Annotated in this window: 54 protein-coding genes and 1 riboswitch (1 of these 55 only partly in view); of the genes, 41 read left to right on the top strand and 13 right to left on the bottom strand. The window is 63.6% G+C overall.

Going from position 1 to position 56,847, the window contains the following annotated elements; translation table 11 throughout:
- Positions 1-110: the final stretch of a hypothetical protein gene (locus tag QCE49_RS00475; RefSeq protein ID WP_175979735.1), read on the top strand. The gene continues 316 nt to the left of window position 1, outside the view; only the last 110 of its 426 coding nucleotides appear in the window; its start codon lies beyond the left edge, outside the window; the stop codon is at positions 108-110.
- 16 nt (positions 111-126) lie between these two features.
- The gene (locus QCE49_RS00470) at positions 127-504 is read left to right on the top strand and encodes a hypothetical protein (protein ID WP_239294315.1); all 378 of its coding nucleotides are present in this window, start codon (positions 127-129) and stop codon (positions 502-504) included.
- 114 nt (positions 505-618) lie between these two features.
- Here QCE49_RS00470 and rpsU read toward each other — a convergent pair whose 3' ends face one another.
- Both rpsU and QCE49_RS00460 read right to left on the bottom strand, forming a co-directional pair.
- Positions 619-831 (bottom strand): 30S ribosomal protein S21, encoded by a 213-nt coding sequence (rpsU, locus tag QCE49_RS00465; protein WP_008351904.1) that lies wholly within the window; start codon positions 829-831, stop codon positions 619-621.
- Positions 832-1,180: 349 nt separating this feature from the next.
- Positions 1,181-2,131: an aldo/keto reductase gene (locus tag QCE49_RS00460; protein ID WP_250433518.1), complete on the bottom strand. Its 951-nt coding sequence runs from the start codon at positions 2,129-2,131 to the stop codon at positions 1,181-1,183.
- A gap of 243 nt (positions 2,132-2,374) precedes the next feature.
- Between QCE49_RS00460 and QCE49_RS00455 the strand changes: the two genes are divergently transcribed.
- The 7 genes from QCE49_RS00455 (at position 2,375) to QCE49_RS00425 (ending at position 11,296) form a co-directional block, all read left to right on the top strand.
- Positions 2,375-3,535, top strand: a complete 1,161-nt coding sequence (locus QCE49_RS00455; RefSeq protein ID WP_250433509.1) for a flagellin — start codon at positions 2,375-2,377, stop codon at positions 3,533-3,535.
- 202 nt (positions 3,536-3,737) lie between these two features.
- The gene (fliD, locus tag QCE49_RS00450) at positions 3,738-5,300 is read left to right on the top strand and encodes a flagellar filament capping protein FliD (protein ID WP_250456638.1); all 1,563 of its coding nucleotides are present in this window, start codon (positions 3,738-3,740) and stop codon (positions 5,298-5,300) included.
- An 18-nt stretch (positions 5,301-5,318) separates the two neighbouring features.
- Complete coding sequence (locus tag QCE49_RS00445) at positions 5,319-5,618, top strand: flagellar protein FliT (protein ID WP_250433483.1); 300 nt, start codon at positions 5,319-5,321, stop codon at positions 5,616-5,618.
- Positions 5,619-5,787: 169 nt separating this feature from the next.
- Positions 5,788-8,142, top strand: a complete 2,355-nt coding sequence (locus QCE49_RS00440; protein WP_250456639.1) for a tetratricopeptide repeat protein — start codon at positions 5,788-5,790, stop codon at positions 8,140-8,142.
- 2 nt (positions 8,143-8,144) lie between these two features.
- A complete protein-coding gene (vioA, locus tag QCE49_RS00435) occupies positions 8,145-9,293 on the top strand; it encodes a dTDP-4-amino-4,6-dideoxy-D-glucose aminotransferase VioA (protein ID WP_250433479.1) in 1,149 nt (382 codons plus the stop codon).
- A gap of 33 nt (positions 9,294-9,326) precedes the next feature.
- Entirely contained in the window at positions 9,327-10,448 is a 1,122-nt protein-coding gene (locus QCE49_RS00430; protein ID WP_250433467.1) for a hypothetical protein, read from the top strand.
- A complete protein-coding gene (locus tag QCE49_RS00425; RefSeq protein ID WP_250456640.1) occupies positions 10,445-11,296 on the top strand; it encodes a hypothetical protein in 852 nt (283 codons plus the stop codon). The genes QCE49_RS00430 and QCE49_RS00425 overlap by 4 nt, the downstream gene beginning before the upstream one ends.
- A 143-nt stretch (positions 11,297-11,439) precedes the next feature.
- Here the strand turns inward: QCE49_RS00425 and QCE49_RS00420 are convergent, their stop codons facing one another.
- Positions 11,440-12,450, bottom strand: coding sequence for a sodium:calcium antiporter (locus QCE49_RS00420; RefSeq protein ID WP_034470401.1), 1,011 nt, complete (start codon positions 12,448-12,450; stop codon positions 11,440-11,442).
- Positions 12,451-12,538: 88 nt separating this feature from the next.
- A riboswitch (yybP-ykoY riboswitch) is annotated at positions 12,539-12,714 on the bottom strand.
- A gap of 163 nt (positions 12,715-12,877) precedes the next feature.
- On the opposite strand from QCE49_RS00420, the gene QCE49_RS00415 reads away from it, so the two are divergent.
- Entirely contained in the window at positions 12,878-14,473 is a 1,596-nt protein-coding gene (locus tag QCE49_RS00415) for an ABC transporter substrate-binding protein (RefSeq protein WP_250433892.1), read from the top strand.
- Positions 14,474-14,479: 6 nt separating this feature from the next.
- On the opposite strand, the gene QCE49_RS00410 is transcribed toward QCE49_RS00415, so the two are convergent.
- Positions 14,480-15,553, bottom strand: a complete 1,074-nt coding sequence (locus QCE49_RS00410; RefSeq protein WP_250456641.1) for an MBL fold metallo-hydrolase — start codon at positions 15,551-15,553, stop codon at positions 14,480-14,482.
- Positions 15,554-15,659: 106 nt separating this feature from the next.
- On the opposite strand from QCE49_RS00410, the gene QCE49_RS00405 reads away from it, so the two are divergent.
- The 4 genes from QCE49_RS00405 to QCE49_RS00390 are packed head-to-tail and all read left to right on the top strand — an operon-like array spanning position 15,660 to position 19,915.
- On the top strand, positions 15,660-16,082 hold the full coding sequence (locus tag QCE49_RS00405; RefSeq protein WP_008351922.1) for a MerR family DNA-binding transcriptional regulator: 423 nt from the start codon (positions 15,660-15,662) through the stop codon (positions 16,080-16,082).
- Between the two features lie 34 nt (positions 16,083-16,116).
- Positions 16,117-17,919 carry a bifunctional isocitrate dehydrogenase kinase/phosphatase gene (aceK, locus tag QCE49_RS00400; RefSeq protein WP_008351924.1) on the top strand — a complete coding sequence of 601 codons (1,803 nt, stop codon included), beginning with the start codon at positions 16,117-16,119 and terminating at the stop codon, positions 17,917-17,919.
- Between the two features lie 30 nt (positions 17,920-17,949).
- Complete coding sequence (can, locus tag QCE49_RS00395) at positions 17,950-18,729, top strand: carbonate dehydratase (protein ID WP_250456642.1); 780 nt, start codon at positions 17,950-17,952, stop codon at positions 18,727-18,729.
- Positions 18,722-19,915 (top strand): acetyl-CoA C-acetyltransferase, encoded by a 1,194-nt coding sequence (locus QCE49_RS00390; RefSeq protein WP_250433439.1) that lies wholly within the window; start codon positions 18,722-18,724, stop codon positions 19,913-19,915. Before can ends, QCE49_RS00390 begins: the two co-directional genes overlap by 8 nt.
- A 137-nt stretch (positions 19,916-20,052) precedes the next feature.
- On the opposite strand, the gene QCE49_RS00385 is transcribed toward QCE49_RS00390, so the two are convergent.
- The 3 genes from QCE49_RS00385 to ubiM all read right to left on the bottom strand — a co-directional run bounded on the left by QCE49_RS00385 (position 20,053) and on the right by ubiM (position 21,872).
- Positions 20,053-20,361: a hypothetical protein gene (locus QCE49_RS00385; protein ID WP_409017121.1), complete on the bottom strand. Its 309-nt coding sequence runs from the start codon at positions 20,359-20,361 to the stop codon at positions 20,053-20,055.
- On the bottom strand, positions 20,348-20,599 hold the full coding sequence (locus QCE49_RS00380) for a hypothetical protein (protein WP_250438849.1): 252 nt from the start codon (positions 20,597-20,599) through the stop codon (positions 20,348-20,350). The genes QCE49_RS00385 and QCE49_RS00380 overlap by 14 nt, the downstream gene beginning before the upstream one ends.
- Positions 20,600-20,690: 91 nt before the next feature.
- Complete coding sequence (gene ubiM, locus QCE49_RS00375) at positions 20,691-21,872, bottom strand: 5-demethoxyubiquinol-8 5-hydroxylase UbiM (protein ID WP_008351932.1); 1,182 nt, start codon at positions 21,870-21,872, stop codon at positions 20,691-20,693.
- Between the two features lie 118 nt (positions 21,873-21,990).
- On the opposite strand from ubiM, the gene QCE49_RS00370 reads away from it, so the two are divergent.
- The 13 genes from QCE49_RS00370 (at position 21,991) to QCE49_RS00310 (ending at position 33,761) form a co-directional block, all read left to right on the top strand.
- Positions 21,991-22,668 carry an SDR family oxidoreductase gene (locus QCE49_RS00370; protein ID WP_008351935.1) on the top strand — a complete coding sequence of 226 codons (678 nt, stop codon included), beginning with the start codon at positions 21,991-21,993 and terminating at the stop codon, positions 22,666-22,668.
- 13 nt (positions 22,669-22,681) lie between these two features.
- Positions 22,682-23,290: a glutathione S-transferase family protein gene (locus QCE49_RS00365; protein ID WP_008351936.1), complete on the top strand. Its 609-nt coding sequence runs from the start codon at positions 22,682-22,684 to the stop codon at positions 23,288-23,290.
- Positions 23,287-23,706 carry a YchJ family protein gene (locus QCE49_RS00360; RefSeq protein WP_250438846.1) on the top strand — a complete coding sequence of 140 codons (420 nt, stop codon included), beginning with the start codon at positions 23,287-23,289 and terminating at the stop codon, positions 23,704-23,706. The genes QCE49_RS00365 and QCE49_RS00360 overlap by 4 nt, the downstream gene beginning before the upstream one ends.
- 328 nt (positions 23,707-24,034) lie before the next feature.
- Positions 24,035-25,291, top strand: a complete 1,257-nt coding sequence (locus QCE49_RS00355) for a dienelactone hydrolase family protein (RefSeq protein WP_034470383.1) — start codon at positions 24,035-24,037, stop codon at positions 25,289-25,291.
- 283 nt (positions 25,292-25,574) lie between these two features.
- Positions 25,575-26,885: an adenosylmethionine--8-amino-7-oxononanoate transaminase gene (locus QCE49_RS00350; protein WP_309805622.1), complete on the top strand. Its 1,311-nt coding sequence runs from the start codon at positions 25,575-25,577 to the stop codon at positions 26,883-26,885.
- On the top strand, positions 26,882-28,081 hold the full coding sequence (bioF, locus tag QCE49_RS00345; protein WP_250456644.1) for an 8-amino-7-oxononanoate synthase: 1,200 nt from the start codon (positions 26,882-26,884) through the stop codon (positions 28,079-28,081). The genes QCE49_RS00350 and bioF overlap by 4 nt, the downstream gene beginning before the upstream one ends.
- Positions 28,078-28,779, top strand: a complete 702-nt coding sequence (bioD, locus tag QCE49_RS00340) for a dethiobiotin synthase (RefSeq protein ID WP_034470374.1) — start codon at positions 28,078-28,080, stop codon at positions 28,777-28,779. The genes bioF and bioD overlap by 4 nt, the downstream gene beginning before the upstream one ends.
- A 4-nt stretch (positions 28,780-28,783) precedes the next feature.
- Positions 28,784-29,827 carry a biotin synthase BioB gene (bioB, locus tag QCE49_RS00335; RefSeq protein WP_008351947.1) on the top strand — a complete coding sequence of 348 codons (1,044 nt, stop codon included), beginning with the start codon at positions 28,784-28,786 and terminating at the stop codon, positions 29,825-29,827.
- A gap of 19 nt (positions 29,828-29,846) precedes the next feature.
- Entirely contained in the window at positions 29,847-30,788 is a 942-nt protein-coding gene (locus QCE49_RS00330; RefSeq protein WP_008351949.1) for a glyoxylate/hydroxypyruvate reductase A, read from the top strand.
- A gap of 25 nt (positions 30,789-30,813) precedes the next feature.
- Complete coding sequence (locus QCE49_RS00325) at positions 30,814-31,737, top strand: hydroxymethylglutaryl-CoA lyase (protein ID WP_175979729.1); 924 nt, start codon at positions 30,814-30,816, stop codon at positions 31,735-31,737.
- Positions 31,738-31,753: 16 nt separating this feature from the next.
- Positions 31,754-32,251 carry a YbaK/EbsC family protein gene (locus QCE49_RS00320; protein WP_008351951.1) on the top strand — a complete coding sequence of 166 codons (498 nt, stop codon included), beginning with the start codon at positions 31,754-31,756 and terminating at the stop codon, positions 32,249-32,251.
- Between the two features lie 44 nt (positions 32,252-32,295).
- Complete coding sequence (locus tag QCE49_RS00315; protein ID WP_250456670.1) at positions 32,296-32,853, top strand: DUF1289 domain-containing protein; 558 nt, start codon at positions 32,296-32,298, stop codon at positions 32,851-32,853.
- The gene (locus QCE49_RS00310) at positions 32,850-33,761 is read left to right on the top strand and encodes an MBL fold metallo-hydrolase (RefSeq protein WP_250456645.1); all 912 of its coding nucleotides are present in this window, start codon (positions 32,850-32,852) and stop codon (positions 33,759-33,761) included. Before QCE49_RS00315 ends, QCE49_RS00310 begins: the two co-directional genes overlap by 4 nt.
- Before the next feature lie 177 nt (positions 33,762-33,938).
- Here the strand turns inward: QCE49_RS00310 and QCE49_RS00305 are convergent, their stop codons facing one another.
- Positions 33,939-34,829: an alpha/beta fold hydrolase gene (locus tag QCE49_RS00305; RefSeq protein ID WP_250456646.1), complete on the bottom strand. Its 891-nt coding sequence runs from the start codon at positions 34,827-34,829 to the stop codon at positions 33,939-33,941.
- Between the two features lie 259 nt (positions 34,830-35,088).
- On the opposite strand from QCE49_RS00305, the gene QCE49_RS00300 reads away from it, so the two are divergent.
- Positions 35,089-36,051, top strand: coding sequence for a nitronate monooxygenase family protein (locus tag QCE49_RS00300; protein ID WP_008351955.1), 963 nt, complete (start codon positions 35,089-35,091; stop codon positions 36,049-36,051).
- Between the two features lie 68 nt (positions 36,052-36,119).
- On the opposite strand, the gene QCE49_RS00295 is transcribed toward QCE49_RS00300, so the two are convergent.
- Positions 36,120-37,229: a porin gene (locus tag QCE49_RS00295; RefSeq protein WP_008351956.1), complete on the bottom strand. Its 1,110-nt coding sequence runs from the start codon at positions 37,227-37,229 to the stop codon at positions 36,120-36,122.
- Positions 37,230-37,737: 508 nt separating this feature from the next.
- Positions 37,738-38,106, bottom strand: a complete 369-nt coding sequence (locus tag QCE49_RS00290; protein ID WP_250456647.1) for a hypothetical protein — start codon at positions 38,104-38,106, stop codon at positions 37,738-37,740.
- Positions 38,107-38,619: 513 nt separating this feature from the next.
- Between QCE49_RS00290 and QCE49_RS00285 the strand changes: the two genes are divergently transcribed.
- The 9 genes from QCE49_RS00285 (at position 38,620) to QCE49_RS00245 (ending at position 46,337) form a co-directional block, all read left to right on the top strand.
- A complete protein-coding gene (locus tag QCE49_RS00285) occupies positions 38,620-39,639 on the top strand; it encodes a bile acid:sodium symporter family protein (protein ID WP_309805620.1) in 1,020 nt (339 codons plus the stop codon).
- A gap of 320 nt (positions 39,640-39,959) precedes the next feature.
- Complete coding sequence (locus tag QCE49_RS00280) at positions 39,960-40,997, top strand: acyl-CoA dehydrogenase (RefSeq protein ID WP_250456649.1); 1,038 nt, start codon at positions 39,960-39,962, stop codon at positions 40,995-40,997.
- Positions 40,985-41,776, top strand: coding sequence for a PIG-L deacetylase family protein (locus QCE49_RS00275; RefSeq protein ID WP_008351964.1), 792 nt, complete (start codon positions 40,985-40,987; stop codon positions 41,774-41,776). The genes QCE49_RS00280 and QCE49_RS00275 overlap by 13 nt, the downstream gene beginning before the upstream one ends.
- The gene (locus QCE49_RS00270; RefSeq protein ID WP_034470354.1) at positions 41,773-42,384 is read left to right on the top strand and encodes a bifunctional 2-polyprenyl-6-hydroxyphenol methylase/3-demethylubiquinol 3-O-methyltransferase UbiG; all 612 of its coding nucleotides are present in this window, start codon (positions 41,773-41,775) and stop codon (positions 42,382-42,384) included. Before QCE49_RS00275 ends, QCE49_RS00270 begins: the two co-directional genes overlap by 4 nt.
- Before the next feature lie 203 nt (positions 42,385-42,587).
- Positions 42,588-43,607 (top strand): LacI family DNA-binding transcriptional regulator, encoded by a 1,020-nt coding sequence (locus QCE49_RS00265; protein ID WP_008351968.1) that lies wholly within the window; start codon positions 42,588-42,590, stop codon positions 43,605-43,607.
- On the top strand, positions 43,604-44,857 hold the full coding sequence (locus tag QCE49_RS00260) for an AGE family epimerase/isomerase (RefSeq protein WP_250456650.1): 1,254 nt from the start codon (positions 43,604-43,606) through the stop codon (positions 44,855-44,857). The genes QCE49_RS00265 and QCE49_RS00260 overlap by 4 nt, the downstream gene beginning before the upstream one ends.
- 5 nt (positions 44,858-44,862) lie before the next feature.
- Positions 44,863-45,774, top strand: coding sequence for a carbohydrate kinase (locus tag QCE49_RS00255; protein WP_008351973.1), 912 nt, complete (start codon positions 44,863-44,865; stop codon positions 45,772-45,774).
- A gap of 65 nt (positions 45,775-45,839) precedes the next feature.
- Positions 45,840-46,061 carry a hypothetical protein gene (locus QCE49_RS00250; RefSeq protein WP_008351974.1) on the top strand — a complete coding sequence of 74 codons (222 nt, stop codon included), beginning with the start codon at positions 45,840-45,842 and terminating at the stop codon, positions 46,059-46,061.
- A 30-nt stretch (positions 46,062-46,091) separates the two neighbouring features.
- On the top strand, positions 46,092-46,337 hold the full coding sequence (locus QCE49_RS00245; protein ID WP_008351976.1) for a hypothetical protein: 246 nt from the start codon (positions 46,092-46,094) through the stop codon (positions 46,335-46,337).
- On the opposite strand, the gene QCE49_RS00240 is transcribed toward QCE49_RS00245, so the two are convergent.
- Positions 46,334-46,984 carry a glutathione S-transferase family protein gene (locus QCE49_RS00240; RefSeq protein WP_008351977.1) on the bottom strand — a complete coding sequence of 217 codons (651 nt, stop codon included), beginning with the start codon at positions 46,982-46,984 and terminating at the stop codon, positions 46,334-46,336. The genes QCE49_RS00245 and QCE49_RS00240 overlap by 4 nt on opposite strands.
- Positions 46,985-47,218: 234 nt before the next feature.
- Here QCE49_RS00240 and QCE49_RS00235 point away from each other — a divergent pair, with 234 nt between their 5' ends.
- Positions 47,219-50,785, top strand: a complete 3,567-nt coding sequence (locus QCE49_RS00235; RefSeq protein WP_250456651.1) for an indolepyruvate ferredoxin oxidoreductase family protein — start codon at positions 47,219-47,221, stop codon at positions 50,783-50,785.
- On the opposite strand, the gene QCE49_RS00230 is transcribed toward QCE49_RS00235, so the two are convergent.
- Complete coding sequence (locus QCE49_RS00230; RefSeq protein ID WP_008351986.1) at positions 50,786-52,102, bottom strand: EAL domain-containing protein; 1,317 nt, start codon at positions 52,100-52,102, stop codon at positions 50,786-50,788.
- 344 nt (positions 52,103-52,446) lie between these two features.
- Between QCE49_RS00230 and QCE49_RS00225 the strand changes: the two genes are divergently transcribed.
- The 3 genes from QCE49_RS00225 to QCE49_RS00215 all read left to right on the top strand — a co-directional run bounded on the left by QCE49_RS00225 (position 52,447) and on the right by QCE49_RS00215 (position 55,916).
- Positions 52,447-54,096, top strand: coding sequence for a Na+/H+ antiporter (locus tag QCE49_RS00225; RefSeq protein ID WP_250433399.1), 1,650 nt, complete (start codon positions 52,447-52,449; stop codon positions 54,094-54,096).
- Positions 54,097-54,577: 481 nt separating this feature from the next.
- Positions 54,578-55,177: a contractile injection system protein, VgrG/Pvc8 family gene (locus QCE49_RS00220; protein WP_250456652.1), complete on the top strand. Its 600-nt coding sequence runs from the start codon at positions 54,578-54,580 to the stop codon at positions 55,175-55,177.
- A gap of 172 nt (positions 55,178-55,349) precedes the next feature.
- Positions 55,350-55,916: a hypothetical protein gene (locus QCE49_RS00215; protein WP_250456653.1), complete on the top strand. Its 567-nt coding sequence runs from the start codon at positions 55,350-55,352 to the stop codon at positions 55,914-55,916.
- 185 nt (positions 55,917-56,101) lie between these two features.
- Here QCE49_RS00215 and QCE49_RS00210 read toward each other — a convergent pair.
- Positions 56,102-56,847: solute carrier family 23 protein (locus QCE49_RS00210; protein WP_309805613.1), on the bottom strand; the 746-nt coding region annotated here is incomplete at its 5' end.

The raw sequence follows: 56,847 nt of genomic DNA, 5'->3' as shown, positions 1-56,847 counted from the left end.
GCCTGCAGAACGTGCATGACGTCTTCGGCAAATGGGAATGGCGCGAGCGTTTGACGTCGATCGCGCGTCAGTTCGGGTTGTCAGCCGAACTTCTTAAAACGGCCGCGTGATATTGCAGGTGCTGTGATGTTGAGCCCTATTACGATGTTGAGCCCGAAGGACATTTACGAGCGCGTCAGCGAGCACTTGCTGACGCAGCGCGCGGTCTCGGAAGACGACAACGGTTCGTGCAGGCTTCGCAGTCCGGAAGGCCGCAAGTGCGCGATCGGGTCGCTCGTGCGCGACGATGTGTACGAGCCGGAGCTGGAAGGCGTCGGCATTTCCTACTATCGGCATGCGCGGGACGGCGGTCTGCTGCGGGCGCTCTACGCATCGAACGTGAATGCCTACGATCCGAACATCATCGATCTGCTGATCGAGCTGGAGGAAGTTCACGACTACGCCGAAATCGAAGAGTGGCCGGCGTTGCTCGCGGCGCTTGGCAGGCGTCACGCGTTCGTCTGAACGCCCTCGCTAAAAAAGGCAATAGAAACGAAAACGGCGGTGCGCCCTTACGGGTCGCACCGCCGTTTTGCCGTTCGGCGCGAGGATCCGAAAACCCTCGCCCGAACAAGACGCTTAGTGCATCTTCTTCGGCAGCATCTGGCTGCGCAGGCGCTTGCGCAGGCGCGCGACAGCGGCGGCCTTCTTGCGCTTGCGCTCGGTGGTCGGCTTTTCGTACGACTGGCGCTCGCGCAGTTCGGCGATCAGGCCATTGCGCTCGATGGTGCGGCGGAAACGCCGAATCGCGACATCGAACGGCTCGTTTTCTTTGAGGACGATAGTGGTCATGTAAATCCTGGTTTGCTAAACGTATTTTCAAGCGCGCGACGACTGCGAGTTGCCGCGCCCCGGCACTCCGATCGTCCGCCGGACGTGAGAACGGCGCGACGGACACGAGCAAAGCGGCCACGGAGGCCGGAAAAGAGAGCGTTGAGATTCAGCCGCGGAAGCGGCAGGCGCTTTCGAAAGAACCACACGAAGGCGCGTTTCAGAGCCGTTCGCCGCTGTTGGTTGACGTTGTCATTTTCAGCGGCGAAGGCAGGAAATCGGGCACATTTCTCGATTCGGGCGCGATGTTACCAGAACACCGCGCCATTGCCAACTCCCGCGCGCCGGCCAACTCGTTGATGCAACAGAACTATTTCTGCCACGCGCTGGCTTCGTCGAGCAGATGGATATCGTCGGCTGCGAGTTGCAGGCGCGTCGCGGCGGCCAAGCTCTCCAGTTGCGCGACCGACGTGGCGCTGGCGATCGGCGCCGTCACGCTCGGGCGCGCGATCATCCACGCGAGCGCGACCGTCGCGGGCGTCGTGTCGTTGCGTTTCGCGACTTCGTCGAGCGCGTCGAGAATCTCGAGGCCGCGCGGCGTCAGATACTTTTCGACGCGCGAGCCGCGCGCCTTGTGCTGCGTGTCCGCCTTCGACCGATATTTGCCCGACAGAAAGCCGCTCGCGAGCGCGTAATACGGCACGACGGCGATCTTGTGCTGTTCTGCCACCGGTTCGAGACCGGTCTCGTAGCCCTCGCGGTCGTAGAGGTTGTATTCGGGTTGCAGAATCTGATACGCCGGCAAGCCCGAATCCTTCGCGACTTTCAACGCCTCTTCGAGCCGCTCGCCCGTGTAGTTCGACGCGCCGATCACCCGCACCTTCCCCGCCTTGATGAGCGTCTGATACGCGTCGAGGGTTTCGTCGAGCGGCGTGGTTTCGTCGTCGTAATGGGAGAAATAGACGTCGATGTAATCGGTCTTGAGACGCCGCAGCGAATCGTCGACGGCCGCCGCGATGTTCGCCGCCGAGAGCCCGGCGCGCGTGGACAGCTTGCCGACTTTCGTCGCGAGCACGACCTGGTGGCGCTTGCCGCTTTCCCTGAACCACTTGCCGATGATCGTCTCCGATTCGCCGCCCTGATGCCCGTCGACCCAGGCGGAATAGACGTCGGCTGTATCGATGAAATTCAGCCCGTGATCGACGAACGCGTCGAGGATCGAGAACGACGTGCGCTCGTTGGCAGTCCAGCCGAACACGTTGCCGCCGAAGACGAGCGGCGCAACTTTCAGTTCCGATGTGCCGATATTGCGTGTCTGCATGTGCGCTCCGAATGCGTCGTGAGGGACCAAAAAGCATACGCGCGAAATCGGCGCCTTGCCGGGCAAGGCTTCGCGGCCTCGCAACAGAATTCGTTACACAAATCGTTTGCGCGGGCCTTAAGTTTTTTTCGAGGGGCCCGATAACCACAAGTAGGCGGCCGGCTATCACCGAGCGCAGGACCGCCAGGCAACTTACTCGGTGCTTTAGCCAAAGCCAGATACAGTCTCCCAGGAGAGAACAAAATGATCGGTATCAACAGCAACATCAACTCGCTGGTTGCACAGCAGAACCTCAACGGCACGCAAAGCGCGCTGTCTTCGGCGATCACCCGCCTCTCGTCGGGCAAGCGCATCAACAGCGCTGCTGACGACGCAGCAGGTCTCGCGATCTCGAACCGGATGCAAACGCAGATCAACGGCCTGAACCAGGGCGTTTCGAATGCGAACGACGGTGTGTCGATTGCCCAGACGGCTTCGAGCGCGCTTTCGTCGATGACCTCCAGCCTGCAGCGTATCCGTACGCTGGCCGTGCAAGCCGCGAGCGGCTCGCTCTCGTCGAGCGACCAGGCTTCGCTGCAGAAGGAAGTTTCGCAGCAGATCGCCGAAGTGAACCGTATCGCTTCGCAAACGACGTACAACGGCCGCAACATTCTTGACGGTTCGGCTGGCAGCCTGAGCTTCCAGGTCGGCGCGAACGTCGGTCAGACGATCAATCTGGACCTGAGCCAAGACATGGGCGCGAACTCGCTCGGCGGCGGCATGGTGCAGAAGGGCAACACGCTCGGCACGTTCTCGAACCTGTCGCTGTCGTCGAGCGGCGCCTACGCCTCTTCCGGCGCGACGATCACCTCGATCAACGTGCTGTCGGACGGCAAGGGCGGCTTCTCGTTCACCGACCAGAACAACGTCGCGCTGAGCTCGACGGCCGTCACGGCCATCTTCGGCTCGGGCACCGCAGGCACGGGCACGGCTGCAGCACCGCACGAAAACACGCTGACGTTCAGCACGAGCATTGCCGGTTCGATGGGCGCATCCGTGAGCTCCGCGATCACCACCCTCAACGCGTCGATCAACAAGATCAACAAGCCGGACACGGTCGCGAACCTCGACATCAGCACCACGACGGGCGCCAACGTCGCGCTGGTCTCGATCGACAACGCACTGCAGACGCTGAACAACGTGCAGGCAACGCTGGGTGCAGCCCAGAACCGTCTGAGCGCAATCGCTTCGTCGCAGCAAGCTGAATCGACCGACCTGTCGTCGGCTCAGTCGCAGATCACCGACGCGAACTTCGCGCAGGAAACGGCGAACCTCAGCAAGGCTCAAGTGCTGCAACAGGCTGGTATCTCGGTGCTCGCGCAAGCGAACTCCCTGCCGCAGCAAGTTCTGAAGCTCCTCGGCTAAGCGGTACGCCAAGGTAGCACCCGACGCCGGATCTTCATCCCGAAGATCCGGCGTCGGGCCGTCCCGGCGACGAAACCACGTTTCGATCTCTTGCGTGTGCGCCCGCGCCCACGAGTGCACACGCAAGAGTTTGTTTCCCGCAACGAGCAGTTGACTGCGATCACGCGCAATCAGGCGACAGCGCGATACACGGAGTTACCCGATGTCCACGATCAGTACGGCCACCACGGCGGCGACCGCCGCGCAGACCCAGGCGTCCGCGAACGCGGCGCTTGCCGAAGCAGCGCAATCCATCATCAGCGGCGCGACGGGCAACTCGTCGATGGACGTCAACGCGCTCGTCACCGCGATGGTCAACGCGAAAACGGCCGGCCAGAGCGCATCGCTCGCCGCCGCGCAATCGAACGACAACACGAAGCTCTCGGCGATCGGCACGCTGTCGTCGGCGCTCTCGACGCTGCAAACTACGATGACGAGCCTGACCGACGGCACGCTGATGTCGACCTTCACGACCAACGTGACGGGCACCGGCATCACCGCATCGGGCGCCGCCGGCGCCGTGGCGGGCAGCTACGACGTGACGGTCTCGCAGATAGCGAAGGCGCAATCGCTGACGTCGACCGGCTTCGCAACGGACGAAAAGCTCGGCACCGGCACGATGCAGATCAGCGTCGGCTCCAAGTCGATGTCGATCAACATCACGAGCAGCAACAACACGCTTTCGGGCATCGCCGCCGCGATCAACAACGCGTCCGGCAATCCGGGCGTGAGCGCGACGATCGTGACCGGCACGGACGGCCAGCATCTGGTGCTCAACTCCACGACGACGGGCGCGTCGAACGTCATCTCGACCACGATCACCGGCGCGGCCAGCGGCAGCGACCTGAACAAGCTCGGGGTCTCGTCGACGGCCGGCGCAAACGGCGCGGCGTCCACGATTTCCGACGATTCCGTCACCAACGGCTGGTCGCAAAGCGCGACCGCGCAGGACGCGATGTACAAGGTCGGCGGCGTCGCGGGCACGAGTTCGAGCAACACGGTCACGAGCGCGATCAAGGGCGTGACGCTGAACCTGACGGCGGCGGCGGTGACGACCCCGGCGAGCACGCAGACGGTCACGATCTCGCAGGACACGTCGTCGATTTCGAGCGCGATTTCGAACTTCGTCAGCCTCTACAACACGGTCGTCTCGACGATCAACTCTTATACGTCGTTCAACAGCAGCGCGTCCGCGGGCTCGCAGGGCGGCGTGCTGCTCGGCAACTCGGCGGTCAACACGATCAAGAATCAGCTTTCGGCGATCATCGGCAGCGCGGTCGGCAAGGGCAGCGGCTCGATCTCGCTGGCGTCGCTCGGCATCAGCCAGGTTTCGTCGCTCGATGCGACCGCGGAGCAGCCGGCCGGCACGCTGACCATCGACAGCGACAAGCTCACCGACGCGCTGACGAACAACGCAACCGGCGTGTCGCAGCTTTTCAACGCGATCAACGGCGTCGGCGCGCAGCTGACCGACAAGATTTCGAGCTATCTGAGCACGGGCGGCCTGCTCACGTCCGAGACGGATTCGATCAACAAGGATCTCGCCAACATCTCGACGCAGCAGACGACGCTGACCAACTACGCCGCGCAGCTCACGTCGGACTACAACGCGCAGTTCACGGCGCTCAATACGCTGATGGCGAGCATGAACCAGAACACGCAATATCTGACGGCGCTCTTCGGCGGCACGAACAGCGCGGGCGCGATGGCGACCAACAAGTCCTAAAAGCGGAGAACCGGCACGATGAACCAGGACGCTCTCGTCGAACAACTGTTCGCACTGACGAAAGACATGGAAACGGCGGCCACGCTCGCGGACTGGCCGCGCGCAGCGGAGCTCGATGCCGCGCGCACGCCGCTTTTGCAGGCGCTGACGCGCGAGCAGAGCCCGCAGGCGCTCGCGAAAATCCGCGAAATCCAGGGTATCGACGCTGCCGTGCTCGCGGACGCGAGCGCGACCCGCACCGGTCTCGCCGCCGAATATCACGCGGCGATGAAGCGCGTGAACGCCGTCAACCGCTACCAGCAAGGCGCGCGGTTCTAGAAACACCGCGCTTTCGCTTCAGTTTTCCCCCGATGCCCGCTTCACGCGGGCATTTTTTCGCCCGCTGGCGATCCCCCGAATTACGGCGGCTTTCCCGCTCATCTCCGCGCTTCGGTTTGGCGGCCTCGCTTGGATAATCAGTTCAATCGCAAGGAGCACGCCGAAGATCATGAGCATTTCCCTACAGGTTCCGGACGCCACGACGCTGACGCCGGAGCAACAGTTCGAGCAGGACATCGCGACCGTCATGCAGTCGGCGCTGGAGAATCATCACGCCGGCAATCATGCCGACGCCGAAGCGCTCTATCGCGCGATTCTCGATCACAAGCCGGATCACGCGGACGTGCTGTACAACCTCGCGGTTCTCTTTATCCAGACGCAACGTCCGGACGACGCGGTGCCGCTGTTCGAATCCGTGCTCGGCCTGCGTCCGGACAACGGCCAGTACTGGGTCTCGTACATCGACGCGCTCGCGCGCACCAATCAGACGCAGGCTGCCTGGTTCGCGGTTGAAATGGCGCAGCAGCGCGGCGCGCGCGGTCCGGCGATGGACGGCCTGATCGAGCGCCTGTCGCACCCGAATGGCTACGCGGCGGCCGTGCTCGCCGAGGCCTCGCAGCTCGCGCGCCTCGCGCCGAAGACCGTCGATGGCAGCGCGGACGACGCGTCGCAATCGACCGCCGGCAAGCGCGGCAATCCCACGCCGCAGGACCTGAACCAGTTCGCGTCGCTCTACAACAAGGGCCGCCACGAGGAAGCGATCAAGCTGGCGCGCGTGCTCGTCGAACGTTATCCGCATCACGTCGGCGCGCAGCGTTCGCTCGGCCTGGCGCTGTACTCGCACGGCCGCTTCGTCGAAGCCATCGAGCCGCTCGGCCGCACGGTCGAGCTGGAGCCCGCGGACCAGCATTCGCGCATGCTGTTCGCGAGCGCGCTGCAGGTTCATGGCGACAACGTCGGCGCCGAGCGGCAGTGCCGTCTGGTGATCGCGCGCGACCCGAATCACGCGGAAGCGCATCGCGTGCTCGGCGTGTCGCTGTCGGCGATGCGCCGTCACGCCGAAGCCATCGAAGCCTGCGAACGGGCGATCGAGCTCGCGCCGAAAAACGGCGACATGCACGGCGCGCTCGGCGTCGTGCTGATGGACGACGGTCAGATCGCGCGCGCCGAAGGCACCTTCCGCAAGGCGCTCGAGTGCAACCCGATCGACTTCATTTCGCACAGCAATCTGCTGTTCTGCCTCACGCACCGTACCGATCTGACGCCCGTCGCGCTCTTCGACGAACATCGCGAATTCGACCGCCGTCACGGCGATCCGGCGCGCCGCCTGTGGCGCGCGCACGAGAACGCGAAGGATCCGCACAAGACGCTGCGCGTCGGTCTCGTGTCCGGCGACTTGTTCCGCCACGCCGTCGCATCGTTTCTGGAACCCGTGCTCGCATTGCTCGCGAAGGATCCGGGCATCGAGATTCACGTCTACAGCACCCATGCGCGCGAGGATTCGACGACGCAGCGCCTGCGCGGCCACGCGCCACGCTGGAACGTCGTCTCGGGCTTGTCGGACGATGCGTTCGTCGAGAAAGTGCGCGCCGACGGCATCGATATCCTGATCGACCTGTCGGGCCATACCGGCCGCAACCGCCTGCGCGCCTTCGCACGCAAGCCCGCGCCGGTCCAGGCGTCGTGGATCGGCTATCCGCAGACGACCGGCGTCAGCGCCATCGACTATTACTTCGCGAACCGCACGCCGGATTTCTCGCCGATCGACGACCAGTTCGTCGAAAAGATCGCGTACCTGCCGGCGGCGGCGCCGTTCCTGCCCGATGCGAATTCGCCGCCGGTCAATCTGCTGCCCGCGCTCCACAAGGGCTACGTCACGTTCGGCAGCTTCAACCGCGTGTCGAAGCTGCGCCGCGAGGTGATCGCGCTGTGGGCGCGCGTGCTGCACGCCGTGCCGGATTCGAAGATGCTGATGGGCGCGATGCCCGACGACAGCGCCGTCGCCGAACTGGGCAAGTGGTTCGCCGAAGAAGGCATCGCCGCGGACCGGCTTGCGCTGCTCAAGCGCTCGAACGTGTCGGTGTATCTGCAGCAGCATCATCAGGTCGATCTGTGTCTCGACACCTTCCCGTATGCGGGCGGCACGACGACGCTGCACGCGCTCTGGATGGGCGTGCCGACGCTGACGCTGCTCGGCGACACGATGCCCGGCCGCGCGGGCGGCACGTTGATGAGCCAGGTCGGACTCGAATCGTTCATCGCACGCGACGCGGATGAATTCGTCGCGAAGGGCGTCGCGTACGCAAGCGATCTGAATGCGCTCGCGGCCCTGCGCACCGGCATGCGCGAGCGCTGCTCGGAATCGGCGCGCTTCCGTCCGGACGTGATCGCCGCGAGCATGAGCCACGCGCTTCGTCACATGTGGCAGCGCTGGTGCGCCGGCCTACCCGCCGAATCTTTCGATACCGAACTCCTCGCCGCCGCGCCCGCCGCAGCGAATTCAGCAGCCACCACGCAAGGTTGATCATGAGCGCCATTCCTCTCTTTCGCGAGCAGCCCGCCATCGACGAGCGTATCTTCGTCACGCAGCCGCATCTGCCGCCGCTCGACGAATTCGTTCCGTATCTCGAGAAGATCTGGGAAAACAAGACGCTGACCAACGGCGGCCCGTTTCATCAGCAGCTCGAACAGGCGCTGTGCGAATACCTCGGCGTGCAGCACCTCGCGCTGTTCTCGAACGGCACGATGGGTCTCGTCACCGCGCTGCAGGCGCTGCGCATCACGGGCGAAGTGATCACCACGCCGTATTCGTTCGTCGCGACCGCGCATTCGCTGCTGTGGAACGGCATCAAGCCGGTGTTCGTCGACGTGGACCCGGTCACGCTGAATCTGGATCCGCGTCAGATCGAAGCCGCCATCACGCCGCAGACCACCGCGATCATGCCGGTGCACTGCTACGGCCAGCCGTGCGACGTCGAAGCGATCCAGGCGATCGCCGACAACTACAACTTGAAGGTGATCTACGACGCCGCGCACGCGTTCGGCGTGCGCAACGAGGCGGGCAGCATCCTCACGCACGGCGACCTGTCGGTGCTGAGCTTCCACGCGACGAAAGTCTTCAACACGTTCGAGGGCGGCGCGATCGTCTGCCCGGACGCGAAGGTGAAGCAGCGCATCGACCATCTGAAGAACTTCGGCTTCGTCAACGAGACGACCGTGGTCGCGGCCGGCATCAACGGCAAGATGAGCGAAATCAATGCGGCATTCGGCCTGTTGCAGCTTCAGCACATCGATCGCGCGCTCGCGCGCCGTCAGGAGATCGACGCGCTGTATCGCACCCTGCTCGCCGACGTCGACGGCATCGTGCCACTGCCCGGTCTCGCGGGCGGCGCGACGAACCACTCGTATTTCCCGGTGCTCGTGCAAAGCGACTACAAGCTGACGCGCGACGAGCTGTATCAGCGTCTGCGCGATCACGAGATTTTCGGCCGCCGCTATTTTTATCCGCTGATTTCGGATTTCCCGATGTATCGCGGCCTGCCCTCCGCGCAGCCGAGCCGACTGCCGAACGCGCAGGAAGCATCGCGCAAGGTGCTGTGCCTGCCGATCTATCCGGCGCTCGCGGACCGCGACGTCGAGCGCGTCGTGGACGTGATCCGCGCGGCCAACGTCTAAGGCGCGGCAGCCCGGCGCACGCAGGATCGACCCATGCACGTGTTTCTTCTCTTCAGCGGCACCAACGATCGCGCCGTCGTCGCGCTGCTGCGCGCGATCGGCAAGCTCGGGCAACAGGCGGCGGTGATCGCGCGTTCGGCCGCCGATCCGGTTCTGTCGAGCGCGTATCGCGATCTCGTGGTCGCCGTGCGCGAAAACGACACGCTCTCGGTCCCGCTGCTCGCCGGTTATATCGCGCAGGCGAAGGCGAAGTTCGGCGCGCGCCGCGTGACGCTCGTGCCGATCTCCGAATTCTTCAACACCTTCCTGCTGAATCACAAGGAAGCGCTGGAATCCATCGACGGCGTGCATGTGCCGCTCGTCGATCCGTCGCTGTACGCGAAGCTCACGAACAAGGCGAGCGCCACCGAGTTCTTCGCGCGCGAAGGCATCGCGCCGCCGCCCGAATACGCGGGCATCGACGATGCCGTGGTGCCTTTCGTCGCCAAGCCGAAATGCAACGTCGACGGCAAGCGCGTGCTTTATCCGGTGCTCGTGAAAAGCGACGCGGACCTCGCCGCTTTCAAGGCGAGCGAAGATCCGTCGCACTATTTCTTTCAGCACTTCGTGACGGGACGCAGCTTTTATCTGCTCGCCTATTTCGCGCGCACGGGCGAAGTCTTCTGCTCGTCGCAGGAAAACCTCGCGCAGCAGCCCGGCGGCAAGTCGATCGTGCTCGCGCGCACCGCCGATTTTCATGCGAGCGATATCGGCGTGAAGCTGCGGCAGGCGCTTTCGCAATGCGGCTATTTCGGCTTCGCGATGATCGAATGCATCGTCGGGGACGACGGCGCGTACTTCATCGAAATGAATCCCCGTCCGTGGGGACCGCTCGACCTGTGCCTGAACCACGACTGCGGCATCGTCGAAGCTTTCGTGGGCGACTGGGCGACGGAAGATGCAACCGCTTATCAAGGCCGGCGCCTTTCGCGCGCACGCCACGCCACGTATCTGTGGACGGGCGGCATCGTGAACACATGGCGCCGGCGCCGGACGACCGTGCATCGCTATGGCAGCGAAGCGCGTCTCGCGGGCGCTGCGTTGCGCGCCCTGGCCGGCGACGTCTATCTCGCAAGCGACAGCTGGCGAATCTTTTACAAGGAACTATGGAAATGACCTCTGGCGCCACCGCAGTCAAGGAGCGGCTCGCTCAACTCTACGGAGAAGTCTCCAAGCACTCGGGGTATCAGACGATCCCCGACTTCGTCGCGAGTACGCTCGGTTATCAGGAGACCATTCAGAGCCAATGGCGCGGCGACCGCAACCGCCTCGACTGGATTCTCGCGCATCGCGCGCCGCAAGCCGGCGAGCGCTGGGCCGACTTCGGCGCGAATACGGGCTTCTTCACGTACACGATCGCGCATGCGCATCCCGATGCGCGCGTGACGGCGATCGAAGCGAACGCCGAACACGCGAGGTTCCTGCGCGAACTCGGCGACGCCTTCTCGATCGGCAATGTCGACGTGCATCACGAAGCGCTGCCCTTCGATGGCCTCGACAAGCTGTCGAACATCGACGTGCTTTTGCATCTGAATGTGCTGCATCACGCGGGCGCGGATTTCGACCGCGAATATGTGACCGGCGCGCACGACTTTCCGGCGTATGCGGTCGCTTATCTGAAGAAGCTGCGTCAGGCGTCGCGCTCGCTCGTGTTCCAGCTCGGCTGCAATCTGTGGGGCGACAAGACGCATCCGCTGCAGCCGGGCGCGACCGATGCGGAGCGTCTCGCGTATGTGTCGAAGCTGCTGACGGACGCCGGCTGGCGCATTCGCGATCTCGCGTACGCGAAGAAGACGACCGACGCGCCGATCGCCTATGCCGATCTCGGCAAGGACGTCATCGAAGCGCTGAACGGCCAGCACGGACAAGCCGAACTGCGCCTCTTCGCCGACGCGCTCGCGCCGTATGCGCTGGAACAGCACATCGGCGAGTTTTATCGGCGCGCGATTTACATCGTCGATTAATTGACGGACGGCACTAAAGTTATCGGCGCACGTGCCGATAACCCCTATAAGAACAACAAGAACGACGTGCCGGTTTTCTCGGCGCGCTGCTTCGCTCTTCGATGCCCGCCTCGCGCGGGCATTCTTCTTTGTGCCGCAGCTTGTCAGCGCCCGAGCGTCAACGCGAGATAGGCCGCGTACAGCACGCCGTTGCCGAGCAGCGCCCACAGCACGACGCCGTTCTCCTTCGCATTGAAGCGCAGCCACGCCGCCGCCGCGAGCGTGATGAGCACGCCCGTCAGCACTTCGATACGCGGCTCCCACGGCGTCAGCATGATGCCGATGGCCGGCAGCAACGTCCCTTGAAACACCATCGCGCCGGTGATGTTGCCGAACGCGAGCGTGTCCTTTCCTCGGCGCGCCCACAGAATGCTGTTCACTTTCTCGGGCAGTTCCGTCGCGATCGGAATGATGATGAGCGACAGCAGCAGCGCCGAAATTCCCAGCGCATGCGACACGCCCTCGACGCCGTGAATGAAGCCCTTCGCGCCGCCGACGAGCAGCACGATGCCGAAGAAAAACTGCAGCATGATCGTGCCGAGCGACGTTTTCAAACCGAGACGCGAAGCGAACAAGGCCTCGGGCGCTTCCGTTCCGTGTCCGCCCTCGACGAGCTTCGCCGAAGCCTTGAACGTCGAAATCACATAAACGATATAGAGCGCGACGAGCCCGACCGCGAACAACGCGCGCACTTGCCACGCGTGATGCGGCACGAACATCGCGGCGCACGCGATGAGAAACGCGACCAGAAAGAAGTTCAGATCGCGCACGAAGCCGCTGCGCTCCGGCACGATGCGTCCGCTCATGCCGCGCGACTTGAGGATCGCGAACGTCATCAGACACGTCGAAAGCGTCGCGAGCATAAGCGGCGCGCCGAGAATCGCGCCGACGCCGATCTCTTCGTTGACCGCACGGCTCGTCGTGCCGCCGAGCAGCGCGATGATCGGCACCGTCGTCTCGGGCAATGCCGTGCCGACCGCCGCGAACAGCGATCCGGTCACGCCTTCGGAAATGCCGAGCCGTTCGCCGAGATGTTCGAGCGCATTCGTGAATAGCTCCGCCGCGACCAGGATGATCGCGAGCATCAGCGCGAGTTCGAGAAAGAGCATCGTCATGCGGCACCTCGCATCAAAACATGCGACGGGTGCGCGAGCGTGCGCGGGAAACGGGGATGTTGTAGTTGTGGGGACACGATGATTCCACGGCCGGACGTCGAGCGAACCACGATGCGCCACGCGCCGTCCGGCCAGGAACGACATAGCGCATCGATGGTCTCGCCAAACCGTTCCGGTCGAACGCGCCACGGCAGCAGGGCCGAGGATGTTGACGCGTTCTCCTTCGCTCGCGAAGGAAGGCTACTCCCCAAAGAAGGCGCAAGTTTAGCCCGATGCGCCCCGTTTCGGCAACCCGCGGAATAAGCGTATGCCGATCGGATCGTTGTCGTCGACGGATGCATCCGCTAATCTGGCCGCGCCGGGCGCGTCGCTTGCTGCGCGTGCTCAAGCTCATCCACGAACAAAAATGAAGATCACGGGAGATCTCATGCGTCTGAAACTCTTCGCCGCGGCCGCCGCGATGGCCATGCTCGCCGCGCCGATGCTCGCGATGTCCAAGCCGCTCACCGTCTGCACCGAATCGAGCCCGGACGGCTTCGATGTCGTGCAATTCAATTCGCTCGTAACGACCAACGCATCGGCGGATGTCATCTTCAATACGCTCGTCTCCTACGACGAAGCCGCGAAGAAGGTCGTGCCCTCGCTCGCGGAAAAGTGGGACGTGACGAGCGACGGGCTCACGTACACATTCCATCTGCGTCCGAACGTTCAGTTTCAGACGACCGATTACTTCAAGCCGACGCGCCCGCTCAGTGCCGACGACGTCGTGTTCACGTTCTCGCGCATGCTCTCGGACGACAATCCGTGGCACAAGATCGCGGGCGCGAGCGGCTTTCCGCACGCGCAGTCGATGGGCCTCGTGAAGCTCATCAAGGCCGTATCGAAAGTCGATGACCATACCGTGAAGTTCGAGCTCAACGAGCCGAACGCGACCTTCGTGCCGATCCTCACGATGGGCTTCGCATCGATCTATTCGGCCGAATATGCGGACAAGCTGCTGAAGGCGAACCAGCAGGTCGATCTGAACAGCAAGCCGATCGGCACCGGCCCGTTCGTGCTGAAGAGCTACACGAAAGATTCGGTCATCCGCTACGACGTGAATCCGTCGTACTGGGGCGCGAAACCGAAGATCGACCGGCTGATCTACGCGATCACGCCCGACGCCGCCGTGCGCGCGCAGAAGATCAAGGCGGGCGAATGCCAGATCGCGCTGTCGCCGAAGCCGCAGGACGTCATCGACGCGAAGAAGGACAAGTCGCTGAAGGTGAGCGAAGCGCCCGCATTCATGACGGCGTTCGTCGCGCTCAACACGCAGAAGAAGCCGCTCGACAATCCGAAGGTGCGTCAGGCGATCAACATGGCCTTCGATCGCACGACCTACATGAAGACCGTGTTCGACAACACGGCGACGCAAGCGGTGAATCCGTATCCGCCGAATACGTGGAGTTACGACAAGAGCATCGAGGCGTACAAATATTCATCCGCCGATGCGAAGAAGCTGCTCGCCGATGCGGGCTTTCCGAACGGTTTCGACACGACGATCTGGGTACGCCCGAACGGCAGCGTGCTCAATCCGAATCCGAAGGCGGGCGCGGAATTGCTGCAAGCCGATCTCGCGAAAATCGGCGTGAAGGCGCAGGTGAAAGTGATCGAATGGGGCGAACTCATCAAGCAGGCGAAGCAGGGTCAGCACGACATGCTGTTCATGGGCTGGGCCGGCGACAACGGCGACCCGGACAACTACATGTCGCCGCTTTTCAGTTGCAACGCGGTGAAGTCGGGCATCAACTTCGCGCGCTATTGCGATCCGCAACTGGACAAGCTCATCGCCGATGGCAAGTCGACCGCCGATGTCGCCAAACGCACGAAGTCGTATGTCGATGCGCAGAAGATCATCCACGATCAGGCGCTGTGGATTCCGCTCGTCTATCCGACGGCGGCGGCGCTCACGCGCGCGAACGTCAGCGGCTATAACGTGAGTCCGTTCGGGCGCGTGAATTTCGGCGCTGTTTCCGTGCAGTAAGCGAAGTCAGGCCGGCGTGAACCGGATCACGCCGTCAGCGCCGGTCTGACGTTTCAGCGTGCCATCGAGCCAAAGCAGGTTCAGATGCGCGAGCGCTTCGCCGAGCGCGAACGTCATCTGATGAATATCGAGCTTGCGCTTGAACATGAGCGGGACGATGTCTGCGGCGCTGCATGGCTTTTGAGCGCACGCGTCGCGCACTTCCGCCAGCCGCGCGCGATGATGCTCGCGCAATTGCCCGATGCGCGTTTGCACGCCGCGAAACGGCTTGCCGTGTGAGGGCAGCGCGAGCGTATCGGCGGGCATGGTTTCGTAGCGGCCGAGCGATTCCAGATACAGCGCAAGCGGATTGCCTTCCGGCTCGACCGCGAACACCGACACGTTTGTCGAAATGCGCGGCAACACCATGTCGCCGGAAATGAGCAACTTGTCGGCGGCGCAGAAAAGCGCGCTGTGCTCCGGCGAATGGCCGTAGCCCGACACCACTTCCCAATTGCGCGCGCCGATACGCATGACATCGCCATCGCGGATACGCCGATATTCCGCCGGAATCGACGGCACGAGCGTCGGGTAATAGCTATCGCGCTTGCGCAGCGCATCGAGCGACGCTTCGTCGGACAGGCCGTGCGCCGCGAAATGCGCCGCCGCTCGCTCGCCGCCCGCGTTCGAGCCGTCGCCGGCGGCCATCACGCGGCCCATCGCGTATTCGCCGAGCGACATCCACAGGCGCACGTTCCATCGATGCTTGTCGCCGCCCGTGCAGATCCAGTCGGCAAGTCCCAGATGATCCGGATGACAATGCGTGACGATCACACGCAGCACCGGCTTTCCATCGAGCACGGAATCGAACACGCGCTCCCAGTTCGCGCGGATCGTATCGCTCGAAATGCCGCAATCGACGACGGTCCAGCCTTTCACACCGTCGATTTCATCGGCGAGCAGCCACAGATTGATGTGATCGAGCGCGAACGGCAGCGGCATGCGCAGCCAGAACACGCCCGGCGCCACTTCCATGACGCCGCCCGATTCGGGCAGCCGGTCCGCGAAAACATAGTCGAGCTGGTGTTCGAGTGCGTTCATTCGGTGCCTGTCTCCGGGTTTGCGCCGCGTTGCAATTTGGCCAAGTTGACGATAACGTAAACGTCCATTCTAACGTTGCGCAGCGCATTTGCGCTGCCGGCCGGCAATGACCCAACCGACGCATTACACGATCACCGAACTGGCGCGCGAGTTCGACATTACGCCGCGCGCCATTCGCTTTTACGAAGATCAGGGGCTGCTCGCGCCGAAGCGCGAAGGCTCGAACGGCCTGCGGCGTGTGTATTCGGCGCGCGATCGCACGCGCCTCAAGCTCACGCTGCGCGGCAAGCGGCTCGGTTTCACGCTGTCGGAAATCCGCACGCTGCTCGATCTGTATGACTCGCCTACCGGCACCGCGACGCAGCTACAGGCTTTCGTCGATACGATCGCGGCGCATCGCGAAGTGCTGCAGCGTCAGCTCGAAGACTTGAACACGACGCTCGCCGAACTTTCCGCGTATGAGGAACAGGGCCGCGCGCTGCTCGCGGCGGGCGCGGAAAAGCGTGCACGCAAACCCAAAGCGGCATAACGCGTGACGCCCGCACAGGAAGCGCAGGGTCGATATGAATCATTTCCCCAAGCTGCTCTCGTCGCAAATCGGCTTCGATGTCGCCAAGACGATACTCGAAGGCTTCGAGCATCATTACCGCGTGTTCCGCGAAGCCGCGATCAAGGCGAAGGAGCTATTCGAGCGCGGCGACTGGCTCGCGTTGCAACAACTGGCGCGCGATCGCATCGCGTCGTATGACGATCGCGTCACGGAATGCGTGACGGCGCTCGAAGACGAATACGACGCGGAGAATATCGAGGACGACGTGTGGCAGCAGATCAAGCTGCATTACATCGGCTTGCTGACGACGCATCGTCAGCCGGAATGCGCGGAAACGTTCTTCAATTCCGTGTGCTGCAAGATCCTGCATCGCTCGTACTTCAACAATGACTTCATCTTTGTGCGGCCGGCCATTTCGACGGAATACATCGAGAACGACGAGCCCGCCGCAAAGCCGACGTATCGCGCGTATTACCCGGAAAAGGACGGCCTCGCCGCGACGCTCGAACGCATCGTCACGAACTTTCAGTTGGAACCGCCGTTCGAGGATTTGCCGCGCGACGTGCAATGCGTGATGCAGGCGCTGCGCGAAGCCTTCGGCGATATCACGCCGGCGCCGAACTTTCAGATTCATGTGCTTTCGTCGCTGTTCTTTCGCAACAAGGCGGCGTATGTCGTCGGGCGGATCATCAACGGCGATGCGCTGCTGCCCTTCGCCATCGCGATCCGGCATACGAAGCCCGGCTTGCTCGCGCTCGATACCGTGCTGCTCTCGCGCGAGCAGGTGCTCATCATCTTCAGCTTCTCGCATTCGTACTTTCTCGTCGATATGGAAGTGCCGTCGGCGTTCGTGCAATTTCTGAGCACGATCATGCCGCGCAAGCCGAAGGCCGAAATCTATACGTCGGTCGGTTTGCAGAAGCAGGGCAAGAACGATTTCTATCGCGACTTGCTGCATCATCTGTCGCACTCGAGCGATAAGTTCATCGTCGCGCCGGGCATCAAGGGACTCGTGATGATCGTCTTCACGCTGCCGTCGTTTCCTTACGTGTTCAAGCTCATCAAGGACGCGTTTCCGCCGCCGAAGGAAACCACGCGGCAGAAGATTCAGGACAAATATCAACTCGTGAAGCGGCACGATCGCGTTGGCCGAATGGCCGATACGCTCGAATATTCGAGCGTCGCGCTGCCGGTCGCGCGCCTCGACGACGCGCTCATCCGCGAACTCGAAAAGGAAGCGCCTTCGATGATCGAATACGAAGGCGACAAGCTCGTCATCCGGCATGTGTATATCGAGCGCCGCATGGTGCCGCTCAATCTCTTCCTGCAGAACGGCAACGCCGACGACGTCGATCACGGCATCAAGGAATATGGCGACGCGATCAAACAGCTGATTCAGGCGAACATCTTCCCCGGCGACATGCTGTACAAGAACTTCGGCGTGACGCGGCACGGTCGCGTGGTGTTCTACGACTACGATGAAATCGAGTATCTGACCGATTGCAACGTGCGCCGCGTCCCTGCGCCGCGCACGGAAGAGGACGAGCTGTCCGGCGAACCGTGGTATACCGTCGGGCCGCACGATATCTTTCCCGAAACGTACGGCACATTTTTGCTCGGCGATCCGCGCGTGCGCGAAGCGTTCATGCGTCATCACGCGGATTTTTTCGATCCCGCGTTCTGGCAGCATCACAAGGAACAACTGCTGCGCGGCGAACTCGCCGATTTCTTTCCCTATGACCGGGACGTCCGATTCTGCATCCGTTACCCGGAGCGTTTCGACGAGCCCGGCCGATCGGACGCGCGCGCCGCGTGAAGCGCGCGGTCCGGCTTTTGACTTTCGAACATGAAACACATTGACGATAAAACGCCGCTTGCTCACCTGTTCGCAAACAATCAGGAATGGGTCGAACGCAAGCTCGCCGAAGACGCCGCTTTCTTCGAGCGCCTCGCGCATCAGCAGACGCCCGAATATCTGTGGATCGGCTGCGCGGACTCGCGCGTGCCGGCCAACGAGATCATCGGCTTGCCGCCGGGCGAAGTCTTCGTGCACAGAAACATCGCGAACGTCGTCGTGCACTCCGATCTCAATTGTCTGTCGGTGATCCAGTTCGCCGTCGATCTGCTGAAGGTGAAGCACATCATGGTCGTCGGCCATTACGGCTGCTCGGGCGTGGGCGCGGCGCTCGTCGGGCGGCGCGTCAGTCTCGCCGATAACTGGCTGCGCCATGTCGAAGACGTGCGCGAAAAGCACGGCGCGCTGCTCGACGAATGGCCGATGGGCGACGCGCGCCATCGCCGTCTCGTGGAGCTGAACACGATCGAGCAGACCATCAACGTGTGCCGCACGACCGTCGTTCAGGACGCATGGGCGCGCGGACAGGAGCTCACCGTGCACGGCTGGACCTACGGCGTGCACGACGGCCGCCTGCGCAACATGGGCATGATGATCGGCGCACCGGCCGAGATCGATCCGGTTTATCAGTCGTGCGTTGCCGCGATGACTCGCAGCGGCGCGCATTCCGCGGAAAACGATGTCCTCGCGTCAGATGCGGCACTTGCCGAACGCTTGGGCGACGTTCCCGAAGTGATCAAGGGCGTCATCAAGGAGCTGAAACATGAGTGAGACAAGGAACGATCCGATCGTCATCGTGTCGGCGGCGCGCACGCCGATGGCCGCGTTTCAGGGCGATTTCGCGTCGCTGACCGCGCCGCAGCTTGGCGCTGCTGCGGTGAAGGCGGCGGTCGAACGCGCGGGATTGAAACCCGAGCAGATCGACGAAGCCATCATGGGCTGCGTGCTGCCCGCCGGTCAGGGTCAGGCGCCCGCGCGTCAGGCGGCGCTCGGCGCGGGCTTGCCGCTATCCACCGGCTGCACGACGATCAACAAGATGTGCGGCTCGGGCATGCGCGCGGCGATGTTCGCGCACGACATGCTGCTGGCCGGATCGGTCGACGTGATCGTCGCGGGCGGCATGGAAAGCATGACGAACGCGCCGTATCTGCTGCCGAAAGCGCGCGGCGGCATGCGCATGGGTCACGGTCAGGTTCTCGATCACATGTTCCTCGACGGCCTCGAAGACGCTTACGAAAAAGGCCGTCTGATGGGCGCGTTCGCGGAGCAATGCGCTTCGTCGTATGCGTTCTCGCGCGAGTCGCAGGATGCGTTCGCGGTCGAATCGCTGCGGCGCGCGCAGCGAGCGAACGACGATGGCTCGTTCGACTGGGAAATCGCGCCCGTGACGGTACAGGGCAGGAAGGGCGAGACGGTGATCGGGCGCGACGAGCAGCCGTTCAAGGCGAACATCGAGAAGATTCCGTCGCTCAAGCCCGCGTTCGCGAAGGACGGCACGGTGACGGCCGCGAATTCGTCGTCGATTTCCGATGGCGCGGCGGCGCTCGTGATGATGCGCGAATCGACCGCGATGCGGCTCGGCGTCACGCCGATCGCGCGTATCGCCGGACACAGCACGTTCGCGCAACAACCGGCCTTGTTCACGACGGCGCCCGTCGGCGCGATCAGCAAGCTCTTCGAGAAAAACGGCTGGCGCGCGGGCGATGTCGATCTGTATGAAATCAACGAAGCGTTCGCCGTCGTGACGATGGCCGCGATGCGTGAGCACGATCTGCCGCATGACAAGGTCAATGTGAACGGCGGCGCGTGCGCGCTCGGGCATCCGATCGGTGCGTCGGGCGCGCGGATTCTTGTGACGCTGCTCGGTGCGTTGAAGGCGCGTGGGCTGAAGCGCGGGGTGGCGAGCTTGTGTATCGGCGGTGGGGAGGCGACGGCGATGGGGGTGGAGTTGGTTTGAGTGTTCCGGGCCGGTCCGGCGCGAGCCGGGCCGCATTCATTCCTATTCGAAGGGATTCAGCATCTCGACGCCCATTCGCTCGAAGTCTCTGACGTTGCGCGTGACCACCGTCAATCCGTGGAAAATGGCCGTTGCACCTATGAGCTTGTCCAAAGCGGGTTCAGGGTGCGGCGCGCGCAGGTTTCCCCATAGCCTGCCGATCTCCTTGCCCGCCGGCAGGATTCTCGCAGGACGTTGTTCACCCACGATTCGAGCTTTTCGGCCTGCCGTTTATCGCCTCTTCGGCGCACCCGCTCGACGCCCTGTCGAAGTTCCGCGACAGTCATGACGGAGAGATGAACGCATCTCTTATCGAGCTTGGCTTGCCGGAAGAACACGCGAACGCCTTCATTGGCGCGTTCTTCGAGTCTCGTTTCACTGATCACGTTCGTATCAGCCAGATACATCGGAGGCTCCTCGTTTCGGATGACGATCGAAGAAGTCGTCCTCCACGTCGAGTTTCGGAAAGTTCAGCAGATGATCGATGAAACGGCTGTTGTACTCGGGACTGTCGATGTATTCCTCGGCCGTCCCTTTGCGGCTTTCGATCTCGAGCTTGCGACGGATGGCAGCCTGTTCCGCGTATTCGCGAATCTCCTCGGCGGTTATATTCCAAGGTAACTCGGCCTTGATGATCTTGAACATGCTCGGCTCCTTATCGATGTTGCGACAGTCGTCACTCTATCGAATTCAATAAGCACGACTAGTCATCCAAACGAAATAAGCGAAATCTCACTCACCCCGCCAGCGACATCGCCACGGCCCGCTTGAACGGCGTCAGCTTCTCTCCGATCCGCAGCATCGCATCGCGCGCGATCCGCGCCGGCAGCGAGTCGCGCGTATAAACCTCCGTGATGAATCGCGTGATCAGATAAAGCGGCCGCGTTTCCTGCCGATGCTTCGCTTCATATCGCGCGAGCAGCCCATCGCCGGCGATGTCGAGCCCCGCCGCCTGCGCGTCGCGAATCGCGCGCGTGAGCGTCTCGATGCCGGCCAGCCCGAAGTTGAACCCGTGCGCCGTGACCGGATGCATGCCGACCGCCGCATCGCCGACCGTCGCAAAACGCTTCGCCACGAAGCGCTTCGGATAAACCGACACCAGCGGATAAACATGCCGCGTCGTGCGCAGCGCCATCGTCCCGAGTCTGCGCTCGAAGCGGCGTTCGATCTCGCGATTGAACGCATCCTCGTCGAGCTTGCTCAGGCGCTCGATGTCGCGCGCCTCGAGCGTCACCACAACCGACGACCGATGCGCGCCCGTCTCCGGATCCGGATTCATCGGCAAGAGCGCGAGCGTCTGCCGGTGGCCGAACCATTCCCACGCCGCGTGATCGTGGGGCACGTCGTGCGTCATGCAGCAGACCAACATCGACTTGCCGAAATCGTGCATGTCGGCGGCGATGCCCATCATGCGGCGCGTCGCGGAGAACCGGCTGTCTGCCGCGACGACGAGCCGCGCCGCGATCGTCTCGCCGCTTTCGAGCCGCACGCGCGCGCCACATGCGTCGGTATCGAGGTCGGTCACGCGTTCGGACGTCATGATGCGGACGTCCGCGCTCACTGCTTCGAACGCGGCGCGCCGGATCAGATGATTCGACACGAGCCAACCGAGCTCGTCGTGACCGGAAAGCGCATGACCGATTTTCATCGCGAACGGCGACGATCCGTTGAAAACGCGCGCATCGGCCAACTGCGATTTCGCGTGCGCGTCGATGCGCTCCCACACGCCGAGCGTCTTGAGAAACGCGACGGATTTCTGCGTCAACGCGATCTCGCGGCCGTCGAAGGCGGGCTCGCGCAGCGCGTCGTGGCTTTGCTGCTCGACGAACACGATCGACAAACCCGCGCCGCTCAGCGCGTTCGCGAGACACAAGCCCGCCGGCCCCGCGCCGACGATCACGACATCGGTTTGCATCATCTTTCCGGTCCTGCTGTTTGAAAGCGCACAACGATAGCCGAAAGGCCGAACGGCGATCCGCGACAGCGGGTCGCGCGTTATATTCACGAAGTCTGTTCACACAAGGAACATGTCGCTCATGAAAACGGTTCTGATCGTCGGCGCGTCGCGCGGCCTCGGCCACGAATTCGCACGCGAATATTGTCGCGACGGCTGGCGCGTGCTCGCCACGGCCCGCGATAAAACCTCGCTCTCCGCGCTCGACGCGATGGGTGCGCAAACCTTCCCGCTCGACGTCACGCAGCCCGAGCAGATCGCCGCGCTCGCCTGGCAACTGGACGAGGAAAAGCTGAATGTCGCGATCGTCGTGTCGGGCGTGTATGGACCGCGCACCGAAGGCGTCGAGACGATCGGCGCGGAGGACTTCGATCAGGTCATGCACACCAACGTGCGTGGTCCGATGCAACTGATTCCCGTGCTCCTGCCGCTGACCGACGCCGCGAACGGCGTGCTCGCGGTCGTGTCGAGCAAGATGGGCAGCATCGCCGAGACGAGCGGCACGACCGGCTGGCTGTATCGCGCGAGCAAGGCGGCGCTCAATTCCGCGCTGAAGGTGGCGTCGCTGGAATCGCGGCATTCGGCGTGCATCGCGCTGCATCCGGGCTGGGTTCGCACGGAAATGGGCGGGCCATCGGCGGCGATCGACGTCGCGCGCAGCGTCGCCGGCATGCGCGCGGTGATCGCCGAAGCGGGCGCGCTGCGCGAGGAATTCAATGGGACTTTCGTGCAGTACGACGGCACGAAGATCGAATGGTGAACAAGGAGTGAATGTGACCTATCAGGTACACGGCGTTTCGGCATCGGGCAACTGTCACAAGGTTCGCCTCGTCCTCGAACAGCTCGGCCAGCCTTATGTCTGGCACGAAGTCGACATGATGAACGGCGCAACTCGCACCGACGAATTCAAAAAGCTGAATCCGAACGGCAAGGTGCCGGTGCTCGTCATCGACGAGAACACGACGCTCTCCGAATCGGACGCGATTCTCTGCTATCTCGCCGACGGCACGCCGCTCATGCCCGACGACCGGCTCGAACGCGCGCAAGTGCTGCAGTGGATGTTCTTCGAGCAGTACAGCCACGAGCCGTATGTCGCGGTGGCGCGCTTCATCCTGCAGTTTCAGAAGAATCCCGGCGACGCGCGACTGCCGGAGAAGATCGCCGGTTCGTATCGCGCGCTCGACGTGATGGAGCGGCATTTGTCGACGCGCACGTTTTTAGTCGGCGAGCGCTACACCGTCGCCGATATCGCGCTGTACGCGTACACGCATGTCGCGGATCAGGCGAATCTCGATCTGTCGCGCTATCCGGCGATCCGCGCGTGGCTCGAACGCGTGCGCAGCCAGCCGCGCCATGTCGTCATGCCGGGTGTCGATCAATGAAACTCGTGGAATGTCCGTGCGGCGGCGCCGCGCCCGGCCAGCGGCCTGACGCGCGCGCGCCGCGTTACGACGCGTGTTGCGGACGATTCATCGAAGGCGGCGAAAAGCCCGCGAACGCAATGGAACTGATGCGCTCGCGCTACACCGCCTACGTGCTCGGCGACACCGCGTATCTGCGCGCGACCTGGGCGGAAGCGACCTGCCCGCCCGATCTCGACGCCTCCGACGCCGGCACGCGCTGGCTCGGCTTGCAGATCAAACGCCACACGCCGACCGACGCGAATCACGAGGAAGTCGAGTTCGTCGCGCGCTACAAGGTCGGCGGGCGCGCGCATCGTTTGCACGAAGCCAGCCGCTTCACGCGAGACAGCGCCGGAAACTGGATCTATGTTGATGGTCAGATTAAAGAAAACTAAATATTCCTTTAAGAAATATGCTGTGGCACGCGGTATTAATTTCCTAAGAATTTCCTTACAGATTAAACAGTTACGGGGTTTCTCTTATTGTGCAGTGCAATTTTGAACGGTTAATCTGTGTTCACGTCAGGGCGCTGTCATTCCCGTGCCCGGACACTCGCAGCGAAGCCCCGTTTTGAAGCCAATTGTCATGCCTTTTCAGGGCATGACTCCCGGAACCCGCAGCCGATACTGCTCTCATCGAGCAGCGCGATAGGTTTGTGACTTCAAAAAGACGTTCGGGGCTCGCCGTATCAACGTCCTTTGGAAGCGCAGTCGGAGTTCACGGATGGCGATCAGAACCTGGTTGGTCGGATGCAGCATGGTGTGCGCGCTCGCGGCATCGCTCGTCACGTCCGCCGTGCGTGCCGAACCGGTCGGCGGCGTGCGTCAATCCGAAGGTCTGCAGGCGCCCGCGTTCGGCCAGACGCTCTCGCAGATTCCCGATTCGCTCGATGCCGGCCTGCCCGTCGTCGCGATCGGACTGAACGAAAGCGTCATCGAGATTCCCGAAGCCGACATCTCGCTCGAAACCACCGTGTTCAAGCCGGACGGCGCCGGCCCGTTCCCGATGATCGTCTTCAATCACGGCAAGCTCCCCGGCGATTCGCACGCGCAACCGCGCAATCGCCCGGTCGCGCTCGCGCGTGAATTCGTGCGCCACGGCTATGTCGTCGTCGTGCCGAACCGGCGCGGCTTCGCGGGCTCGGGCGGCGATTACACCGGCCACGGCTGCGACGTCGAGGCGAACGGGTTCGCGCAAGCGCAGGACGTCGCCGCGACCATCGCCTATATGAGCCAGCAAGCGTATGTCGACAAGACGCATATCGTCGTCGCGGGCACGTCGCACGGCGGTTTGACGACCATCGCCTACGGCGCGCGCGATGCCGTCGCGGCGCCCGGCGTGCGCGGTCTCATCAATTTCTCGGGCGGGCTGCGTCAGGACGAATGCGGCGACTGGCGGAAGAATCTCGTCAACGCGTTCGGCGATTACGGGCAGAACGTGCGCCTGCCGTCGCTGTGGCTCTACGGCGACAACGATTCGGTCTGGGACGGCGACTTGTCCGCGCAGATGTACACCGCGTTCACCGCGCACGGCGCGCGCGCCAACATGGTCGATTTCGGCAGCTACAAGAACGACGCGCATCGGCTCGTCGGCGACCGCGACGGCGTGCAGATCTGGTGGCCGCGCGTGAAGGCCTTCCTCGCGCAGATCGGCATGCCGACCGCCGTGCAATATCAGGTGGCCGAGCCGCGCATGCCGAACGCGACGCACTTCGCGGACCTCGATTCCGTGCAGGCCGTGCCGTTCGTCGATGAAAACGGCCGCGCCGGTTATCGCAACTTCCTTTCGCAGTATTCGAGCCGCGCGTTCGCCGTGTCCGATTCGGGCGCGTGGTCGTGGGCCGAAGGCGGCGACGATCCGATGGCCGTCGCCATCGCGAGCTGCCAGAAGCAGAGCGCCGATCCGTGCCGGCTGTACGCGGTGAATAATCGCGTCGTCTGGAACGATCAGGCCGCCGAGACGCAGACGGCGTCACGCTAGAACACCTTTTCCGCCTGTCGGGAACGCCGGCCTTCGCGCCGGCGTTTTTGCGTCGATCGCACGTTAAGCGACCCATTTGGCCGACGTTGCACGCGATAGCGCGTTTTCGCATTTCCATTGCGCGCGCACGCATGTCCAAAAAACCTTCCGAATACGGAAGGTCGGCCATGTTTTAGGGATAATTGACTCGCGCAGTTTTCACGCAGTTTCCCCGTAACGCAGGCGCCTGGCGCTTGCCCGATGTATCCGGCCCGCATCGCGCGCGCGGGCCTGGGAGCCGTTTTTGAACACAGAAGCCAATCAGGACTGGGTTGCCCGCTCGCTTGCGGCCGTGTGGCATCCGTGCACCCAGATGAAACATCACGAGCGCGTGCCGCTCGTGCCGATCGCGCGCGGCAAGGGCGCGTGGCTCTACGACCACGAAGGCCACCGCTATCTCGATGCGATCAGTTCGTGGTGGGTCAATCTCTTCGGCCACGCGAACGACGACATCAACCGCGCGCTCAAGGATCAACTCGACACGCTCGAACACGCGATGCTCGCGGGCTGCACGCACGCGCCGGCCGTCGAACTGGCCGAGCGTCTTTGCGCGCTCACCGATCGCACGCTCGGCCATGCGTTTTTCGCGTCCGATGGCGCGTCGGCGGTCGAGATCGCGCTGAAGATGAGCTTTCACTTCTGGCGCAATCGCGGCGCAAGCGAGAAGCGCGAATTCGCGTGTCTCGCGAACAGCTATCACGGCGAAACGATCGGCGCGCTCGGCGTGACGGACGTCGCCATTTTCAAGGACGCTTACGATCCGCTGATCCGTCACGCGCATGTGGTCGCGTCGCCGGCGGCGGTCGGCATCGACGAAGCCATCGCCGCGATGCGCGCGCTCTTCGGGCAGCGCGCGTCGCAGCTTGCGGCCGTGATCGTCGAGCCGCTCGTGCAGTGCGCGGCCGGCATGTCGATGTACGACGCGTCGTATCTCACGCGTTTGCGCGCGCTGTGCGACGAATTCGGCGTGCATCTGATCGCCGATGAAATCGCGGTCGGCTGCGGGCGCACCGGCACTTTTTTCGCGTGCGAGCAGGCGGGCATCTGGCCTGATTTCATCTGCTTGTCGAAGGGCATCAGCGGCGGATACTTGCCGCTTTCGATCGTGCTCACGCGCGACGACATCTACGCCGCGTTCTACGACGACGACGTCACGCGCGGCTTTCTGCATTCGCATTCGTACACGGGCAATCCGCTCGCGTGCCGCGCCGCGCTGGCGACGCTCGATCTGTTCGACAGCGCGAACGTGCTCGCGGAAAACAAACGCAAATCGGCGTTGCTGGGCGAGGCGTTGCGCGCGCGCGTCGGCGGGCACGAACGCGTGAAGAATCTGCGCAATTGCGGCACGATCTTCGCGTTCGATGTCGATATCGACGACAAGACGTTCTCGCGCCGCTTCTTCGCAAACGCGTTGCAGCGCGAACTGCTGATGCGCCCCATCGGCGCGACGGTCTACATGATGCCGCCGTACATCCTCTCCGACGACGAACTGCTGCTCCTCGCGCAACGCACGCGCGAAACGCTCGACGCCACGCTCGCGGGGGTCGCAGCATGAGCACGACAGCGAGAGCGTTGTACGAAACGCTCGAACAGGGCTTGAACGATATCGATGCGCGCGGCCTGCGGCGTCGCCGCAAGACGATCGACGGCGCCTGTTCCGCGCACATGACCGTCGATGGCCGCGCGATCGTCGGCTTCGCGAGCAACGATTATCTCGGCCTCGCCGCGCACGATGCGATTCGCGCGGCGCTCGCCGAAGGCGCGTCGCTTTTCGGCGCGGGCAGCGGCGGCTCGCATCTGCTGGGCGGCCATTCACGCGCGCACGCGCAACTCGAAGACGATCTCGCCGCGTTCTCGGGCGGTTTCGTCGACAGCCCGCGCGCGCTTTACTTCAGCACCGGCTACATGGCGAACCTCGCGGTCGTCACGGCGCTCGCCGGACGCGGCACGCTCGTGTTTTCGGACGCGCTCAATCACGCATCGCTGATCGACGGCGTGCGCCTGTCGCGCGCGCAAACGCAGATTTATCCGCACGCCGACATCGACGCGCTCGACGCGATGCTCGACGCCTCCCGCGACGAAACGGCGACGAAGCTCATCGTCACCGACACGGTGTTCAGCATGGACGGCGATATCGCGCCGCTCGCGCGTCTCGTCGAGCTTGCGGAGAAGTACGGCGCGTGGCTCGTCGTCGACGACGCGCACGGCTTCGGCGTGCTCGGCCCGCAAGGACGCGGCGCGCTGGCGCATTACGCACTGCGCTCGCCGCATCTCGTCTATGTCGGCACGCTCGGCAAGGCGGCGGGCGTGTCGGGCGCGTTCGTCGCGGCGGATGAAACCGTCATCGAATGGCTCATTCAGCGCGCGCGTCCGTATATCTTCACGACGGCGTCCGCGCCGGCGGTCGCGCATGCGGTGTCGAAGAGCATCGAAATCATCGCGGGCGATGAAGGCGACGCGCGCCGCGCGCACCTCGCGTCGCTGATCGACACCACGCGCGCGATGCTGAAACGCACGCGCTGGATGCCGGTCGATTCGCATACCGCCGTGCAGCCGCTCGTGATCGGCGGCAACGACGAAACGCTGGAAATCGCCGCCGCGCTCGACAAGCAAGGCCTCTGGGTTCCGGCGATTCGTCCGCCGACGGTTCCGGCGGGCACGTCGCGCCTGCGCATTTCCCTTTCCGCCGCGCACAGCGACGACGATCTTGCGCGGCTCGATCACGCGTTAAACGCTTTGAATACGCTATGACCGCTTTATCCCTGTTCGTCGCCGGAACCGATACGGAAATCGGCAAGACGCTCGTCTCTTGCGCGCTGCTGCACGGCTTCGCGCGCGCGGGCCTTTCCGCCGCCGCGATGAAGCCGATCGCGTCGGGCGCGGTCGAGCGCGACGGCGTGCTGCACAACGAAGACGCCGATCAGCTCGACGCCGCCGCGAACGTCGCGCTGCCGAACGACATCCGCACGCCGTTCATGATGCGCGAGCCGATCGCGCCGCATATCGCTGGGGCGCGCGAAGGCGTGGCGCTCGACATCGGGCGCATTGTGCGAGCGCATCAGTTCGCGATGACGAAAGCGGATATCGTCGTGGTGGAAGGCGTCGGCGGTTTTCGCGTGCCGCTCACCGACACGCACGACACCGCCGATCTCGCCGTCGCGCTGAATCTGCCGGTCGTGCTCGTCGTCGGCATGCGGCTCGGCTGCATCAGCCATGCGTTGCTGACGGTCGAAGCCATCGCGTCGCGCGGCCTGAAGCTCGCCGGCTGGGTGGCGAATCGCGTCGATCCGAATATGCTGTATCCCGACGAAAACATCGCAACACTGAAACAACGCATCAAGGCGCCGCTCATCGGCGTGATTCCGCATCTCGCGGCACCCGATGCAACGCGCGCCGCCGATTCGCTCGATATCGGCGCTCTGACCGACTCGCTTCATCAAAAGGATTGAATTCATGACACAGCAAATCGCCACTGAGACCACCTCGAAAACCACGCCGCAACCGATGCAGCGCTGGCGCGTCGCCGATGTCGTCGCGCTGTACGAACTGCCGTTCAACGATCTGCTCTTCCGCGCGCAGACCGTGCATCGCGAACACTTCGATCCGAACGCGGTGCAGTTGTCCACGCTGCTGTCGATCAAGACGGGCGGCTGCGAGGAAGATTGCGCGTACTGTCCGCAGTCGGTGCATCACGACACCGGCCTCAAGGCCGAAAAACTGATGGACGTCGATGAAGTCCTGAAGGCAGCCGAAGTCGCGAAGTCGAACGGTGCGACGCGCTTTTGCATGGGCGCGGCGTGGCGCAATCCGAAGGATCGCCATCTCGAGCCGATCAAGGACATGATTCGCGGCGTGAAGGCGATGGGCCTCGAAACCTGCGTGACGCTCGGCATGCTCGAAGCGCATCAGGCGCAAGGCTTGCGCGACGCCGGCCTCGATTACTACAACCACAATCTCGACACGTCGCCGGAGTTCTACGGCCAGATCATTTCGACGCGCACGTATCAGGATCGCCTCGATACGCTCGAACACGTTCGCGACGCGGGCATCAACGTGTGCTGTGGCGGGATCGTCGGCATGGGCGAATCGCGACGCGAACGCGCGGGACTGATCTCGCAGCTCGCGAACATGGAGCCGTATCCGGAATCGGTGCCGATCAACAATCTCGTGCAGGTCGCGGGCACGCCGCTCACCGGCGTCGACGCGCTCGATCCGTTCGAGTTCGTGAGGACGATCGCGGTCGCGCGCATCACGATGCCGAAGGCGATGGTGCGTCTGTCCGCCGGACGCGAGCAGATGGATGAAGCGTTGCAGGCGCTGTGCTTCGCGGCGGGCGCAAACTCGATCTTCTACGGCGATCAGCTTCTGACGACGAGCAACCCGCAAGCCGAAGCCGACCGCAAGCTGATCGAGCGCCTCGGCATGCGCGCGGAAGCCGCGCAGAACGCCGGCGCGCAGGAAGCCGAACGCGGTTGCGGACACAAGCACGCGAACTAAACGGAAAACGGACGCGGCCATGAAAATCATCTTCTACGAGAAGGGCGCCGATATCGACGCGTGGCTCGGCGGCCTGAAACGCGAGTTGCCCGATGCGGACCTGCGCGTATGGGAGCCGGGCGACACCGCGAGCGCCGACTACGCGATCGTGTGGCGCGCGCCGCGCGAGCTCTTTGCCAATCGTCCCGATCTTCAGGCCGTGTTCAATCTCGGCGCGGGCGTCGACGCGATTCTCGATGTCGAGCGCCGCGAACCCGGCACGCTGCCGCCGAACGCGAAGCTCGTGCGTCTCGAAGACACCGGCATGGCGCAGCAGATGGTCGAATACGCGACGTACTGCGTGCTGCGCTACCTGCGCCGCTTCGACGAATACGACGCCCTGCAACGCGAAGGCCGCTGGGAAAAACTGCCGCAGCACGCGCGCGAATCGTTCACTGTCGGCGTGCTCGGGCTCGGCGTGCTCGGCGCGGAAGTCGCGAAGGGTTTGCTGAAACTCGGCGTGCCCGTGCGCGGATACAGCCGCACGCCGAAGACGATCGAAGGCGTCCACGTTCACGCGGGCGCGGACGAATTCGACGCGTTTCTCGACGGCGTAAAAGTGCTCATCAATCTGTTGCCGCACACGCCGGACACCGAAGGCATTCTGAACGCGCGCACGTTCGGCAAGCTCGCGCGCGGCGCGTATCTGGTGAACGTGGCGCGCGGCCCGCATCTCGTCGATGCCGATCTCATCGCCGCGCTCGACAGCGGCCAGATCGCCGCCGCGACGCTCGATGTCTTCCACACCGAGCCGCTGCCGCAGGAACATCCGTTCTGGACGCATCCGCGCGTGTCGGTGACGCCGCATATTTCGGCGGAAACGCTGCGCGAGGAAAGCATCGTGCAGATCGCCGGCAAGATCAAAGCGCTCGCGCGCGGCGAGCCGATCAGCGGCATCGTCGATTTCAAGCGCGGGTACTGAGACCACATCGAAAGGAGACAGAGACATGATTCCGTCAAAAGTGAAAATCGTCGAAGTCGGGCCGCGCGACGGCCTGCAGAACGAAAAGGAATTCGTGCCCACCGAAACCAAAATCGAGCTCGTGAACCGGCTCGCGCGGGCGGGCATCGTGAACGTGGAATCGACATCGTTCGTGTCGCCGAAATGGGTGCCGCAAATGTCCGACGCCGCCGCACTCATGGCCGGCGTCGAGCGCCGTCCGGGCACGATCTACTCCGTGCTCACGCCGAACATGCGCGGCTTCGAAGGCGCGCTCGAAGCCAAAGCCGATGAAATCGTGATCTTCGGCGCGGCGAGCGAGGCGTTCTCGCAGAAGAACATCAATTGCAGCATCGCGGAGAGCATCGCGCGCTTCGAGCCGGTCGCGAAAGCCGCGAAGGACGCCGGCATGCGGCTGCGCGGATCCATCTCGTGCGCGCTCGGCTGTCCGTATCAGGGCGAAGTGAGCATCGAATCGGTCGTGGATGTCGTCGAACGCATGAAAGCGCTCGGCTGCGACGAGATCGATATCGCCGATACCATCGGCGTCGGCACGCCCAAACGCACGCGCGAAGTGCTCGCGGCAGCGCAGAAAGCGTTTCCGCGCGAGCGCCTTTCCGGACATTTCCACGACACGTACGGGCAAGCCATCGGCAACATTTATGCGGCGCTGCTCGAAGGCATCGAGATCTTCCACGCGTCGGTGGCGGGGCTCGGCGGCTGTCCATATGCGAAGGGCGCGACCGGGAATGTCGCGACCGAAGACGTCGTGTATCTGATGAACGGGCTCGGCATCGAGACCGGCGTCGATCTGGATCAGCTCGTCGATATCGGCGATTTCATTTCGCGCGCGATCGGCAAGCCGAGTTCGTCGCGTGCAGGAAAGGCGATCTTCACGAAGAAACGCGACGGCGCCGCCGCCTGCGTCTGAACAACAAAGGACAAAGATGATCGATCAATTGCCCGATTCCGCGCGCCGCGTCGCGCTTTTGTTGAAGGAACGCGGCCATCCGCATGACGTCGTGATGCTGCCCGAAACCGGCAAGACGTCGGCGGAAGCGGCGGCCGGCCTCGGCTGCGAGGTCGCGCAGATCGCCAAGTCGATTCTGTTTCGCCGCAAGGAAGACGACGCGCCCGTGCTCGTGATCGCGAGCGGCGCGAATCGCGTCGATGAAGCGAAGGTCGCGGCGCGCGTCGGCGCTCTGGCGCGCGCGGACGCGAAGTTCGTGCGCGAGAAGACCGGCTATGCGATCGGCGGCGTGTGCCCGATCGGCCATGCGGTCACGCCGGTCACGCTCATCGACGAAGACCTGCTCGCGCTCGACAGCCTGTGGGCGGCGGCCGGGCATCCGCACGCGGTGTTCAATCTGTCGCCGCAGGAATTGATCGAGCTGACGGGCGCGCCGGTCGCGGACGTCGCGTTGCGCGAGACGGCGGAATCGTGACGAATGTGACGGACGTTGCGTCGCCGTGCGTCGATGTATGCCGCATGAATCCGGAGACCGGTTTCTGCGACGGCTGCTTTCGCAACATCGGCGAAATCGCCGCGTGGTCCTCCCATGACGATGACGCGAAACGCGCGGTGCTCGCGCGCGTCGAGAGCCGTCGTCAGGGCGCGCGCGTGGTGACGCTCGGCGAATCGTTCGACGCGACGCTCACGCTGCCGCCCGATTCGATCAAGCACTTCGCGACGCTCGTCAACGATCTCAACCCGCTGCATCACGACGACGCCTACGCGCGCGCAAGCCGTTTCGGTGCGCTGATCGCATCGGGCACGCAGCCGACCGCGCATCTGATGGCGATGCTCGCCACGCACTTCTCGCAATACGCGCAGCCGCTCGGACTCGAATTCGGCATCAGGCTGACGCGCGCGGTGAAGGCGAACGACGTGCTCGCGATGTCCTGGCGCGTGACCGAAGCGAAGTGGAAAGCGAGTCTGAACGGGGATCTCGTGAAGCTGGAAGGCGACGCGCGCAATCAGCTCGGCGAAACGGTGATGAAGGCGACGGCGACCATCGTCGTGATGCCGCTGGAGACACGCGCGTGAGAACGCTGCCGGAGTCGATGACGGTCTTCGAGCGCGGCTGGCTCTCGTCGAACAACGTGCTGTTCAGAAGCGCCGAAGGCACCGCGATCGTCGACACGGGCTATGTATCCCACGCGCCGCAAACGCTCGCGCTGGTCAAACAAAAGCTCGGCGCGCGCAAGCTCGATCTGATCGTCAACACGCATCTGCATTCGGATCATTGCGGCGGCAACGCGCTGCTCCAGCGCACGTACGCCTGCGACACGCTGATTCCCGCAAGCGAAGCGCACGCGGTGCGCGCGTGGGACGAAGACGCGCTCACGTTTCGCGCGACCGGCCAGCGCTGCGATCGCTTCGATTTCACGGGCACGATCGCGCACGGCGCGACGCTCGCGCTCGGCGGCTTCGACTGGAACGTGCTCGGCGCGCCGGGCCATGATCCGCATTCGCTGATGCTCCATTGCCCCGAGACGCGCGTGCTCATCAGCGCTGACGCGTTGTGGGAAAACGGCTTCGGCGTGATCTTTCCCGAACTCGAAGGCGACAGCGGTTTCGCGGAAGAACGCGCGGTGCTCGAACTCATATCGACGCTCGACGTCGATATCGTGATTCCCGGCCACGGCGCGCCGTTCACGGACGTTGCGCGCGCGCTCGAGGTCGCTTCGTCGCGACTCGAATACTTGGAGGCCGATCCCGCGCGCAACGCGAAGAACGCGCTCAAGGTGCTGATCGTCTTCAAGTTGATGGAAGTGCGCACGATGACGCTCGATGCGCTCATCACGATGACGCAAGACGCCCGCGCGATGCGCGCCGCCGCCGATGCGCTCGCGCCATCGGGCGAATGTCATACGCTCGTCGAGAAAATCGTCGGAGAACTGGCGCGCGGCGGCTCGGTGAACGTGAGCGGCGAAACCGTGTCGGTGGCCTGAACCGCCCGAGTGCACAAAAAGAAAGCCGCTTGTCAGCTACGGCAAGCGGCAGAATCATATGGACGTGATCAACGTCCCAAGTATCGTATCGCGACACTATTTCACGTGCATCGGTGCTTTCCCTACAAAATTGTAACGACACCTGAATTCACGTAAAGCCCAATGCCGGCGCGGGTTTCAGGGCGCATCTGCCTCGAAGAACGCGAGCATTTCCGCGAGCAGCATGTCGGGCTGTTCCTCGGGAATGTAGTGCCCGCACGGCAGCGCGCGGCCGCTCACGTCGCGTGCGACGCGCCGCCATTCGTCGAGCGCGTCGAAGCGCCGTCCGATGACGCCTTGCTCGCCCCACAGCACGCGCAGCGGACAGGCGATCTTCATGCCGCGTTCGAGATCGGCGCGTTCGTGTTCGAGGTCGATGCCCGCCGACGCGCGATAGTCCTCGCACGTCGCGAAGATCGCACCCGGCGCGGCAAACGCGTCGCGATACGCCTGCAACGCATGCGGCGCGAAGGGCGCAAATCCCGCTTGGCCACTGCCCAATAGCCGATCGATATATGCGTCCGGGTTGCCGCCGATCAGCAATTCCGGCAGCGGCGACGGCTGGATCAGCATGAACCAGTGGAAGTTTGCAGTCGCGAATTCGCGGTCGGTAGCGTCGTACATCGCGAGCGTCGGCGCGATGTCGAGCAGCATCAGACGATCGACGGCGTCGGGGAAATCCATCGCCATGCGATGCGCGACCCGCGCGCCGCGATCGTGCGCGCAGACAAGAAACTGTTCGAAGCCGAAGTGACGCATGACCGCGACCTGATCGCCGGCCATCGCACGTTTCGAATAAGGCGTGTGATGCGTGTCGCTTTCCGGCTTTCCCGACGCGCCGTAGCCGCGCAGATCGCTGGCGATCACCGTGAAGTGCTTCGCAAGCTCGCCGGCGCACTTGTGCCAGATCTCGTGCGTTTGCGGATGTCCGTGCAGGAGCAAGAGCGGCGGCCCGTCGCCGCCTTTCATCCCGGCGATCTCGACGCCGCCCGCATCGACGCGAAACGGCTCGTAGTCTTTGAACGACATTGTGTTTTCTTGTTCGTGGCGTTGCGGACCATTGTAGGCGCGCTCGCGCAGTCGCCGATGCCGTGGGGAGCGTGGAAACGCCGAAACCGAATACTTCTTCGGGAAATGGCGGATGTTTCCGCGGCGATGTCGTGCATATAATCGAACGATCGTTCGCTGGCCACGCGTGCCTTCCGGAAAATGATCGTGCGTGCCGGATCGCGCGCCAGTTCTCTAGAATGGTTTAACGCTGCTCGGACACACTCAGGAGATTCGTGCCATGGCTCTGCCCGCCATCTTGCAGCACCTCAGCTTGCCCGTCGTCGGCTCGCCGATGTTCATCGTCAGTTATCCCGAGCTCGTGCTTGCGCAATGCAAGGCGGGCATCGTCGGCTCTTTTCCGGCGTTGAACGCGCGTCCCGCCGAACTGCTCGACGAATGGCTCACGCAGATTCAAAGCGAGCTCGCCGCGCACAAGGCCGCGAATCCCGATGCCGTGATCGGGCCGATCGCGGTCAATCAGATCGTTCATCAGTCGAATGCGCGGCTCGAACAGGACGTGCGCGTGTGCGTCGAGCATGAGGTGCCGATCTTCATCACGAGCCTGCGCGCGCCGGTCAAGGAGATGATCGACGCCGTGCATTCGTACGGCGGCATCGTGCTGCACGACGTCATCAACTTGCGGCACGCGCAGAAAGCGCTCGAAGCGGGCGTCGACGGCCTCATTCTCGTCGCGGCGGGCGCGGGCGGTCACGCGGGGACGACGTCGCCGTTCGCGCTCGTCGGCGAAGTGCGGCGCATGTTCGACGGCCCGATCGTGCTGTCGGGCGCGATCGCCAATGGCGGCTCGATCCTCGCGGCGCAAGCGATGGGCGCGGACCTCGCCTACATGGGCACGCGCTTCATCGCGACGAAGGAAGCGCACGCGCTCGAGGAATACAAGCGCGCGATCGTCGATGCAACCGCCGCCGACATCATCTACACGAATCTCTTCACGGGCGTGCATGGCAACTACATCCGCGAGAGCATCGTCAATGCGGGACTCGATCCCGATGCGCTGCCCGTCTCCGACAAGAACGCGATGAACTTCGCCGAAGGCACGAGCAAGGCGAAGGCGTGGAAGGAAATCTGGGGCGCGGGCCAGGGCGTCGGGCTGATGGAGGACGTGCCGAGCGTCGCGGAACTGGTCGAGCGTCTGAAGCGCGAATACGACGACGCGAAGGCGCGCCTCGCGATCGGCTGATTTTTTGTGCCGCAGAAAGCAAAACACCGCGCCCTTGAGCGCGGTGTTTTCGTTCGATGCGAAACGCTTTAGAACTTCGCGCGGAGACCGACGCCGAAGGTATCGCCCGTCGACATACCCGTGTACTTGTCGTTCAGGTACGCGGCGTAGACGTCGGTGCGCTTCGACAGCGGATAGTCGTAGCCGAGCGCCCAGCTCTTGTGCGTCTGATCGAGACCGCCGTTGCTGCGCGAGTACGCATACGACGCCATCACCGTGCCCGGGCCGAGCGGAACCGTCACACCGCCTTGTCCGGTGTTGACGTGGAACGTGCCGGGGCCTTCGTAGTCGTTCTTCGTGTACATGTACTGCGCGAAGAACTTGACGTACTTCATGTCGTACGACGCGCCCAACTGGCCGACGCTCTGGCTCTTGTAGCCCGGCGAAGCGAAGCCGTCCACCGACGTCAGATCGCCCGGGGTGTTGTTGAAGTTCACGTACTGATAGACGCCCGTCGCCGCGAACGGACCGTGGAAGTACAGGAACTGCGCGCTGTACTTCTTCGAGCGGCCGTCGCCGGCGGTGTTGCCGAAGCTGTACATCACGCTGCCCGACAGACCGTTGAAGTCAGGCGACGTGTACTGGACCGAGTTGTTCCAGCCCGAATCGCCGATCACGCCCTGATCCGTGCGGTACGTCGGGAATGTGCCCGCGCCGAGGAACACGTGATAGACCATCGGCGAGAAGACGTACGAATCGACGAACGGGTTGAACAGGATCGTCGAGACGAAGAGTTGCGTCGTCAGGCGGCCCGCGGTGAACGTGCCGATCGGACCTTGAATGCCGACGTATGAGTTGCGCGCGAAGAAGGTGTCGCCCTGGAAGCGTCCGTACTGACCGTTCTGCGCGCGGAAGAAGCTCTCCAACGTGAAGATGGCCTTGTAGCCGCCGCCGAGATCCTCGGCGCCCTTCAAGCCCCAGTACGACGTCGACATGCCGCCGCCGCTCACGTTCCAGGCGCGATCGCCGCCGGGAAATTTCTGCGCGCCGACCCATTCGTCGACCTGTCCATATAGCGAAACGCTCGATTGCGCGTGCGCCGTGCCCGCGGCGAAGAGGCCGAACATCGCTGCGGCGACCGCGGTGGCCTTGACCGTTGTTTTCACCGTAGTCATTGCACGGTTGACGGTTGACTTCATGAACTCTCCTGTTCTTTGTCGAAAATTGAAATCTTTGCGGGCGAGTTGCGTTGCGCTCGCCTCGTCTGACCGGCATAACGGTTTAGTGGGCGAAGAGGCATCGCGTGTGGAGCGGCACCATCTTTACGGACCATTTTTCCGGTCAAAAATGTTTTTGGTTATTGCGGGTATAGCGGTTCGAATACTTCCCGCCCCGCCCGCGCGCAGGAAGGGACGCTTTGCCTCAGGCTCGCGATGGCCGGATCGACAACCGGCGAGATGCGCAGCGAGTACCGGCGCGCCTCTCCAAGCGTCGAAAGGCGTTTGAAATTAAGAATTTCGGACATTTTCCCGCGCAGGCCGCATTGTCCTTGCGCGGAAAAAAGAGCGGAACGTCTGAGGGAAATTCGATGCGCAACTGTGGCGAGATTACGTCATCGTGACAGCGAAGCTAGACGGGCAAACAGTTTTGCGCTCCGCGCGGTGAACGCGGCGAAACGGAGGTCAGCTTAGGAAGACTGCGGAGCGTTCAGTTGCGGTAGCTCGCGTTCGTCGGCGCGCGACCGTCGTCGGCCGGACGGCCGGGGGGGCGCGGCAGGCTGCGCTCTTCGTTGTAGCGCGTGATGTCGGCGCGAATCGAGCCCGCGCCACGCAGCGGCACCGTCTGATCGCCCCGCGGGCCCGGACGCACTTCGGCGCTAACGGGCGTCAAGCCGTCTTTGGCGGCGACCGGCGTGTAATGCAGCGATTGCCTGCTGGCGCCGGAATCGGTGAGGACTGTCGACGGCAGCCACTCGACGCGCGGCCCGGCAAGCGCGAGCGAACCCGCCACCGCGAGCGCGCCAAGCGCTGCGGATGCGAAAAGCCGGGTAGTGTTGCGAATGCCTGTGAGCGCCATGTCGAAACAGCCTGCGTCCGACCGATATTTCCGTCCGTGAATGGAAAGCGGAGACTTTCGCTTCAGGCGGACAACCGGCGGCAGTCGGAACATTCGGGGCCTTGCATCGAGCGATGCATAAACCCGCCAACCGGTGTATTCAACAATTTATTTCGCGCCGCGAAAGCAGTCGAGCCAAAAAGTGTTAGGCCCGCTCGATGGTTGTAACACCATGTTACGTCAGAGTTTTTCGCTGCCGCCGAGCATTTCGGACGACCAAACATATGAAGAACAAATGTGCTGGACAAAAGAATCTGAAAGCCGCGAAATTGGCTCGCGCGCGGCCCGAGTTTTGCTGTAGCGCTCATTCGGCCTGCCTCGTGCACAGGTCGTTTCATGTGGACGTGTCATCAATCGATCCAGTAAATGAATTTGCCAATTTAATCGGGTGCGAGCGAAAATCATGGTTTTTCCTGACTTGACGCAAAAAACGCCCCGCCCAGCGGCCGGCGTGTCCAAGTACGAGACTCTTTGATGGCACGGCCCAAACTTCTTCCCGACAACTTCACGCTGGCGCGCGTCGGCACCGTCATCGGCGCGAGCTGTCTGCCCTGCCGCGGCGGCGCGGCGGTCGCATTCAACTGGATCACCGATATCGCCATCGGCCTCTTGTTCTTCCTGCATGGCGCGAAGCTTTCCCGCGAGGCGATCATCGCCGGCGCGACGCACTGGCGGCTGCATCTCGTCGTGCTGCTCAGCACCTTCGCGCTCTTTCCACTGCTCGGGCTCGCGCTCAAACCGGTGCTGACGCCGCTCGTGACGCCGGCGCTCTACACCGGCATCCTGTTTCTGTGCACGCTGCCGTCCACGGTGCAGTCGTCGATTGCGTTCACGTCGATCGCAAAGGGCAACGTGCCGGCCGCCGTGTGCAGCGCGTCCGCGTCGAGCCTGCTCGGCATTTTCATCACGCCGGCGCTCGTCGGGATCGTCGTGAGCAATCACGGCGCGACGACCGGCTCGCCGTGGCACACCGTCGGCAACATCACGCTGCAACTGCTCGTGCCGTTCATTGCCGGGCAACTGCTGCGGCCGGCCATCGGCAAGTGGATCGACAGGCATCGCGCGATGCTCAAGTTCGTCGATCAGGGCTCGATTCTGCTCGTCGTGTACGTCGCGTTCAGCGAAGCCGTGAACGAAGGCATCTGGCATTCGATTTCGCTCGGGACGCTCGCGGGGCTGCTCGCGGTCAATATCCTGTTGCTGGCGGCGGCGCTGTTCATCACGGCGTTCACGGCCAAGCGCCTCGGCTTCTCGCGCGCCGACCAGATCACGATCATCTTCTGCGGTTCGAAGAAGAGTCTCGCCTCCGGCATTCCGATGGCGAAGGTGATTTTCGCGTCGCACGCGGTCGGTGCGGTCGTGCTTCCGCTCATGCTTTTCCACCAGATTCAATTGATGGTGTGCGCGGTGCTCGCGCAGCGCTGGGGCGCACGCAAGACTGCGCCCGAAGCCGCGCGCGAGAACAAGGCCGTCGGAGCGCCCGCCCGCCGCTGATTCACGCCCGTCCGCGAACGGCGCCCGCTGGTTCGCCATATTCGATCCCCTTCCAGAAGGCCGCCGCGTGCGGCCTTTTGCGTCATTTGAACCCGGCCACGCTCAAGCGACCATTCAGCCAAGCGGCATAAGCCAGAAAGCCTGACTTTTCACATCGATTCGTCGGAACGCGTTGCCGCGCGTCCGGCACTTTGGCCTACGTCTTTCGGCTGAATGGTGCTCGGGCATGTCCCTTGCCACACTCTTGTTCAAACCGGGCAGAAACGGACACGGCGCGCCATGTGGACACAACGCATCAAACTTAAACAGCGGATGGACCGATGAACTGCGTCGAACAGCATGCGACGGCCTCCGCCTTGCGCGACTTTCTCGGCAAGTTGCCGTTTCAACGCGGCAACGCCGAAGAAACAGGCCGCGCGCTTCATGCGCTGATCGGCGCGGGTCTCGATCGCCTTCCCTTGCCGGGCCGGGGAAACACGGCTGAGCGCTGGCGCGCGTTGGGCGCGGTCGCAGCCTTCGACCTCTCTTTGGTCAAGCTCTACGAAGGCCACACGGACGCGCTCGCCATCCTCGCCGAACTGGGCGGCCCGCCACCCGACGACGGCAGCGCGTGGGCCGTCTGGGCAGCCGAACCGCCGAGTGCGCGCTTGTTGGCGCTGGGTGACGCCGGCTCACAGATCGTCGCGCTGGACGGCACGAAGGCATGGTGCTCCGGAGCGGCATCGGTCACGCATGCGCTCGTAACCGCGTGGAACGAGCGCGACGAACCGGTTCTCGCCGCCGTCGATCTGCGGCAGAACGGCGTGAAAGTCACCGGTTCCGGCTGGCAAGCGGTCGGCATGGAGGCGAGCGCGAGCGTCGACGTGCGCTTCGAGCGAGTACGCGCGCAGTTGGTCGGTCCGCCGCGTGGTTATCTCGAGCGCCCTGGTTTCTGGCAGGGCGGCGCGGGCATTGCCGCGTGCTGGTTCGGCGCGGCATCGGGCATTGCAGCGTTCGTCGCGCGCGATACAAAGCATCGCGCGGGGCCGTACAAGCTCGCGCATGTCGGTGCGATCGATACGGCGCTATCCGCGACGGCCGCGTTGTTGCGCGAGACGGCGGCGTTCATCGACCGCGAGCCGCAGGCCGACGCCATGGTGCCGACGATGCGTGCGCGCCTCGCGGCCGAACATGTGGCAACGCTGGTCGTGGAGCGCGCGGGCCGCGCGCTGGGCGCCGGCCCGCTCTGCCGCGACGCGCACTTCGCGCAGTTGATGGCCGATCTGCCGGTTTTCATTCGACAAAGCCACGCCGAGCGTGACGAAGCATCGCTCGCCGAGCACGTCATAGAGGAGGAAAGGATTTCATGGCAAGTGTGACCACGCAAGCGCCTACCGACGAAAAGGCCACTGACCGCGCCATACGCGGCGAAGGCACGCCCGAAGCCGCATGGCAGGGATGGGCGCGTCTGAATGCGCTGCCCGAAGTCGATCCGGCGGAACTGGTGCCGCTCGGCAGCCGGGCCGTCGTCGTTGCGCCACACCCCGACGATGAAATCCTCGGCACCGGCGGCCTGCTCGCTCGACTCTCGGAGATCAGCCGGCACATTCTCATCATCGCCGCAACAGACGGCACGGCAAGTCACCCGAAGTCATCCGAATGGCCGCCGGAACGTCTTGCACGCGTACGTCCGCAGGAAACGAGGGCTGCGCTGCAACGGCTGCATCTGCGTCAGGTCCAGGTAGTCCGGCTCGGGCTCCAGGACGGCGATCCTGACCAGATCGAATCGAGTTTGTCAGGATGCCTGTCGGAGTACCTTCAACCGGGCGACATAGTTTTCACGACATGGCGCTATGATGGTCACCCCGACCACGAGGCGGCCGGGCGCGCCGTTCAGTCCGCGGCACAAGCGCTCGATCTGCCTTGTGTGGAGGTGCCGCTCTGGACCTGGCACTGGGCGTCGCCGGACGATACGCGCGTGCCATGGAGCCGTGCTCGCCGCATCGTGCTCGACGGCGCCACGCATGCCCGGAAGCTTCGGGCCGTGCAGGCTTTTCGGAGCCAGCTCGACCCCGACGCCACCACCGGACAAGCGCCAGTGCTGCCCGAGCATGTGCTGGCAAGGCTTACACGGCCTTTCGAAGTCGTACTCATATGAACAACACCAACAACAATACTAAGCAGTACTTCGATACTCTTTATCGAGATAACGACGATCCCTGGAAAATCAGGCATCGATGGTATGAACGGCGCAAACGCGCGCTCCTGCTCGCCTCGCTTCCGCACGAACGCTATGCGCGCGCATTCGAGCCAGGCTGCGGCAACGGCGAACTGACGGCGCTGCTCGCGCCACGCTGCGACGAACTGATCGCAACCGACATCGCCGAGGACGCCGTCGCGCTCACGCGGCAACGCGTCGCGGAATATCGGAACGTCGATGTCCGGCAGATGCTGCTGCCCGACTGCTGGCCCACCGGCAAGTTCGATCTCGTCGTGATCAGCGAGATCGGCTATTACCTCGACGAGCCGCAGCTATGGCACATCGTCGAGCACATACATCAAAGCTTGTCGCATGACGGCGCGGTCGTCGCGTGTCACTGGCGTCGGCCGATCGAAGGCTGGCTTCAGAACGGCGACGAAGTCCACGCAAAGCTGCGCGGCCGCATGAGTCTGCCGCTGCTAAGCCACTATTGGGACGACGATCTGATCCTCGACGTATGGACGCCCGACAAGCGCTCGGTTCACGACCGCGAAGCCGCGGCGTAATGTTTCCGTATTTTTACTAAACAAATAACTCGCTAGGAATCGCATATATAACAACGGCCTACTGGTTTTCTCCAATCTTCGCTGACGCTAGGTTCGAGGCTTTTTACTATACAATCGCCTCGAACAAGTGAACCGGCCGAGCGCGCGCAACATCGCGCCTGAGCGGAAAACAGCCGAGAAAAGCGGAGACAGAGAACACCACGATGGCCACCACCATTCGCGATGTCGCGCGCGCGGCAAGCGTCTCGATCGGGACGGTTTCGCGCGCGCTTAAGAATCAACCAGGCTTGTCCGAGGCGACGCGCGTGCGCGTCGTCGAAGTGGCGCAGCAACTCGGCTACGATTCGGCTCAGTTGCGCACGCGCATTCGTCGCGTGACCTTTCTGCTGCATCGGCAGCACAACAATTTCGCCGTCAGCCCTTTCTTTTCCCATGTGCTGAACGGCTTCGAGGAAGCGTGCCGCGAGCGGCGGCTCGTGCCATCCGTGCTCACGGCCGGTCCGACGCACGATCTCGCGCAGCAGATGCGCCTGCACGCGCCGGACGCCATCGCGGTCGCGGGTTTCGTCGAGCCGGAACTGCTCGCGCATCTGCATTCGCTCGCGCGGCCCACCGTGCTGATCGACCTGCGCGCGCCGGGATTCCGCTCCGTCAACATCGACAATGTGACCGGCGCGTCGCTCGCGATGCAGCATCTGTTCGCGCAAGGGCGGCGGCGCATCGCGTTCATCGGCGGATCGCTCGCGCATTACAGCATCGCGCAACGCGCGCTCGGCTATCGGAAAGCATATTTCGATGCCGGCCAGCTTTTCGATCCGACGCTCGAGGTCATGACGCAGCCGGGTCTGACCGCCGATCAGGCCGCCGCCGACGCGATGGAACGCCTCATCGCGGAAGCCCGCGCGCAATCCGGTCCCCTGCCCGACGCCGTTTTCGCCTATAACGATGCAGCGGCCCTCGCCGCGATGCGCGTCTGTCTCGCGCACGGCTTGCGCGTGCCGGACGACATCGCGTTCGTCGGTTTCGACGACATTCCGGCCGCCGCCCAAAGCACGCCGCCGCTCTCGACCGTGACCGTCGACAAGGAAGCGCTCGGGCGCCGCGGTGTCGAATTGCTGTTGGAAGATCAATCGAGCCCGCCGAGCCAGGCCGACACGCTCGTCGCCGTCAATTTCGTTCCTCGCGCGAGCTCGGGCACGAAACAGGACATCAGCACGCCATGAACATGACCGCCTCACCTGCCCTCGCGGAACCGGCGCCAGCAGAACGCGCGATCGATTTCCGCAGCCGCGACTTCCTGCTCTCCCACGTACGCGACACGCTCGCGTTCTACGCGCCGAACGCGCGCGATCCGTCCGGCGGTTTCTTTCATTTCTTCAAGGACGACGGCAGCGTCTATAACCGCACGACGCGCCATCTCGTCAGCAGCACGCGCTTCGTCTTCAACTACGCGATGGCCTTCCGCCACTTCGGCGACGCGCGCTATCGGGACGACGCGCATCACGCGTTCAGATTCCTGCGCGACGCCCACTGGGACGCCGCGAACGAAGGTTACGACTGGGAAATCGAGTGGCACGACGGCCAGAAGCGCACGCTCGACGGCACGCGCCACTGCTACGGCACGGCGTTCGTGCTGCTCGCATGCGCGCACGCGGCGATGGCGGGCATCGACGAAGCCAGGCCGATGATCGACGAAACCTTCGCGCTGATGGAAAAGCGTTTCTGGGACGCCGACGCCGGCCTCTACGCCGACGAAGCCACGCCCGACTGGCGGCTTTCGGACTATCGCGGGCAGAACGCGAACATGCACGCGACCGAGGCGCTGCTCGCGGCTTACGAGGCGACGGGTCACGTCATCTATCTGGATCGCGCGGAAAAGATCGCGGGCAACATCACGCTGCGGCAGGCGAAGCTGTCGCACGGCATGGTGTGGGAGCATTTTCATCGCGACTGGTCGGTCGACTGGCATTACAACGAATCGGACAGTTCGAACATCTTCCGTCCGTGGGGTTTTCAGCCGGGTCATCAGATCGAATGGGCGAAGCTGCTGCTGATTCTGGAGCGGCATCGCGCGCTGCCGTGGCTCTCGGCGCGCGCCGTCGAACTGTTCGACGCCGGCTTCAACCGCGCGTGGGACAGCCGTCACGGCGGCCTCTACTACGGCTTCGGCCCGGACGACACCATCTGCGACCACGACAAGTATTTCTGGGTGCAGGCCGAAGGCTTCGCGGCGGCGGCGCTGCTCGGCGCGCGCACGGGACGCGAGCGTTTCTGGGATTGCTATGACGAACTCTGGCGCTATAGCTGGGAGCGCTTCGTCGATCACGAATACGGCGCGTGGTATCGCATTCTGACGTGCGACAACCGCAAGTACGGCGACGAGAAAAGTCCCGCCGGCAAGACCGACTACCACACGATGGGCGCGTGCTACGAAGTGCTGAACGCGCTGGCCCCGACTTCGACTCAACGGTGACAAGCATGGCAAGCGAGCAAACCACTTTTCCGCAATTCGTTTCCGCGGGCGACATCCTCACCGACATGATCCGCACGGACGTGTCGAGCTGGCTTTCGCGTCCGGGCGGCGCGGGCTGGAACGTCGCGCGCGCGGTCGCGCGGCTCGGCCTGCCGACGGCCTGCGCCGGCTCGCTCGGCACGGACAATTTCTCCGACGATCTGTGGGACGCGAGCGTCGCTTCGGGCCTCGACATGCGCTTCATGCAGCGCGTCGAGCGTCCGCCCTTGCTCGCGATCGTCCACAAGACGCAGCCGCCCACGTACTACTTCATGGGCGAGAACGGCGCCGATCTCGCGTTCGATCCGTCGCGGCTGCCGCAAGGCTGGATGGAGCGCGTGAAGTGGGCGCATTTCGGCTGCATCAGCCTCGTGCGTCAGCCGCTCGGCGCGACGCTTGCCGCGCTCGCCCGTCAGTTGCGCGAACACGGCGTGAAGATCAGCTTCGATCCGAACTATCGCAATTTGATGGAGCACGGCTACGAGCCGATCCTGCGCAACATGGCGGGCCTCGCCGATCTGATCAAGGTGTCCGACGAAGATCTGCACATGCTGTTCAAAGGCATGCCCGAAGCCGACGCGCTCGCGAAAATCCGCGCGATGAACCGCCAAGCCACCGTGCTCGTCACGCGCGGCTCGTCGGAAGCCACGCTCTATGCCGGCGACGAGCAATACAGCGCGCGTCCGCCGAGCGTCGAAGTGGCCGATACGGTCGGCGCGGGCGATGCGTCCATCGGCGGATTGCTCTATAGCTTGATGGCGCGTCACGGCGAATGGCCCGAACATCTGAAGTTCGCGCTCGCGGCGGGCGCGGCGGCGTGCCGTCATTCGGGCGCGCATTCGCCGTCGCTGGATGAGGTCGAGGCGTTGCTGAAATAAGCGTCGCACGCGTTACATATCAGCGTGCTAGCATGGATTCGTCCTTGCCTGGAGGCGAATCCATCATGGAAGACACCACCTACACGAAAGGCATCTACACCGCGACGATCGGCGTGCGCGCCATCGACGGCGGTCAGTACCAGGGCCTCGTCTCGCTCGCACGCGACGACGGCGAAGATACCGAAGCGACGCTCTACGAAGTGGAAGCCGCGTCGGGCAACGAAGAAGAAGCGCTCAACGAAGCGCGCGCGCTCGCGCACCGCATCCTCGGGGAAATCGAGTTGTAGCCACGCTGCATGGCCGCATCGGAGGACAACATGCCGGAGCAGATCTTCCTTTATGGCGTCTACGCCATCCACGTGAGGCCGGTCGAGCTGCAGGGCTCGCGCTGGGACGCGGAGTACGAGATCCGTCATCACGACAAGGCGGTGCAGACGTGGACGACCGTCGGCGGCGACGACGGTCTCGCCGATCGCGCCGAAGCCGTCGAGCTGGCGCATCGGCGCGCGGTGTCGGATATCGAAGCCGGCGCGGGCATTCCCAAGCCGCGCGCGTTTCCCTAACTCTCGCTCGACGAATGCACGACGCCCGCGTGGCTGTTCAGCGCCAGCCGCTCGGCCTCGCGATGATCGATCGCTGACGCGCGCTCGTAGCCCTCGCGCCCGAGCGCGCGTTCGACGTAATCGAAAAGCACGCCCTGCGGCTCGATCAGCTTCGCCTTGAACGCGATCTGCAGCGTGCTCGCCGCGAGAATGTCCGCGGCGGTGAATTGCTCGCCGAGCAGCCACGGCCCCTCTTCCAGCGCGTTTTCGATCGCGTGCTCGACGCGCGCGAGATCGCCCCATCCGAAACTCACCGTGTTGCCTTGCGCGCCGGTCACGCGTTCGGCCATCGCGGGTTCGAGACACGAACCGGTGAAAAACATCCACTGCAGAAAGCGCCCGCGCGACGGATCGTGCAGCGGCACGCCGAGCGTCGTTTCCGGATAGCGATCCGCCAGATACAGCAGCACCGCGCCCGATTCGGCCACGCGCACGCTGCCGTCTTCCAGCGCGGGCAGCTTCGACATCGGATTGACGCGGCAGAAGTTCGGATCGTTCTGCGCGCCGGCTCGGATGTTCACGAACTCCAGTTGATACGGCACGCGCATTTCTTCGAGCATCCACAGCGCGCGAAAGGCGCGCGTCTTCGGCCAGTAAAAGAGCTTCATCGGCTGCAATCGGGTTGGCTGTCGAGGCATTCAGGTTAGCCCCTTCGCGCGCCGACGCCCGATCCGGGTTTACGCGAAGCACGGACAGATCGAGGAAATTTCTCTCGCGTATCTCGAAAATCAGCCCGATGTTTCTCGGCGCGACGGTATTCGCTGCGAGTAAGCAAAAACATTCCGCTTTTGTCGGCAAAGAATGTCGCATTGCCTCGCATACCTACAAGACACGGAGATCTCATGAACGCGCGCGTCCCCGCCGATGCCTTTTTTCCTCCCGCGCTGTCGGACTATCAACTCGGCGACAACCTCTCCGCCACGAAAGGCCGGATCTTCCTCACCGGCACGCAGGCGCTCGTGCGTCTCGTTTTGATGCAGCGCGAACTCGACCGCGCCGCCGGCCTGAACACCGCTGGCTTCATCAGCGGATATCGCGGCTCGCCGCTCGGCATGGTCGATCAGCAATTGTGGAAAGCGAAGAAACTGCTCGCGTCGCACGATGTGCGCTTCTTGCCCGCGATCAACGAGGAACTCGGCGGCACGGCCGTGCTCGGCACGCAGCGCGTGGAATCGGACGCGGAACGCACCGTCGATGGCGTGTTCGCGATGTGGTACGGCAAAGGCCCGGGCGTCGATCGAGCAGGCGATGCGCTCAAGCACGGCAACGCGTACGGCTCGTCACCGCACGGCGGCGTGCTCGTCGTCGCGGGCGATGACCACGGCTGCGTGTCGTCGTCGATGCCGCATCAGAGCGATCAGACGATGATCTCCTGGCACATGCCGGTGGTGAATCCGTCGAACGTCGCTGACATGCTGGAGTTCGGCATCTACGGCTGGGCGCTGTCGCGCTTTTCGGGCGCGTGGATCGGCTTCAAGGCGATTTCGGAGACGGTCGAATCCGGCTCGACCGTCGATCTCGATGCGCTCAGGCTCGACTGGCAAGCGCCGCAAGATTTCACGCCGCCGGCGGGCGGCCTGCACAACCGCTGGCCCGATCTGCCGAGCCTCACGATCGAAGCGCGTCTCGCCGCGAAGATCGAGGCCGTGCGCCACTTCGCGCGCACGAACAGCATCGACAAGTGGATCGCGCCGAGCCCGCGTGCGAACGTCGGCATCGTGACGTGCGGCAAGGCGCACCTCGATCTGATGGAAGCGCTGCGCCGCCTCGATCTCACCGTCGACGATCTCGACCGCGCGGGCGTGCGGATCTACAAGGTCGGGCTGTCGTATCCGCTCGAAACGACGCGGCTCGAGACCTTCGTCGAAGGTCTGAGCGAAGTGCTCGTCATCGAGGAGAAGGGCCCGGTCATCGAGCAGCAGATCAAGGATCATCTGTATAACCGCGTCGACGGCGCGCGGCCGATCGTCATCGGCAAGAACGCTCGCGACGGCGCGCAACTGCTTTCCGCGCTCGGCGAATTGCGTCCGTCGCGCGTGTTGCCGGTGTTCGCGGACTGGCTCGCGCGTCACAAGCCGGCGCTCGATCGCCGCGACAAAGTGGTCGATCTGGTCGCGCCGCAAATCCTGTCGAATGTCGCCGATGCCGTGAAGCGCACGCCCTATTTCTGCTCGGGCTGCCCGCACAACACCTCGACGAAAGTGCCGGAAGGCTCGGTCGCGCAGGCGGGCATCGGCTGTCACTTCATGGCGTCGTGGATGGAGCGCGACACGACCGGTCTCATCCAGATGGGCGGCGAAGGCGTCGACTGGGCGTCGCACTCGATGTTCACGAAAACGCCGCACGTCTTTCAGAATCTCGGCGACGGCACGTACTTTCATTCCGGCATTCTCGCGATTCGCCAGGCCGTGGCCGCGAAGGCGAACATCACGTACAAGATTCTCTATAACGACGCCGTCGCGATGACGGGCGGCCAGCCCGTCGACGGCAGCATTTCCGTGCCGCAGATCGCGCGTCAAGTGGAAGCGGAAGGCATCGCGCTGCTCGTCGTCGTGAGCGACGAGCCGGAGAAATACATCGGTCACGAAGATCAGTTTCCGCGCGGCACGACGTTTCATCATCGCGGCGAGCTCGACGACGTGCAGCGCCGTCTGCGCGACACGCCGGGCGTCACCGTGCTCATCTACGATCAGACGTGCGCCGCCGAAAAGCGCCGCCGCCGCAAGAAAGGCGAGTTTCCCGATCCGGACAAGCGGCTTTTCATCAACGAAGCCGTCTGCGAAGGCTGCGGCGATTGCGGCGTGCAATCGAATTGCCTGTCGGTCGAGCCTGTGGAAACGGAACTGGGACGCAAGCGCCGCATCGATCAGTCGTCGTGCAACAAGGATTATTCGTGCGTGAACGGCTTCTGCCCGAGCTTTGTCACGGTCGAAGGCGCGAAGCTCAAGAAGGCCGAAGGCCACGCGTTCGATCCCGCCGAACTCGCGCGCCGCGTCGATGCCTTGCCGCTGCCGCAAGGCCAGCTCGATAACGCGCCGTACGACATCCTCGTGACGGGCGTCGGCGGCACGGGCGTCGTGACGGTCGGCGCGCTCATCAGCATGGCGGCGCATCTCGAAGGCAAGAGCGCGTCGGTGCTCGATTTCATGGGCTTCGCGCAGAAAGGCGGCTCGGTGCTGTCGTTCGTGCGCTTCGCCGCGACCGATGCGCTGCTCAATCAGGTACGCATCGACACGCAACAGGCGGACTTGCTGCTCGCGTGCGACATGGTCGTCGGCGCGAGCCCGGAAGCGCTGCAGACGGTGCGGCACGATCGCACGAAGATCGTCGTGAACACACACGCGATTCCGAACGCGAGCTTCGTGCAGAACCCCGAAGCGAATCTTCACGCGGATGCGCTGCTCGACAAGATGCGTCACGCCGCCGGCCCCGCCGCGCACGACGCGATGCGCAGTTGCGACGCGCAAGCGCTCGCCCAGCGTTTTCTCGGCGACACCATCGGCGCGAACATTCTGATGCTCGGCTTCGCGTGGCAGCTCGGCCTCGTGCCGCTGTCGCTCGCAGCGTTGATGCGCGCGCTCGAACTGAACAACGTCGCGGTCGCGGCGAACAAGCTGGCGTTTTCGATCGGCCGTCTCGCCGCGCACGACATGAAAGCGCTCGAATCGCTGACCGCATCGACCCAGCAGAAGCGCATCGTCATGGCGGATATGCCGCTCGCGGAACTCATCGGCGATCGCGAAGCGCGCTTGCTCGCGTATGGCGGCAAGAAGTTCGTCGGGCGCTATCGGTCGCTGCTCGCGAAGGCATCGGCGAATGAGGACGTGAAGCGCGCCATCGCGATTTCGTTCTACAAGCTGCTCGCCGTGAAGGACGAATACGAAGTCGCGCGCCTGCACGCGGACCCGGCGTTCCGCGCCGCGCTCGGCGCGCAGTTCGAAGGCACGGCAGGCTCGGATTACGCGGTGAAGTTCAACTTCGCGCCGCCGGTTCTGTCACACGGCGCGCCGAAGAAGAAAGTGTTCGGCCAGTGGATGTGGCCGGTGCTCGGCGGTCTCGCGAAGTTTCGCGCGCTGCGAGGCACCGCGCTCGACGTCTTCGGACGGACGCTCGAACGCCGCATGGAGCGTCAGCTCGCCGACGACTTCGAGATCACCATGACGCGCGCCTTGTCCCGCCTGAACGCCGACAACGCGAAGGACGTGCAAGCCCTCGCCGCGCTGTTCGAGAAAGTGCGCGGCTACGGACACGTCAAGCTCGCGAACGTCGCGATGGTCAAGCGCAGCGAACGCGACATCGCGGCGCGCATCGGCATCGAAGCGGCGACGGGCGACGCGGTGCGCGCCTCCATCGATTCGATGAAGGGCGCGGCATCGCTGAAGGGGATTCCGGTCGTCGTGGCGAAGTAATCAGTCGATATCGTCGGGCAGCCAGTCGATATCGCCGCACAGCACGCAGCGCTTGCCCTGCGCGCGCGTCTCCACGGAGAGCGTGACGCAGGGCATCGCTTCGTTGATCGACAGATACGGCTTCGTCACGTGCACGCGCTCGGGATCGCCGAGGGCCGCGCGGAAGTACGGACGGCGCAGCCAGTTCGCGCCCTGCGCATCGATGAGCGGCAGAAAGCGCGCTTCGTGCGCGGCGCGGTCGGCGCGCAGCACGACGTTGCGGCCGGCCTGCTTGCCGTTCTGATCGAGCAGAAAACAGCGCGCGGCGTTATCGAGCGCGAGGAAATTCCAGCACACTTCTTCGAGCGGCTCCCCCGCCGCGAGCCGCTCGGCCGCGCGCTCGAACGCGCGGATATACGGCTGAAGCCTCGTCGCGACGCGCCGTTCGCGCGCTTCGGTCTGCAGTCGGTAACGCTCGGTCAGCTCGCCGATCACGTTTTGCGCGTGCGCGCTGTCCGCGAGACCCGGATGCGGCCGCGCGAAGAAAAAGCCCTGCACGAAATCCGCGCCGCTCGCGAGCGCGAGTTGCGCCTCGTGCTCGGTCTCGACGCCTTCGATCAGCACGAGCTTGCCCGCCTGATGCAGCAACGACACGATGCCCGACAGCACCGCCTCCATGTTCTGCCGCTGCTTGAGCGAGCGAGCGGACAGCGGCGCGTGAACGTTGTGGCCGGCGTGCGAAAGCATGACGCGATCGAGTTTGACGATGTCCGGATCGAGCTGCCAGATCCGTTCGATGTTCGTATGCCCCGCGCCGAAATCGTCGAGCGCGATGAGAAAGCCGTGGTCGCGGAACTGCTGCACCGCGAGCGCGAGCCGCTCGATATCCTCGGCGCTTTGCTCGAGCACTTCCAGCACGACGCGGCGTGGCTCCAGATTCAGGCGCTTCAAATTCGCGAGCAGCGCGGCGGCGTGATACGGCTCGGTCAGCGCGCCCGGATGCACGTTGAGAAAGAGCCATTCGTCCTTCGCGCCGAGCATCCTGAAGTTTTCCAGATGCAGCGCCTGCGCGAGCCGGTCGATCTGCAACGCCTCGCCGACGCGCGATGCCTGCCCGAACACATCGAGCGGCGACACCGGGCGATCGAGCGCATCGTGCGCGCGCAGCAAGCCCTCGTATCCGACGGCGCGCATGTGCGACAGACTGAACACCGGCTGAAAGACGCTCGATAACGTCAACTCGCCGTGTTCGACCGAATAGCGATCGAAGCCCGATGTCACGCCTAGCTCGAAGCTGCGCGCGGAAACCGTCGTCTTCTCGGGATTTGCGATCATCATGCCGATGCCCTCGCCTGAACGCCGTGGCGAAACGCACTCGGCTGCGTGATGCCCCATACCATTGTCATAAGAACTGCCCTCGGTGATCTCGCCGGGAGTCTCTCTGTCCCGTGGCTTTCGGTAAAGCAAGCTCCATGCGCAGAGCGCGCTGCGCGCAGCCGGTGTTTTGCGTCCCGCGTGCACCGTCAGCAGGCGATTTCAGGTGCACGCGCACCGTCGCGGTGCGAAAGCCGGCGGCGCGTCCGCTGCCCGCATCGCGAGCAAACGCTAAACTTTGCGCTCATCGAAACAATGCTAGACGCCGCGCGCACAGCCGTTCGTGCGTCTGGTGCAGTAGCGCACACATGGAAATCGTTTTTACCGTTCTCATTCTTCTGCTGGCTGTCGCGCTTTCGGGATTCGGACTGAGCCTGCTTCCGATCAAGCTGCCGCTGCCGCTCATCCAGATCGCGATCGGCGCGTGCCTCGCGTGGCCGGGCTTCGCGCTGCACGTCACGTTCGATCCTGAACTTTTCATGCTGCTCTTCATTCCGCCGCTGCTGTTCGCGGACGGCTGGCGCATACCGAAGCGCGAGCTGTACATGCAGCGCCGCGCGATCCTGATGCTTGCGCTCGGGCTCGTGTTCATCACCGTCGGCGTGCTCGGCTATTTCCTGCACGCGATGATTCCGTCGATGCCGCTGCCCATCGCGTTCGCGCTCGCCGCCGTGCTTTCGCCGACCGATGCCGTCGCGCTGACGGGCATCGCCGGGCGCAACCGGATTCCCGCGAACCTGATGCACGTTCTCGAAGGCGAGGCGCTGATGAACGACGCGTCGGGCCTCGTCGCGCTCAAGTTCGCGATCGCGGCCGCGCTGACGGGCGTGTTCTCGCTGCGCGACGCGACGGTCAGCTTTTTCATCATCGCGGCGGGCGGGCTGGCGATCGGCGCGGCGATCAGTTGGGCCGTCACCGAGATTCCGTCGCGCCTGCTGAAATTCTCCGACGACGACGATCCCGCCGCGGGCGTCATCCTCACGATCCTGATTCCGTTCGCGTCGTACGTGATGGCCGAGCACGTTGGCTGCTCGGGCATTCTGGCGGCGGTGTCGGCGGGCATGATGATGAACATCCAGAGCTTGCGCGAAGGCATTCCGAGCGCGGTGCGCGTGCGCATGACGAGCACCTGGACGATGATCGAATTCGTCTTCAACGGCATGGTGTTCATCCTGCTCGGGCTGCAGTTTCCGCACATCATCGGGCAGGCGCTGATCGAGGCGCATCACGACGGCAACGCGCAGGTGGGGCTGTTGATCGGCTATGTGTTCGCGACGCTGATCGCGCTTTATGCGTTGCGTTTCGTGTGGGTGTATTCGCTGCGCTGGGTCGCCGCGCGCCGTACGGCGAAGCAGGGCCTCGACAGCGCCGCGCCCGGTTTTCGCACGCTGGCGCTGACGACGATCGGCGGCGTGCGCGGTGCCGTGACGCTGGCGGGCGTGCTGTCGCTGCCCGTGACGCTCGCCGGGCGCGATCTGGCGATTTTCATCGCGTCGGCGGTGATTCTGGCGTCGCTCCTGATCGCCGTCGTCGGCTTGCCGCTGATGCTGCGCGGCATCGAGCGCGAGAAGAATCCGCATGCGGTGGAGGAGCGCATGGCGCGTCGCCGCGCGGCGCAGGCCGCGATTCGCGCGATCGACGATACGCATGATGAGCTCATCGAACAGATGGACGAAGCCGCGTCCGCGCGTTGCGCCGATTCGACCGCGCGCGTGATGAGCATGTATCGCAGACGGCTGGAATCGCTCGGCGACGAAGAAGCGTCGCGCAAGGCCGCGAAGAAGAGCGAAATGGTGGAGACGCGGTTGAAGATGGCGGCGTTGCGGGCCGAGCGAGCGGAATTGCTGAAGCTGCGCTCGTTGCAGCATATCAACGATGAAACGCTCAATAAGCTGATGCGGGAGGTGGATCTTTCGGAGACTGCTATTGTGAATCGGAAGCGGGGGGCGGGGGCGTAGGGGTTTGGGGCTTCTTGTCGCGATCTTCATTTTTATTGGCCTCGTTTCTGTGCGGCGCAAAGCAGGAATTTTTCTATCTTCCTTACATGGGCCATGCGAATTCCCGAATAGATACGACTAACGCTGAGCAAAAATTTCGCATCGCGCGAGACGCTAAAGCGAGTTTCGCTTTCCCTTGCGACTGTCTCGCCTCGCCTGAGCGCGCAAGAACAATCTGATTCTCTCGTCCGGCGCGGGCGATTGATCTTCGCAAGGGCGGTGCGTCAAGAATTGGACACACATATCAAGCGGCTTGCGCTACCCTTCGTAAGGCTAACGAGTCTGATCGGAAACAATGGCAACTTCGGACTAGGAAAGCGCGGCTTCTCGCGTACGTCATCGTCTGGATCAACGACGCTCCGAAGTTAAGTACTGCTTCTGACTCGCCAACGGCGGTTTTTTTTATGCCGGTTACGTGCGTTCAGCCACGAAGGAGGAATACTTGAATCGAAGAGAGGAATACTTTGAACGGCGTGACCAGGCCTTTCGAGGACAGCATCAACCTTATTTTCTGGAGATGCGCAGTGTACCGAGTTCGGCCACTGCCGATGTTTTCAGTATCGAGGGCGAAGAAGCGATCGGACGCGAGAGCCGCTACACAATCCAGTTCACGCATACCTCGCATGAGCTGTCTCAGCGTGATTATCTTGGCAAACGCGGCTCGTTGCTTATTCAGCCGCCGCGACGACTCAGACCCGAACCGCCACGTCACAAATACGGCGTCGTGACGGGCTTCTCCAAACTTTCGACCTCGAAGAACCAAAGCGTCTACGAAGTCGTATTGGAATCGCGGCTCGCGCTTCTGCGAAACACGCCGAAAGTTCGCTTCTTCTTCGACAAGAGCGAGCCTGAAATCATGCAACAAATCTTGCAGGAGCACGGCTTCAACAAGATTTGGGCGCGCGTGGAAATGAAACTGTATCGGACGTATCAAAAGCGGCGCATCGTCACGCAGTGGCAAGAGTCCGATCTGGCATTCCTCAAGCGGATGTGCGAACGCACCGGCATCTGGTTCGTCTGCGAGGAAGTCCGTCCGCTATGACTACGACCATGACCGGCGCAAGAGAACGCCGGACCTGTGCCTTCTGCTCGCGTGTCAGCTTCAGGAGGAAGGCGCGGCACCTTGCACGGAAGCGGCCGTCGCGCTGCTGTTCGCTTCATGGAATCTGCTTCACGAGAAGAAGCTCAAGCCCAAGGCGCGGCTCTTTCGCTCGATGCCCACGACAACAGACGACATACCTGACGCCATCAAGACGCTTGTCGCTGCGGAGCCGACACCGGTCAAGCGCCTGAAGCACATGTGGATAAGCGGTCTGTCCAAACCCGACGGGCACGTGATGCGCGCAGCGGTGAAGGACAGCGAGCCGGAATTGACCTTGCTCGACCTCGATCATGCAATCGGCCTTCCGGGACCGGCCAGCCCGCTGCTGATGCAAGCACTCGCGGCTGAATTGATGCAGTACGGGCAAGGTCCGCAGGTCGTAGTCACGCCTGCCGCCGAGGGTGTCCGGCTGAATTTGATCGGCAAGGACTATGCACCGATCGCGCGCGCCGTCGAGCCGAACCTGAGCCTGATTCAAATGTCGACTTCATACGGCTTCGTTTGCCTGACCGTGTTGCTGCTGATCCTAGGCGAATCGGGCGAGTTCGGCCCTGGCTGGTTTTGGGGTATCGCGGCCGCCGGGGTAGTCTTTCTGTTGATAGTTCAGCCCGCTGCGCAGATCTTCAAGCGGCGCACAGTGACTCAGGAGTTCTACGAGCGAGCGCGTTCGGGGGGATGAAATCGATCAGGAGAAGCGGATGGATCGGCTGAGGTGGCGACGCGCGCTGTGGCGCGTCGATCGCTGAGCCAGCGCGTCTGCGACGGACGCGCTTGCGCGGTTTGAGGGACGTCATCCACCGATGCCGCCCCGTACGAGCGCAATGTTCTCAAACCCAAGAAATTGAAACCGAGCGGCAAAGACCCTCAAACCACCCCCGCCCCCCGCCGCCGCAACAGCGCATAAAAGATGATAGCGCCGAACGTAGCCGTCCCGATGCCACCGAGCGCGAAACCCCCGAGCTTCAGCGTGAAATCCCCGGTCCCGAGCACGAGCGTCACCGCCGCAACGATCAGATTCCGGTTATCCGAAAAATTCACCTTGTTGACGACCCAAATGCGCGCGCCCGTCACCGCGATAAGCCCGAACACGACGATCGACACACCGCCGAGCACCGGCCCCGGAATCGTCTGAATCAGCGCGCCGAACTTCGGCGAAAACCCGAGCACGATCGCGAACAGCGCCGCGATCACGAACACGAGCGTCGAATAGATCTTCGTGACGGCCATCACGCCGATGTTCTCGGCATACGTCGTCACACCGGTGCCCCCGGCAAAGCCCGATGCAATCGTCGCCAGCCCGTCGCCGATGAACGCGCGTCCGATGTACTTGTCGAGACTCTTGCCGGTCATCGCGCCGACAGCCTTGATGTGCCCGAGATTCTCCGCGACGAGAATGATCGCGACCGGCGCGATCAGCGTCATCGCCGGGGCTTCGAAGACAGGCGCGGTGAAGTGCGGCATGCCGAACCACGCAGCGTTCGCGACGATCGAAAAGTCGATCGGCTTGCCCATGCCCATGCCGTTGGTCAGCACCGCGCCGAACACCATGCCGGCGGCGGCCATGAACGCGAGGGACAGCGCGAGCGTGATGCTCGTGAAAATCGTCAGAC

It is taken from the genome of Caballeronia sp. LZ008, assembly GCF_031451435.1.
In the GTDB taxonomy this organism is placed as follows: domain Bacteria; phylum Pseudomonadota; class Gammaproteobacteria; order Burkholderiales; family Burkholderiaceae; genus Caballeronia; species Caballeronia zhejiangensis.
Note: the sequence above shows the minus strand (reverse complement) of the source record. Positions and strands in the feature narration are given on the sequence as shown.

Bases quoted from the DNA above. Each gene is read 5' to 3' on its own strand.
- QCE49_RS00470 (WP_239294315.1), top strand. From the start codon at position 127: ATGTTGAGCCCTATTACGATGTTGAGCCCGAAGGACATTTACGAGCGC.
- rpsU (WP_008351904.1), bottom strand. From the start codon at position 831: ATGACCACTATCGTCCTCAAAGAAAACGAGCCGTTCGATGTCGCGATT.
- QCE49_RS00460 (WP_250433518.1), bottom strand. From the start codon at position 2,131: ATGCAGACACGCAATATCGGCACATCGGAACTGAAAGTTGCGCCGCTC.
- QCE49_RS00455 (WP_250433509.1), top strand. From the start codon at position 2,375: ATGATCGGTATCAACAGCAACATCAACTCGCTGGTTGCACAGCAGAAC.
- fliD (WP_250456638.1), top strand. From the start codon at position 3,738: ATGTCCACGATCAGTACGGCCACCACGGCGGCGACCGCCGCGCAGACC.
- QCE49_RS00445 (WP_250433483.1), top strand. From the start codon at position 5,319: ATGAACCAGGACGCTCTCGTCGAACAACTGTTCGCACTGACGAAAGAC.
- QCE49_RS00440 (WP_250456639.1), top strand. From the start codon at position 5,788: ATGAGCATTTCCCTACAGGTTCCGGACGCCACGACGCTGACGCCGGAG.
- vioA (WP_250433479.1), top strand. From the start codon at position 8,145: ATGAGCGCCATTCCTCTCTTTCGCGAGCAGCCCGCCATCGACGAGCGT.
- QCE49_RS00430 (WP_250433467.1), top strand. From the start codon at position 9,327: ATGCACGTGTTTCTTCTCTTCAGCGGCACCAACGATCGCGCCGTCGTC.
- QCE49_RS00425 (WP_250456640.1), top strand. From the start codon at position 10,445: ATGACCTCTGGCGCCACCGCAGTCAAGGAGCGGCTCGCTCAACTCTAC.
- QCE49_RS00420 (WP_034470401.1), bottom strand. From the start codon at position 12,450: ATGACGATGCTCTTTCTCGAACTCGCGCTGATGCTCGCGATCATCCTG.
- QCE49_RS00415 (WP_250433892.1), top strand. From the start codon at position 12,878: ATGCGTCTGAAACTCTTCGCCGCGGCCGCCGCGATGGCCATGCTCGCC.
- QCE49_RS00410 (WP_250456641.1), bottom strand. From the start codon at position 15,553: ATGAACGCACTCGAACACCAGCTCGACTATGTTTTCGCGGACCGGCTG.
- QCE49_RS00405 (WP_008351922.1), top strand. From the start codon at position 15,660: ATGACCCAACCGACGCATTACACGATCACCGAACTGGCGCGCGAGTTC.
- aceK (WP_008351924.1), top strand. From the start codon at position 16,117: ATGAATCATTTCCCCAAGCTGCTCTCGTCGCAAATCGGCTTCGATGTC.
- can (WP_250456642.1), top strand. From the start codon at position 17,950: ATGAAACACATTGACGATAAAACGCCGCTTGCTCACCTGTTCGCAAAC.
- QCE49_RS00390 (WP_250433439.1), top strand. From the start codon at position 18,722: ATGAGTGAGACAAGGAACGATCCGATCGTCATCGTGTCGGCGGCGCGC.
- QCE49_RS00385 (WP_409017121.1), bottom strand. From the start codon at position 20,361: ATGTATCTGGCTGATACGAACGTGATCAGTGAAACGAGACTCGAAGAA.
- QCE49_RS00380 (WP_250438849.1), bottom strand. From the start codon at position 20,599: ATGTTCAAGATCATCAAGGCCGAGTTACCTTGGAATATAACCGCCGAG.
- ubiM (WP_008351932.1), bottom strand. From the start codon at position 21,872: ATGATGCAAACCGATGTCGTGATCGTCGGCGCGGGGCCGGCGGGCTTG.
- QCE49_RS00370 (WP_008351935.1), top strand. From the start codon at position 21,991: ATGAAAACGGTTCTGATCGTCGGCGCGTCGCGCGGCCTCGGCCACGAA.
- QCE49_RS00360 (WP_250438846.1), top strand. From the start codon at position 23,287: ATGAAACTCGTGGAATGTCCGTGCGGCGGCGCCGCGCCCGGCCAGCGG.
- QCE49_RS00355 (WP_034470383.1), top strand. From the start codon at position 24,035: ATGGCGATCAGAACCTGGTTGGTCGGATGCAGCATGGTGTGCGCGCTC.
- bioF (WP_250456644.1), top strand. From the start codon at position 26,882: ATGAGCACGACAGCGAGAGCGTTGTACGAAACGCTCGAACAGGGCTTG.
- bioD (WP_034470374.1), top strand. From the start codon at position 28,078: ATGACCGCTTTATCCCTGTTCGTCGCCGGAACCGATACGGAAATCGGC.
- bioB (WP_008351947.1), top strand. From the start codon at position 28,784: ATGACACAGCAAATCGCCACTGAGACCACCTCGAAAACCACGCCGCAA.
- QCE49_RS00330 (WP_008351949.1), top strand. From the start codon at position 29,847: ATGAAAATCATCTTCTACGAGAAGGGCGCCGATATCGACGCGTGGCTC.
- QCE49_RS00325 (WP_175979729.1), top strand. From the start codon at position 30,814: ATGATTCCGTCAAAAGTGAAAATCGTCGAAGTCGGGCCGCGCGACGGC.
- QCE49_RS00320 (WP_008351951.1), top strand. From the start codon at position 31,754: ATGATCGATCAATTGCCCGATTCCGCGCGCCGCGTCGCGCTTTTGTTG.
- QCE49_RS00315 (WP_250456670.1), top strand. From the start codon at position 32,296: ATGAATCCGGAGACCGGTTTCTGCGACGGCTGCTTTCGCAACATCGGC.
- QCE49_RS00305 (WP_250456646.1), bottom strand. From the start codon at position 34,829: ATGTCGTTCAAAGACTACGAGCCGTTTCGCGTCGATGCGGGCGGCGTC.
- QCE49_RS00300 (WP_008351955.1), top strand. From the start codon at position 35,089: ATGGCTCTGCCCGCCATCTTGCAGCACCTCAGCTTGCCCGTCGTCGGC.
- QCE49_RS00295 (WP_008351956.1), bottom strand. From the start codon at position 37,229: ATGAAGTCAACCGTCAACCGTGCAATGACTACGGTGAAAACAACGGTC.
- QCE49_RS00290 (WP_250456647.1), bottom strand. From the start codon at position 38,106: ATGGCGCTCACAGGCATTCGCAACACTACCCGGCTTTTCGCATCCGCA.
- QCE49_RS00285 (WP_309805620.1), top strand. From the start codon at position 38,620: ATGGCACGGCCCAAACTTCTTCCCGACAACTTCACGCTGGCGCGCGTC.
- QCE49_RS00280 (WP_250456649.1), top strand. From the start codon at position 39,960: ATGAACTGCGTCGAACAGCATGCGACGGCCTCCGCCTTGCGCGACTTT.
- QCE49_RS00275 (WP_008351964.1), top strand. From the start codon at position 40,985: ATGGCAAGTGTGACCACGCAAGCGCCTACCGACGAAAAGGCCACTGAC.
- QCE49_RS00270 (WP_034470354.1), top strand. From the start codon at position 41,773: ATGAACAACACCAACAACAATACTAAGCAGTACTTCGATACTCTTTAT.
- QCE49_RS00265 (WP_008351968.1), top strand. From the start codon at position 42,588: ATGGCCACCACCATTCGCGATGTCGCGCGCGCGGCAAGCGTCTCGATC.
- QCE49_RS00260 (WP_250456650.1), top strand. From the start codon at position 43,604: ATGAACATGACCGCCTCACCTGCCCTCGCGGAACCGGCGCCAGCAGAA.
- QCE49_RS00255 (WP_008351973.1), top strand. From the start codon at position 44,863: ATGGCAAGCGAGCAAACCACTTTTCCGCAATTCGTTTCCGCGGGCGAC.
- QCE49_RS00250 (WP_008351974.1), top strand. From the start codon at position 45,840: ATGGAAGACACCACCTACACGAAAGGCATCTACACCGCGACGATCGGC.
- QCE49_RS00245 (WP_008351976.1), top strand. From the start codon at position 46,092: ATGCCGGAGCAGATCTTCCTTTATGGCGTCTACGCCATCCACGTGAGG.
- QCE49_RS00240 (WP_008351977.1), bottom strand. From the start codon at position 46,984: ATGAAGCTCTTTTACTGGCCGAAGACGCGCGCCTTTCGCGCGCTGTGG.
- QCE49_RS00235 (WP_250456651.1), top strand. From the start codon at position 47,219: ATGAACGCGCGCGTCCCCGCCGATGCCTTTTTTCCTCCCGCGCTGTCG.
- QCE49_RS00230 (WP_008351986.1), bottom strand. From the start codon at position 52,102: ATGATGATCGCAAATCCCGAGAAGACGACGGTTTCCGCGCGCAGCTTC.
- QCE49_RS00225 (WP_250433399.1), top strand. From the start codon at position 52,447: ATGGAAATCGTTTTTACCGTTCTCATTCTTCTGCTGGCTGTCGCGCTT.
- QCE49_RS00215 (WP_250456653.1), top strand. From the start codon at position 55,350: ATGCCCACGACAACAGACGACATACCTGACGCCATCAAGACGCTTGTC.